Annotated in this window: 38 protein-coding genes; 15 read left to right on the top strand and 23 right to left on the bottom strand. The window is 43.0% G+C overall.

Features of this window, described 5'->3' with window-relative positions:
• A partial coding sequence (locus tag CXF72_RS19880) for a hypothetical protein (RefSeq protein WP_232784986.1) occupies positions 1 to 231 on the top strand: 231 nt, incomplete at its 5' end.
• Positions 232 to 756: 525 nt separating this feature from the next.
• Positions 757 to 2,502 carry a gamma-glutamyltransferase gene (gene ggt, locus CXF72_RS13505; protein ID WP_101039577.1) on the top strand — a complete coding sequence of 582 codons (1,746 nt, stop codon included), beginning with the start codon at positions 757 to 759 and terminating at the stop codon, positions 2,500 to 2,502.
• 53 nt (positions 2,503 to 2,555) lie between these two features.
• Here the strand turns inward: ggt and CXF72_RS13510 are convergent, their stop codons facing one another.
• Complete coding sequence (locus tag CXF72_RS13510; protein WP_101039580.1) at positions 2,556 to 3,878, bottom strand: IS4 family transposase; 1,323 nt, start codon at positions 3,876 to 3,878, stop codon at positions 2,556 to 2,558.
• A 1,080-nt stretch (positions 3,879 to 4,958) separates the two neighbouring features.
• Here CXF72_RS13510 and CXF72_RS13515 point away from each other — a divergent pair.
• The 3 genes from CXF72_RS13515 to CXF72_RS13525 all read left to right on the top strand — a co-directional run bounded on the left by CXF72_RS13515 (position 4,959) and on the right by CXF72_RS13525 (position 7,677).
• Complete coding sequence (locus CXF72_RS13515; protein ID WP_101039582.1) at positions 4,959 to 5,663, top strand: CoA transferase subunit A; 705 nt, start codon at positions 4,959 to 4,961, stop codon at positions 5,661 to 5,663.
• A 9-nt stretch (positions 5,664 to 5,672) separates the two neighbouring features.
• Positions 5,673 to 6,329: a CoA transferase subunit B gene (locus CXF72_RS13520; RefSeq protein ID WP_101039584.1), complete on the top strand. Its 657-nt coding sequence runs from the start codon at positions 5,673 to 5,675 to the stop codon at positions 6,327 to 6,329.
• A 181-nt stretch (positions 6,330 to 6,510) separates the two neighbouring features.
• Complete coding sequence (locus tag CXF72_RS13525) at positions 6,511 to 7,677, top strand: phytanoyl-CoA dioxygenase family protein (RefSeq protein WP_101039586.1); 1,167 nt, start codon at positions 6,511 to 6,513, stop codon at positions 7,675 to 7,677.
• A 1,203-nt stretch (positions 7,678 to 8,880) separates the two neighbouring features.
• Here the strand turns inward: CXF72_RS13525 and CXF72_RS13530 are convergent.
• The 3 genes from CXF72_RS13530 to CXF72_RS13540 all read right to left on the bottom strand — a co-directional run bounded on the left by CXF72_RS13530 (position 8,881) and on the right by CXF72_RS13540 (position 13,617).
• Positions 8,881 to 9,639, bottom strand: coding sequence for a sulfite exporter TauE/SafE family protein (locus CXF72_RS13530; RefSeq protein WP_101039588.1), 759 nt, complete (start codon positions 9,637 to 9,639; stop codon positions 8,881 to 8,883).
• Between the two features lie 484 nt (positions 9,640 to 10,123).
• The gene (locus CXF72_RS13535; RefSeq protein ID WP_101039590.1) at positions 10,124 to 11,632 is read right to left on the bottom strand and encodes a CoA-acylating methylmalonate-semialdehyde dehydrogenase; all 1,509 of its coding nucleotides are present in this window, start codon (positions 11,630 to 11,632) and stop codon (positions 10,124 to 10,126) included.
• Positions 11,633 to 11,643: 11 nt separating this feature from the next.
• The gene (locus CXF72_RS13540; RefSeq protein ID WP_101039593.1) at positions 11,644 to 13,617 is read right to left on the bottom strand and encodes a bifunctional 5-dehydro-2-deoxygluconokinase/5-dehydro-2-deoxyphosphogluconate aldolase; all 1,974 of its coding nucleotides are present in this window, start codon (positions 13,615 to 13,617) and stop codon (positions 11,644 to 11,646) included.
• Positions 13,618 to 14,446: 829 nt separating this feature from the next.
• Between CXF72_RS13540 and CXF72_RS13545 the strand changes: the two genes are divergently transcribed.
• Entirely contained in the window at positions 14,447 to 15,286 is an 840-nt protein-coding gene (locus CXF72_RS13545) for a MurR/RpiR family transcriptional regulator (protein WP_101039595.1), read from the top strand.
• Positions 15,287 to 15,720: 434 nt separating this feature from the next.
• Here the strand turns inward: CXF72_RS13545 and iolG are convergent, their stop codons facing one another.
• Positions 15,721 to 16,707, bottom strand: a complete 987-nt coding sequence (gene iolG / locus CXF72_RS13550) for an inositol 2-dehydrogenase (protein WP_101039597.1) — start codon at positions 16,705 to 16,707, stop codon at positions 15,721 to 15,723.
• A gap of 89 nt (positions 16,708 to 16,796) precedes the next feature.
• Positions 16,797 to 17,642: a 5-deoxy-glucuronate isomerase gene (gene iolB / locus CXF72_RS13555; RefSeq protein WP_101039599.1), complete on the bottom strand. Its 846-nt coding sequence runs from the start codon at positions 17,640 to 17,642 to the stop codon at positions 16,797 to 16,799.
• 449 nt (positions 17,643 to 18,091) lie between these two features.
• Between iolB and CXF72_RS13565 the strand changes: the two genes are divergently transcribed.
• Positions 18,092 to 18,895 carry a sugar phosphate isomerase/epimerase family protein gene (locus CXF72_RS13565; protein WP_198552605.1) on the top strand — a complete coding sequence of 268 codons (804 nt, stop codon included), beginning with the start codon at positions 18,092 to 18,094 and terminating at the stop codon, positions 18,893 to 18,895.
• Positions 18,896 to 19,705: 810 nt separating this feature from the next.
• Here CXF72_RS13565 and CXF72_RS13570 read toward each other — a convergent pair.
• From CXF72_RS13570 to iolE, 7 genes are all read right to left on the bottom strand, one after another.
• Entirely contained in the window at positions 19,706 to 20,542 is an 837-nt protein-coding gene (locus tag CXF72_RS13570) for a MurR/RpiR family transcriptional regulator (RefSeq protein ID WP_101039602.1), read from the bottom strand.
• 77 nt (positions 20,543 to 20,619) lie between these two features.
• Positions 20,620 to 21,447, bottom strand: a complete 828-nt coding sequence (locus tag CXF72_RS13575) for a class II fructose-bisphosphate aldolase (RefSeq protein WP_101039603.1) — start codon at positions 21,445 to 21,447, stop codon at positions 20,620 to 20,622.
• Between the two features lie 12 nt (positions 21,448 to 21,459).
• Entirely contained in the window at positions 21,460 to 22,332 is an 873-nt protein-coding gene (locus CXF72_RS13580; RefSeq protein ID WP_101039605.1) for a 5-deoxy-glucuronate isomerase, read from the bottom strand.
• A 141-nt stretch (positions 22,333 to 22,473) separates the two neighbouring features.
• Complete coding sequence (gene iolC, locus CXF72_RS13585; protein ID WP_101039607.1) at positions 22,474 to 23,469, bottom strand: 5-dehydro-2-deoxygluconokinase; 996 nt, start codon at positions 23,467 to 23,469, stop codon at positions 22,474 to 22,476.
• A gap of 9 nt (positions 23,470 to 23,478) precedes the next feature.
• Entirely contained in the window at positions 23,479 to 24,654 is a 1,176-nt protein-coding gene (locus tag CXF72_RS13590) for a Gfo/Idh/MocA family protein (protein ID WP_101039609.1), read from the bottom strand.
• Between the two features lie 292 nt (positions 24,655 to 24,946).
• Positions 24,947 to 26,818: a 3D-(3,5/4)-trihydroxycyclohexane-1,2-dione acylhydrolase (decyclizing) gene (gene iolD / locus CXF72_RS13595; protein WP_101039610.1), complete on the bottom strand. Its 1,872-nt coding sequence runs from the start codon at positions 26,816 to 26,818 to the stop codon at positions 24,947 to 24,949.
• A 119-nt stretch (positions 26,819 to 26,937) separates the two neighbouring features.
• The gene (gene iolE, locus CXF72_RS13600) at positions 26,938 to 27,831 is read right to left on the bottom strand and encodes a myo-inosose-2 dehydratase (RefSeq protein WP_101039612.1); all 894 of its coding nucleotides are present in this window, start codon (positions 27,829 to 27,831) and stop codon (positions 26,938 to 26,940) included.
• 561 nt (positions 27,832 to 28,392) lie between these two features.
• Between iolE and CXF72_RS13605 the strand changes: the two genes are divergently transcribed.
• The 3 genes from CXF72_RS13605 (at position 28,393) to CXF72_RS13615 (ending at position 31,401) form a co-directional block, all read left to right on the top strand.
• Complete coding sequence (locus CXF72_RS13605) at positions 28,393 to 29,343, top strand: sugar ABC transporter substrate-binding protein (protein WP_101039614.1); 951 nt, start codon at positions 28,393 to 28,395, stop codon at positions 29,341 to 29,343.
• An 86-nt stretch (positions 29,344 to 29,429) separates the two neighbouring features.
• Positions 29,430 to 30,620: an ABC transporter permease gene (locus CXF72_RS13610; protein WP_101039616.1), complete on the top strand. Its 1,191-nt coding sequence runs from the start codon at positions 29,430 to 29,432 to the stop codon at positions 30,618 to 30,620.
• A 1-nt stretch (position 30,621) separates the two neighbouring features.
• Positions 30,622 to 31,401 carry an ATP-binding cassette domain-containing protein gene (locus CXF72_RS13615; protein WP_101039618.1) on the top strand — a complete coding sequence of 260 codons (780 nt, stop codon included), beginning with the start codon at positions 30,622 to 30,624 and terminating at the stop codon, positions 31,399 to 31,401.
• A 457-nt stretch (positions 31,402 to 31,858) separates the two neighbouring features.
• On the opposite strand, the gene CXF72_RS13620 is transcribed toward CXF72_RS13615, so the two are convergent.
• The 3 genes from CXF72_RS13620 to CXF72_RS13630 form a co-directional block, all read right to left on the bottom strand.
• On the bottom strand, positions 31,859 to 33,043 hold the full coding sequence (locus CXF72_RS13620) for an acetyl-CoA C-acetyltransferase (protein WP_101039620.1): 1,185 nt from the start codon (positions 33,041 to 33,043) through the stop codon (positions 31,859 to 31,861).
• 592 nt (positions 33,044 to 33,635) lie between these two features.
• The gene (locus tag CXF72_RS13625; protein ID WP_101039622.1) at positions 33,636 to 34,418 is read right to left on the bottom strand and encodes a phytanoyl-CoA dioxygenase family protein; all 783 of its coding nucleotides are present in this window, start codon (positions 34,416 to 34,418) and stop codon (positions 33,636 to 33,638) included.
• Between the two features lie 203 nt (positions 34,419 to 34,621).
• Complete coding sequence (locus tag CXF72_RS13630) at positions 34,622 to 36,037, bottom strand: aminotransferase-like domain-containing protein (RefSeq protein WP_101039624.1); 1,416 nt, start codon at positions 36,035 to 36,037, stop codon at positions 34,622 to 34,624.
• A gap of 197 nt (positions 36,038 to 36,234) precedes the next feature.
• Here CXF72_RS13630 and CXF72_RS20305 point away from each other — a divergent pair, with 197 nt between their 5' ends.
• Both CXF72_RS20305 and CXF72_RS13640 read left to right on the top strand, forming a co-directional pair.
• A complete protein-coding gene (locus CXF72_RS20305) occupies positions 36,235 to 36,423 on the top strand; it encodes a DUF1127 domain-containing protein (RefSeq protein WP_101039626.1) in 189 nt (62 codons plus the stop codon).
• Between the two features lies 1 nt (position 36,424).
• Positions 36,425 to 37,048 carry a LysE family translocator gene (locus CXF72_RS13640; protein ID WP_101039629.1) on the top strand — a complete coding sequence of 208 codons (624 nt, stop codon included), beginning with the start codon at positions 36,425 to 36,427 and terminating at the stop codon, positions 37,046 to 37,048.
• Between the two features lie 50 nt (positions 37,049 to 37,098).
• Here CXF72_RS13640 and CXF72_RS13645 read toward each other — a convergent pair whose 3' ends face one another.
• Complete coding sequence (locus CXF72_RS13645) at positions 37,099 to 38,097, bottom strand: NADP-dependent oxidoreductase (protein ID WP_101039631.1); 999 nt, start codon at positions 38,095 to 38,097, stop codon at positions 37,099 to 37,101.
• 246 nt (positions 38,098 to 38,343) lie between these two features.
• Here CXF72_RS13645 and CXF72_RS13650 point away from each other — a divergent pair, with 246 nt between their 5' ends.
• Together CXF72_RS13650 and CXF72_RS13655 are read left to right on the top strand one after the other, a co-directional pair.
• On the top strand, positions 38,344 to 39,252 hold the full coding sequence (locus tag CXF72_RS13650) for a LysR family transcriptional regulator (protein ID WP_101039633.1): 909 nt from the start codon (positions 38,344 to 38,346) through the stop codon (positions 39,250 to 39,252).
• A gap of 462 nt (positions 39,253 to 39,714) precedes the next feature.
• Complete coding sequence (locus CXF72_RS13655; protein ID WP_101039635.1) at positions 39,715 to 40,587, top strand: MYG1 family protein; 873 nt, start codon at positions 39,715 to 39,717, stop codon at positions 40,585 to 40,587.
• 275 nt (positions 40,588 to 40,862) lie between these two features.
• Here CXF72_RS13655 and phoU read toward each other — a convergent pair whose 3' ends face one another.
• From phoU to CXF72_RS13685, 5 genes are all read right to left on the bottom strand, one after another.
• Positions 40,863 to 41,582: a phosphate signaling complex protein PhoU gene (gene phoU / locus CXF72_RS13665; RefSeq protein ID WP_101039639.1), complete on the bottom strand. Its 720-nt coding sequence runs from the start codon at positions 41,580 to 41,582 to the stop codon at positions 40,863 to 40,865.
• Between the two features lie 26 nt (positions 41,583 to 41,608).
• Positions 41,609 to 42,436 (bottom strand): phosphate ABC transporter ATP-binding protein PstB, encoded by an 828-nt coding sequence (gene pstB / locus CXF72_RS13670; RefSeq protein ID WP_101039641.1) that lies wholly within the window; start codon positions 42,434 to 42,436, stop codon positions 41,609 to 41,611.
• Between the two features lie 41 nt (positions 42,437 to 42,477).
• On the bottom strand, positions 42,478 to 43,782 hold the full coding sequence (gene pstA / locus CXF72_RS13675) for a phosphate ABC transporter permease PstA (RefSeq protein ID WP_198552607.1): 1,305 nt from the start codon (positions 43,780 to 43,782) through the stop codon (positions 42,478 to 42,480).
• 31 nt (positions 43,783 to 43,813) lie between these two features.
• On the bottom strand, positions 43,814 to 45,202 hold the full coding sequence (gene pstC, locus CXF72_RS13680; protein WP_101039645.1) for a phosphate ABC transporter permease subunit PstC: 1,389 nt from the start codon (positions 45,200 to 45,202) through the stop codon (positions 43,814 to 43,816).
• An 83-nt stretch (positions 45,203 to 45,285) separates the two neighbouring features.
• Complete coding sequence (locus tag CXF72_RS13685; RefSeq protein ID WP_101039647.1) at positions 45,286 to 46,338, bottom strand: PstS family phosphate ABC transporter substrate-binding protein; 1,053 nt, start codon at positions 46,336 to 46,338, stop codon at positions 45,286 to 45,288.
• A gap of 371 nt (positions 46,339 to 46,709) precedes the next feature.
• Here CXF72_RS13685 and CXF72_RS13690 point away from each other — a divergent pair, with 371 nt between their 5' ends.
• Positions 46,710 to 47,078, top strand: coding sequence for a hypothetical protein (locus tag CXF72_RS13690; protein ID WP_101039649.1), 369 nt, complete (start codon positions 46,710 to 46,712; stop codon positions 47,076 to 47,078).
• 65 nt (positions 47,079 to 47,143) lie between these two features.
• Here the strand turns inward: CXF72_RS13690 and CXF72_RS13695 are convergent, their stop codons facing one another.
• Complete coding sequence (locus CXF72_RS13695; RefSeq protein ID WP_198552609.1) at positions 47,144 to 48,928, bottom strand: bifunctional diguanylate cyclase/phosphodiesterase; 1,785 nt, start codon at positions 48,926 to 48,928, stop codon at positions 47,144 to 47,146.
• Positions 48,929 to 49,249: the final 321 nt, after the last annotated feature.

The following is a 49,249-nucleotide window of genomic DNA, read 5'->3' on the forward strand; positions in this document are numbered from 1 at the left end:
AGATTACCTTGGCAAGGGTTTATTTGCATAAAAACATCAAACGCTCAAATAACAAACAAAACTGACTGCGCTCGTATATTTAACATACAAATTCATCTCAATCCGGTGGTTAAATATGAGGTTGTGCATACTAAACATATCCCTAAAGAAAAAATAATAAGAATTATTAAAGAAATTCTTCAAATATCGTCAATATATCGGAATCCAATCTTTAATTTTGATAGCCAATAAATTTGATCGGGCTTTAAGGGCATGTATTTAATGCTGTCTCTCTTATTTATCTCTTTATTGTTGATTCTTATAGTGCATTCAATCCTTTCAGTTCTCCTTTATAGAAGCTGTTAATGAATACTCATTCCTAAGCCCTCCTTTACAGAGACTGTTAATAGTTAATAATCAACTAAGCCCTCCTTTATAGAGGCTGTTAATAATTAATCATCAACTAAGCTCTCCTTTACAGAGACTGTTAATAGTTAATCATCAACTAAGCTCTCCTTTATAGGGGCTGTTAATAGTTAATCATCAACTAAGCCCTCCTTTATAGAGGCTGTTAGTGAATAACCATCAACTAGGTTCATCACAAAAGAGGCTATTAATGAATCACCGTCACTCAGTTCTCCGCTATATATGCTATTAATATATAACTGATAGTTACCTATCAGCATTCCAGCACAAAACATGGCCTCAGGTTTTCAGGTCGATATGAACTGCCGAACAAATTAATTCGCCAGTTTAATGGATAAAATAAGGATATTAATGAATAAGAATTTATTATTGTGTGCAGGTACCGCCCTCCTCTCTTTGAATGTATTTGCTGCCGCTCAAGTCGCAGATACTGTCGCCCCCGAAACCGCTAGCTCATATCAACAAAAAACAAGTGTTGTTGCTAATGACTATATGGTTGCAGCTGCAAATCCTCTTGCTGCCGAAGCAGGATACCAAGTATTAAAAAACGGCGGCAATGCAGCTGATGCATTAGTTGCGGTTCAAACGGTACTGGGACTGGTTGAACCGCAATCATCAGGCTTTGGTGGTGGCGCTTTTCTGGTCTACTATGATGCCAAATCAAAAGTCTTAACCACATTTGATGGGCGTGAAACCGCTCCTTTGGCAGCAAAACCTGAATTATTTCAGGACAGCGACGGTAAGCCCTTAAAATTTTATGATGCTGTCGTCGGCGGACGTTCGGTTGGTACACCGGGCACTGTTAAGTTATTGGCGACGCTGCATGAAAAATATGGCAGTAAAGAATGGTCAGAACTCTTCCAGCCCGCACAGACACTTGCCAATAATGGTTTTACTGTGTCGCAGCGATTAGCGTCTTCCATCGAAAAAGATAAAGCGCGCTTAAGCCGGTATCCGGACACCAAAGCGTATTTCTTTACAAAAAATGGCGAGCCGTTACCCGAAGGCAGTTTACTTAAAAATAAAAAGTACGCTGAAACCTTGTCAGTCATCGCTCAAAAAGGTGAGAAGGCTTTCTATCAAGGCCAGATAGCAGAAGATATTGTTAATAAAGTGAACGGCATTACTGATAATCCGGGGGTACTCGCGCTGGAAGATTTTTCAACTTATAAAATAATAGAGCGTCAGGCGGTATGTGCGCCTTATCATCAATATTCTGTCTGCGGCATGGGACCTCCCAGTTCCGGTGCATTAACTATTGGTCAGATATTGGGTATTAGCAGTCATTTTGATCTGAAAAAACTCGGTGCAGACAGCCCTGAAGCGTGGCAGATCATTGGTGATGCATCAAGACTCGCTTTTGCTGACCGTGGTCGTTATATGGCGGATTCTGACTTTGTGCCAATGCCAGAGGGTTTGCTTAACGCAGACTATCTTGCCGAACGAGCAAAATTGATCCAACCAGGTAAAGCATTATCAGAAGTATCCCCAGGTAGCCCACCGTGGAAGAATGCTATCGCGCGGGCTGATGATCAATCTATTGAATTCCCTTCCACTACCCATATTGTGATCACGGATAGAGAGGGAAATACCCTCTCCATGACCAGTACCGTTGAAAATGGTTTTGGCTCAAGGGTCATGAGTAATGGTTTTATCCTTAATAACGAGCTGACTGATTTTTCATTCTCGTCCTATAAAGATGGCTATCCTATCGCTAATCGCGTGGAACCTGGAAAACGTCCCCGTTCATCCATGTCTCCGAGCATTATTATGGAAGAGGGTAAACCTTATATGGCATTAGGATCGCCCGGTGGCTCACGCATTATCGGATATGTTGCATCTACTATTATTGCGCATTTAGATTGGGGAATGGGGATCCAGCAAGCCATCGATTTACCGCATTTAGTGAACCGTTTCGGCACCTATGATCTTGAACAAGGTACGAAGGCAATACGATTTAAAAAAGCCCTTGAAATGATGGGTTATAAAGTGAATATTCGGGATCTAAACTCCGGACTTCACGCCATCCTGCTTAAAGATGGTAAATTAATCGGCGGTGCAGATCCTCGTCGTGAGGGTATTGCTTTAGGAGATTAACAGCTGTAACTATCGGTAATAAGTTAAAATGCCGGCATAACGCTTAATACCGTTCACTTAAGGTGAACGGTATTACTTTTTTTAACTGGATACCTGTTTTTAGAACACTTTAATTCTCGTGGATAACTCCTCTCTCGCCTTGCAGGTAAAACAAATTGTTTAGCGCTTTTGGTTATGTCCATAACATACTTAGGAATATTTCCTGGTGAGCAAAATGGCAACATCGTTAACTGATAAATAATATGCATTGATGCGCCATGAAAGCTCAATTGGTTAGGGTGTATTCCATCAAGTGATTTCGCCATTAATATCATTTGATAACGTATTAAATTATAAGCTAATAATATCCCCCATAACTCTTGTTTTATTAATTCAGGCTGATTGCTACGTAAAGTAAATTGACTATCAAGCAGTGATTGTTTCATTTCTCTAAAGCCTAATTCAATTTCCCACCGATGTTCATATAAATCAACAATATCAGCGGCAGGAAACTGCATGGCATCTACCATTGACGTTAATATCTGTCGGGGTTTTCCATTCACTTTTTTAGTCAGTAAGCGGGCTTCAATGTATTCAGGTAAATCGGCAAACTTCTTTCGTGCTTGAGGGCAAGCCGTTAAACATACCACTTTATCTTGTCGCCCTAAGCTTCTGACTACTTCATATTGCGTATTTTTCTTTAACGGCATCAGCCAGTGTCGTGAAATGCCCGTCGAATGCCAGCGATTGAGCAACCCTAAAGAATAAAAACCACGGTCGAATAGCGTTAAACTATTATCTGGTGTATCTGAAATTAACTTTTTAGCCAAATGCATTTCATTTACATCGACACTATCAAATGCACTTTGAGTTAATAGATGACTGGTTAGCTCCATTTGGCATACCATTCGGACTTGAGGGTAGCTTGCTTTACTATGTTGATTGCCTGTTCGTCCAAAGTACTCGTTATTTTCTTTTGAATCGGGCGTACGCCAAACAACGCCATCGACACCTAACAACGATAAACCGCACCACGTTGGGTGTTCTGATTTTTCATGCCACAATGATTGTGTTTGATTGAAGATAGATTCAATTGCTTGATGGCCCAGTTTCTTCCGTGCTTGTGTGACTGCTCTTGGTGCAACATAAGGCTCGCCATTAGGAAGAATAATATCAAGTTGATTGACTAACTGACGCATCGAGTACTTACGAAAAAGTGCCATTCCAACAACAGCCCAGACCATTTGCTCCATCGGTAACTTACGCTTTCTAATGGTGGCGACACCTGCTTGGGAGAGTGCGTTCGAGACTAAATCTGGGTCTAATAGTTCATTGAGCGCAGTAAATTCAGTGAAATTATTAACTGATACTTGAGATAGGGCTGAAGAAAGTTGCATAAAAAATCCGATGTCTTGTGAACATCGGATTTTGATCTCATTCAGCTAAAAATCAATAGATTTTTCTTAACTGATCGGCATTAGGCATAACGCTGGCATTTTTATTTTTACCCGGAAACTATTTGCTTAGATGCTGCTTATTCAATAGTACCGGGTAGTTTATCTTTATCTTGTTTCGGCGGAGCAATCACAAAGTGATCATTTAAATGTGCTTCGGCGACAGTATAAAAGCCGCTTACTGCAAAATGTTAGCCAGATCACGTTATGAAAAATATTTTCCAAATAACATCTCACCATTGACGTGATAATAATATTGTTTTTTGCTTTACAGAAATTCAAACAAACCTAAAAAGCAGTTTAATACCCATTAAAGCTGATACACATTCTTTTTAAAAATGAATTTACAAACCCCCACGCCAATGAAAAATATTTTCCATACCATACAAAATAAGTTATATTGATTTTGAATTAAGTACAAAAAGGTGAAGATTGAAGCCATTCTTTTAATATGTGCGTAAAGGCATATTCACAATCAGCGGCGGTCAATCAAGGGGCCAAATAGTGATAACTAAATACCGGGGAACAAGCCTGCGTAGGGAGTAACAGGCTACCAGCCCGTTGAAGTAGAATAATCTGCATTGACGATAACAAAAGCGATTGGTTACGGCACAGTCAGTCATTAGCTTCATTGCAATATTAAAAACTCGGATCCCTGCAGCTGATTCTTAGCATGAATGAGTTCAACATATAAACCGAAAACTGACCACGATGGCAGCATGCCTATTGCAGACATCATCTATAGGCTTCGCCACGGGCGGACGGAAAGATGTAAAATTTTATTTTTCACTCTTACAGCTTGTCGTTATCTTACGCTGTGGTTTACCGTTGTTATTGCCGCAATCTTTTAAATTACAATATGCCGTAAAAACCACTGTAATATCAGTATTTATAAACTGTCAGGCATAGATTAAAAAACTACAACAGTGCTCTTAAATAAGGCCGATAACCTATCGGTGCCGTAAATTAATTCAAGTGTAAACAACAAGCTCTTATTGGCTTAAATAAATGAAGGAGAATAAAATGGCTGGATTTGACAAAGTAGTATCAAGTTATGAACAAGCAATGGCAGGTCTTGAGGATAACATGACCGTTATTGCGGGTGGTTTTGGTTTATGTGGTATTCCAGAAAATCTAATCTCAGAAATAAAACGCCGCGGCACTAAAGGGTTAACCGTGGTTTCCAATAACTGCGGTGTTGATGACTTTGGTTTGGGCGTTTTATTACCGGGTCGTCAAATCAAAAAAATCATTGCCTCTTATGTGGGTGAAAATGCGGAGTTTGAGCGCCAGATGATGGCCAATGAATTAAAGGTTGAGTTAACACCTCAAGGTACTTTAGCTGAAAAAATGCGAGCCGGTGGTGCTGGTATTCCGGCTTTTTTCACGGCGACAGGTTACGGGACTCCTGTTGCTGAAGGTAAAGAAGAACGTCAATTTGACGGTCGCCATTATATCTTAGAGGAAGCGATTAAGGGTGATTTTGCTATCGTAAAAGCCTGGAAAGCCGATCGTTATGGCAACCTTATTTTTAGAAAAACGGCCCGTAATTTTAATCCTCTAGCCGCAACAGCGGGTAAAATTACCGTTGTAGAAGTGGAAGAAATTGTTGAACCGGGAGACTTGGATCCTGATCAAATCCACACGCCAGGTATTTATGTAAACCGCATTATATTGGGCTCATTTGAAAAACGTATCGAGCAGCGTACTGTTCGTTGCGCAAAATAGGAGGTTAAAATGGCTTTATCACGTGAACAAATAGCACAACGTGTTGCACAAGAAATACAAGATGGTTTTTACGTTAATTTAGGCATAGGTATCCCGACCTTAGTGGCCAATTATCTCCCCGATGATATTGAAGTGATGCTGCAATCTGAAAATGGCTTACTGGGCATGGGACAATTCCCGACCGAAGACGAAATTGATGCAGATCTTATTAATGCAGGCAAGCAAACCGTCACCGTCGCAAAAGGCGCGTCATTTTTTGATTCTGCTGAATCTTTTGCCATGATTCGAGGCGGACATGTTGATTTAACCGTATTGGGCGCTTTTGAAGTTGATGTCAACGGCAATATCGCCTCTTATATGATCCCCGGTAAATTGATCAAAGGCATGGGCGGCGCAATGGACTTAGTTGCCGGTGCAGAAAATATTATTGTAACGATGACCCATGCCTCTAAACACGGACAATCAAAATTATTAAAGCAGTGTTCTTTACCTTTAACGGGTAAAGGTTGTATTAAAAAAGTCTTAACTGACCTGGCTTTTATTGAAATTAAAGAAGGTAAATTTCACTTATTGGAGCGGGCTCCGGGCGTTTCAGTAGAAGAAATAAAAAGACTGACTGAAGGTGAATTAGTCGTCTCGGACAACGTGCCTGAAATGCAATTTTAATTACGTAAAAAAATTGAAACTGAAATAAAAGTACCTTTCCAACCTTAAAAAATGCTTTAGAAGTTTCACCGATGCAGCGTGGGAATCACATAAAAAGAACTGGAATTCAAGTGAAGCTTTAATTTATATAAGCACGCTGCGCTGATCAAGCCGCGTGCTTTATCAGATCAAAGGAAATAATATGTCACATAAAACAGTAAACCACCCGAAAGACAATCAATACCCACTAAACCTGAAGCTTTTCAATGAATTTTGTCGACAAAAAACACAACAAAATACCTATCCTCTGGCACAAAGTATTAGCAATAACATACCCATTTATGAGGGATCAGACCTGCGCCTTGCGGTTGATTCTGATCTGACTCAACACTACAAAAATGAATTTAGTCATATTCTTGAAGCAGGCCCTGGTGTCATGGTCATCAAAAATTTTTTTGACAATAAAAATGATCTTGAACAGATGAGCCAAGTTTTTGACCAGCTGCTTAAACAACAGGGAAAAGGAACTGGAGATCATTTTGCCAAAGGGGGCGCAAATGGAAGAATTTGGAATGTATTTGAAAAAAGTGCACTCTATGATTCAGCCGCCTTTATTCACTATTATAAAAATCCTTTATTGCAGATGGTTGCACAATCCTGGCTGGGACCAAACTATCAGGTCACAACCCAATTAAATGTGATATATCCTCAGGGAAAAGCGCAACAACCCCATAGAGATTTTCATTTAGGCTTTCAAGAAAATGAGGAAATAAGACGTTACCCTCTACACATGCAAAAAATGTCACAATATCTGACTTTACAAGGCGGAGTTGCCCATGTAGATATTCCCCTTGAGGCAGGTCCAACACAACTACTTCCTTTTTCACATCAGTATGAGTTAGGATACTTGGCATGGAGAGACCCTGATTTTATTGAATATTTCAAAGATCACTATGTTCAATTACCTTTAGATAAAGGAGATGCTTTATTTTTTAATCCCGCCTTGTTTCATGCAGGAGGTGAGAATAAAACCAGCAATATTGATCGCAGTGTCAATCTTATCCAAGTATCATCTGCTTTTTCAAAACCAATGGAAAGCGTCGATTTATATAAAATAATACAGACCCTATACCCTGAGTTATTAGCTCTATATCAAAAAGACTTGTTAGCCGGTTTATCGCTGGATTCAATATTAACGGCAAGCTGTGATGCCTATTCTTTTCCAACCAATTTAGATACGGACTCACCGATTGGCAGTATGGCACCTAAAACGGTAAAAGAGCTCACCCATGAAGCATTGATAAATAAATGGGATTATTCAGAGTTTAAAGACAAGTTATTAGCACACCAACAAAAAAGACAAAGCTAAGGAATATTATATTTTAAAATCAGCATGTCTGATAAAAGAGCCCGTTGTATAGAGATTCAAGGCGTTAATCGTTTTTTGATTGTGCCCGCAATGCGTAACAACAGATCTGACAATTATGCGCTAATCTTCTAATATTTACGCAGCTTATCGTTAACACTGCACCTTGAAACACTGCTCATACCAAAAACAGTCGGGATGATTTTTAATCGTAAATCTGATTACTTTATTAATGCATTTTGTATGGTGCTATCGGTAGAGTGCATTTTATGCACCGCAGGTAGCGAAAATCGGTGCATAGAATGCACCCTACGAGCTATGCGGTTGTTGTCATGGTTCGTACTAGTTGGCGTTCAAATAAGATCGCCATTAAATTTATGACCCATTTTATTTACGCTCACAAAAAAGCAGTCGGGATGATTTTTAATCGTAAATCTGATTACTTTATTAATGTATTTGGCATGGTGCTATCGGTAGGGTGCATTTTATGCACAGCGGGTAACGACAATCGGTGCATAGAATGCACCCTACGAGCTATGCGGTTGTTGTCATGGTTCGTACTAGTTGGCGTTCAAATAAGATCGCCATTAAATTTATGACCCATTTTATTTACGCTCACAAAAAAGCAGTCGGGATGATTTTTAATCGTAAATCTGATTACTTTATTAATGTATTTGGCATGGTGCTATCGGTAGGGTGCATTTTATGCACCGCGGGTAACGACAATCGGTGCATAGAATGCACCCTACGAGCTATGCGGTTGTTGTCATGGTTCGTACTAGTTGGCGTTCAAATAAGATCGCCATTAAATTTATGACCCATTTTATTTACGCTCATAAAACCGCCGGGCTAATGTATCATCTGCAGGTGTCGACACAGTGAAGTAACTTTTCCGTTCAAAAATAGTCATCCGCACGCCACTTTTCTTATCTGAGCAAAGATGCTAACAATTGTTTTCATTGTTGAATCTTTTGCCGGAGAAAAAGCAATCAGGCTGAATTAACCATCAATTTATTGAGCAGAGACAACCTTTTTTATCTTGCCTGTGGTGTTATAATTAGATGATCTATTGAGGCGCCGGAAAAATTTAATATCGAAAGCAGGTCCGTGGGCAAGTACAGTAAAACGTCAACATTGACGACTCAATCCCGAACAGAAGCTTGAGCATAATAAGAGATTAAAGCTAAAGCATCGGTGAAGTCGGGACTAAGATTGAAGCAGTGTTTGCCCCCCATCCCAAAATAACTTACTGCCCGATAAAAACAAAAAGAAGTAACACAAGCGATAGACCAATGTCTGGCTGACCCGGTGCAGTAACCACACACCTATTTTGACACCAACGGGTGCGAGCGGCATCAAGACCAGCGAAGTCATCAAGTTGGTCTGATCAAATCCACCCAATAGGCTATAGGGAATAAGTTTGAACAGATTAATGATCCCAAACAGCACCGCCATAGTGGCGACAAACACAATTTTGTCCAGTTTCAATGGCAACAGGTAAATACTGGCAGGCCCTCCTCCTGCATGAATCGCAGTGCTGGAAAAACCACTCAGAAGGCTCCAAAACCAGGCACTCAGAGTGCCTCCTTTTTGCGTTTTATTCGTGCCGACTGTAATGTACTGCAGGCAAAACAACAGTGATAAACCACCAATCAGTAATTTTAATCCCGATTCTGGTGTTACGCTCAAAAACAGCCCGGCCAACGCAACCCCTATTAAAGACCCCGGCAGCATCCCTTTTAATATCCCATAATCCGCATGACGATAATGTTGTTTAACAGCCAATACATCCATCACACACAGAATAGGCAATAATATAGCCGCCGCCTGTGCGGGCGCAATGGCCATTGCCATCAAAGGCACTGCAATAATACCCGGCGCGCCCCCCAATCCTCCTTTACCTATGCCATAAATGAATACCGCAGGAATAGCCGTTACATAAAACCAAGGATCTAAAACAATCATTACCCTGCTCTCCGATTAAAAGTCATATTCATTTCCTGTGTATTGTAGATATAATGCCAATCCGCATAAATATCTGACCTATCTTGCTTATTAAAATTAACGCTAGCTTCGTTGTTTTCAATCTCAATAGCCAGTCAAACGTCTTGCTATCATCACTTTTTCCTGCGCAATTTTAGACCATTTACTTATGCAGATTGGTATAACTGCAACGTACAGGCTGGAAAATACAGATGACAATCTTGCTCATCGCGAATCCTTCTTATACATTGCAGGCTAATCCGAAGCACATCACTATCATTCTCAGTGAGGAATACCGCAACAGGTATAAGTACAATAGCATTTGTTGTCGCTACCAAAAAAATGATTATCGTGATAGAAAAGCGCAATTATAAATAGAAATTAAACCAACAGATTGCATTATTTACTGACACAAAAAAGCCCGGTCAGCTTTGACACTGACCGGGCTTGCTTGAGCGTACCGTTTTTACATGGTAGGCATAGCAAAGCTGCTGGCGTGCTCTTCTAAACGCACACTGGCAGGCCAACGACTGGTCACGGTTTTCATGCGTGTATAAAAACGTACACCATCACTGCCATGTACATTCAAGGGTCCAAACACCGAGCGTTTCCATCCTCCAAAGCTGTGGAATGCCATTGGTACAGGAATTGGTACATTGATGCCGACCATTCCAGCCAGAACATCTTCACTGAACTGGCGGGCAGATTCACCATCACGGGTAAAGATAGCAGTCCCATTACCGAATTCATGATTATTAATCAGATCAAGCCCAGTCTGGTAATTAGGCACTCGCACGACTACTAGTACCGGACCAAAAATCTCTTCTTGGTAAATGGTCATCTCCGGTGTGACATTATCAAATAACGTCGGCCCTACAAAATAACCCGCTTCATGTCCGTCTACAGTTAAATGACGGCCATCAACCAGCAGTGAAGCACCCTGTTGTTCACCCGCCGTAATATAATCGCAGATTTTAGCTTTATGCTGAGCGGTGACAACTGGTCCCATATCGTTTTCCGGGCCATCAACTATGCCGGGGCCAACACGCATCTCTTTGATCTGAGCTTGCAGCTTTTCAACCAGTTGGTCGCCGGTTTCATCACCGACCGCGACAACAACAGACAACGCCATGCAGCGTTCTCCCGCAGCACCGTAAGCGGCGCCCATAATAGCATTAGCGGCCATATCAAGGTCGGCATCGGGCATTAATAAACAGTGGTTTTTCGCGCCACCCAGGGCTTGACAACGTTTGCCATGGGCAGATGCAGTGCTGTAAATATATTCAGCAATAGGTGTTGAACCTACAAAACTTGCTGCTTGTACACGCGGATCGGTCAATAGTACATCGACTGCTTGTTTATCACCATTAACAACGTTAAACACGCCATCGGGCAATCCAGCTTGTTTCAACAAGTCAGCCAGTTCCAAGGCGAAGGATGGATCTTTTTCCGATGGTTTGAGTACAAAGGTATTGCCCGTCGCTATTGCAATCGGAAACATCCACATCGGCACCATAGCCGGAAAGTTAAAGGGTGTGATACCAACACATACGCCCAGCGGCTGCATCAACGAATGGCTGTCCACGCCTGTTCCCACATTGGCTGAATGTTCGCCTTTTTGCAGGTGCGGAATACCGCAGGCATATTCTACAACTTCCTTGCCGCGCGTAATTTCTCCGATGGCATCGGAATACACTTTGCCGTGTTCATTTGAAATCAGACGTGCAAGCCTGTCCATATTAGCCTCTAATAACGCCTTAAAAGCAAACATTACTCGAGCACGTTTTAACGGTGACGTTTTTGACCAAGCCGGAAAAGCGCTATCAGCCGCTGCAATAGCAGCTTCCGTTTCGGCTTCATTGCTGAGCACCACTTGTCTGGTTTGCTCACCCGTGGCAGGATTAAAGACAGGGGAAAAGCGTTGACTGTTGCTTTCACTGATCTGGCCGTTGATAAAGTTTTGAACTGTTTCCATGCATTACTCCCTTAGAGACTGTTTGTTAATAATGTTGATGAGGTGGATTCTGTTATATTGTTCTGGCCATAGACCGGCGCAGCACGTTGTTGCCAACACTGAATAATGGCGTGATAATTAGCTTTAATTTGATCTATCAAGATGGCGTCATCGATTTTATTTGCAAGCCATGCACGTGACGGTTGAGCAAATATCGTCCGCCCCACTGCAAAACCTTTTACCCATGAGCAAGTAGAAGCTGCATCAAAGCCCGCTTTCAGCTCGTCAGCAGGTGCATTTAAGCCTAACAACACAACCCCGCGACAATGCGAATCGTTTGCTTCAATCAAGGCACTTACCTGCGTCCATGAATCAGCACTTAATGGCGGCAATTTCCACCAGTCAGGTTTGACGTTTAATGCATAGAAACGCTTTAAGAGTTGCACATACTGAGCATCACCTTTGGGCATACCTTCTGGTAAAATCACTTCCAAGAGCAATTCGTGGCCCGATTGACAGCATGCCTTATACACTTCGATCACTGCATTTTCCTGCACCTGCTGCATTCCAGAATGGTCATCGGGATGACAAAATATTAAACACTTAACGATATGTTCAAGTGGCCAATGAACCAACTGGGAACCAATGTTGCCGTGCTCTAATGTTAAGGGCCGGGAACCTGGCTGCTCTATCGGACGCGCAATCCAACAATCAGTTCCGGTCGCATCATTCAACACAGATTGCCCAAAACGGCTATCACACAATATGCCCGCCTTGCCTGCTAATTCAGCTTCCTGTGCCACTTCCTTGCTGGCTTTGAAAATCAAGTCCTTCAATGTCGAAATACGCCCCAGATCGGCAGCGGATTCATTGGCGATATCGACCAATTGACTGCGATGATCAAATGCCAGCACGCACAGTTCATGCCACTGTTTTCTGCGGGTGGTCACGCGGTGCAAATGGTTGAGCTCGGGATCAAGATCCGGACGAGGAACGCTGTCTGCCCGTGCTAAATAATTATCTAATTCTTCTTTTGAGGGCATGGCCGGTGCGCAGCCATGACGCGATACCACCAGGGCACCACATGCATTGGCATAGGCACAGGATTTTTCCCATCCTTCATTATTCAAGTACCCGCGCAGCAGCCCGGACATAAAGGCATCACCGGCACCTAAAACGTTCAACACATCAACGCGAACACCTTGGATAGTGATCCCCTCATCAAGAGAATCAGGAATCACGTCGGAGAAAACTGAACAGCCTAACGGACCGCGTTTACAAACGAATTCTGCCTGGCTGACAGCGCGCACGCTGCGCAGTGCTTCGATCGTGTCGGTTGAACCGCCGGCAATATGAAACTCTTCTTCGGTGCCAACCACTAAATCAAACAAGTGTAATACGTCTTTAAGTTGGGCTGTGACCGACTCTGAAGCAATGAAACGTGTTTCACCGTCTCCTAATGCTGTCAGCCCCCATAAGATAGGACGATAGTCGATGTCTAAAGCGGTTTTTACCCCGTGACGTCGTGCATACTTTAATGCAGTCAGCACCGCTTCCCGCGTTTGCGGGTTAGATAAATGAGTGCCGGTAATCGCTAAACAGCGCGCCGATGCAATGTACTCTTCAGACACATCTTCTGCTGTAATGGCCATATCAGCACAATTGTCACGATAAAAAATAAGGGGAAATGTCTCGGTATCTTTTATACCTAAAAGCACCAATCCGGTGAGTCGCTCTTTATCGGTTACCAGGTGGCTGGTATCTACACCAACAGCGTCCAGCTCTTCTTTTAAAAAACGCCCCATGTGTTCATCACCAACACGCGCCAGCATTGAAGATTTTAAACCTTGTCGCGCCGTACCGTAAGCGACATTACCTGAAGATCCTCCCAAATATTTAGAAAACGATCCCATATCTTCAAGGCGTGCACCAACTTGCTGTCCATATAAGTCAACAGCAACACGGCCCATACAAATAAGATCGAGTTTCCTATTATTAGCTTTCATTTTTTGTACTCCATTATTTGGCTATTTCTAGTCTTCAATACCGATCCGTATAGACATCAGCTCAATCGTGCATTTTTAAATCAATTATTTGTTACTGTTAACAGCAGGGAATGTAGTCCGTGCCCTAACGAAGACATAAAGTATACGAAATACACGTTTCATTTTCAATATAAAAAAGAATATATATTTCATCTTGTGAGCGTGATTTGATTTTTAAACTTTCTTCACTGGCAATAAAAAACCTAAAAAATGAAAAATATTTATCACTCATGGGGAAGCCAGTGACAATGTTTAGACAGACGCTTTAATAACTTATTTTAAGATCAATGAGTTACTCATAAAATTGATATCAAAACCTTATTTAGCAAAGTAAATACAAGCAGTTAAAAGAGGTTTTTATTTTAAAACAAGTCACCCTTCCAATAAACTAAAGCTAGCTATTTTAATATATCCACAATATAACAATCGGTTTTTTCATGCTTAAAATTCTAGCGCAAAGTGATAAATTGAAATTTATTTTTCAGATTGACAGCATTCCCTTCTATGATAAAAATCCCGAAAAAAGCTAATAAATGAAATTTTTATTTCATTTATTAGCGTATGTGCTGCATAATAATGAAGGTCTGTGTGCTATCAGGATCGTCACAATAACGATTGAAGGTACAATATTACAGACTCAGGAAAAGGAAGATTTTTTACCTTAGTGCAATTATTCAGGAATGAACCATCTATTCTATGCCTGTGTTATTATAAAAAAACACGAAAAATACATTTCATACTGAAATGCAAACACGCCAATTTCAGATCGAGTTAGATTAGGAAGTATGACATGCCTGTAGCCACCACCCTTACTGAACTTCAAGATCAAATCCGCGCTCGTTACGGGGATTTAAGTAAACGATTACAGCAAGTTGCCTGTTATGTTTTGGATAATAATAATAGTCTGGCCTTTGATACCATCAAAGTTATTGCCAGCCAGGCTGATGTCCCTCCTTCAACCTTAATCCGTTTCGCTAAGGCCTTTGAATTCACTGGTTTCAATGAAATGAAACAATTATTTAGGAAAAATTTAGTTGAAGAAACAGTAAGTTACACCGACAGAGCGCGCTTGTTTCAAGATCTTGAATCTAATCAGAAAATACGTGAAAAACCATCACATATTTTACAAGAGTTTGCGCGGGTCAACTCCCAAGCGATGAATCAACTGGCAGCACAAACACCTGAAAATAAATTAGAGGCGGCCATTGATATTCTGAGTAAGGCTGAAAATATCTACCTGATTGGTTTAAGACGCTCATTTAGTATCGCGTCTTATTTAACCTACGCCCTGCGTCATCTAGAACGCCGTGCATTCCTGATAGACGGGTTAGGCGGAATGTTTAAGGAGCAGCTCTCCATGGTAGGTCCGAATGATGCCGTACTGTCTATAAGTTTCAGCCCCTACGCCGAGGAAACAGTGACCTTAAGTGAAGCAGCTTCACAAGCAGGCGCTAAACAAATTGTCATCACCGACAGTCAAATAAGCCCGCTCGCGACCTTCAGTGATGTTTGTTTTGTGGTCAATGAAGGTAAAGTCGATGCATTCAGATCGCAATCGGCTTCTTTATGTCTAGTACAGTCATTGGCCGTTGCATTGGCTTTTAAACAAGGTAAAGCACAGGAAATTTAGCATCCCAGCCTGTTTATGTTTAGGCGCTCATGCATTGGCTTTTAAACAAGGTATAACACAGGGAATTTAGCATCCCAACCTGTTTATGTTTAGGCGCTCATGCATTGGCCGTTGCACTGGCTTTTAAACAAGGTAAAGCACAGGAAATTTAGCATCCCAGCCTGTTTATGTTTAGGCGCTCATGCATTGGCCGTTGCACTGGCTTTTAAACAAGGTAAAGCACAGGAAATTTAGCATCCCAGCCTGTTTATGTTTAGGCGCTCATGCATTGGCTTTTAAACAAGGTATAACACAGGGAATTTCAGACTTAATGGATGTAAAATAAAAGCCCCAATAATGGCATAACCTATCATTGGGGCTTCTATAACGGACTAAACAACAGTTCAGGTACCGATTTGGCTGTCGCTAAACAGCGATCGCAGAATAACGTTTTTCTACAGAGTAACCGTTTTACCTGATTTCATTGACTCCAGCGCAGCTTCAGCCAGCACTAAAGCAAACTCACCATCAACACCGCTACAGGCAGGCTGACAGCGCCCTGCTAATACATCTGCAAAATGCTGCCATTCAGCAATATAAGCATCTTCATAACGCTCAAGGAAGAAAAGTTGAGGTTTAGCACTGATACAACCCGTTGCCCCCCAATGCTCTACCAAATTCTCTTTCATGTTACCTGCTTGTAATAAACCTTTTTCACCATGCAGCTCTAGTCGTTGATCATAACCATAACCCGATCGGCGGCTATTGGAAATTGTGGCCAGTGCCCCTGAAGGAAAATGCATCACAATCACCGCGGTATCAATATCACCCGCTTCACCAATGGCAGGATCCACAAGACAACTGCCGTGCGCAGTGATCGACACAGGATCTTCACCAAGAATGAAGCGCGCCATATCCAGATCATGAATGGTCATATCGCGGAACATACCACCCGAGACTTCGCTGTATTCAGCAGGCGGTGGTGACGGATCACGCGAGGTAATTATAAGGGACTCTGCTTTACCCACAGTACCTGCGCCAAGCTGTTCTTTTAGATGGCGAAATTGCGGGTCGTAACGACGATTAAAACCCACCAACATAGGCACATTGTGCTTTTCAACAACGGATAAGCAATCCCTTACCTGAATAAGATTCAAATCAATCGGCTTTTCACAGAAGATAGCTTTACCATTGATGGCAGCCAGTTTGATTAAATCGGCATGCGTATCGGTTGCTGAACAAATGCAGACACCATGGACGTTTGGATCGGCCATCGCTTCTTCAACAGACTGAATTTTGGCCTGATAAGCAGCCGTTAATTTTTGTGCCCCTTCTAAATAAGGGTCAATAACTGAATACAAATTTGTTTCAAGGTGATTGTTAATATTTACAGCATGCACCTGACCAATACGGCCAGCGCCAAATAAAGCGATGTTGAACATGTCAACTCCTTAGCAAGTAGAGTGCACTGTTATGAATGTATACAGCGCACATTTGAACGCTGAAACAGCATTCCGTGAGTGTTGGTTTTCTATTTTGAGTGTAGCTTTGCGTAAGCCGGCGTATTTATCCATTGGTGATCCGGCTCCCAGGTAAACAACCACTTACGCGTCGGGCCAGCCATCACATTCAAGTAATAATTATTATACCCGGCCATCGTCGCCACAGGGTGATAGCCTTTTGGCACTTGCACCACATCTTTGTTGTATACCGCCATGCATTCATCGAGACTGCGATCATCGGTATAGACTCGCTGCATGCAAAAACCTTGGTCAGGTTGAATACGGTGGTAATAAGTTTCTTCTAAATAGGTTTCATGGGGCTGGGCATCATTATCATGCTTGTGGCTGGGGTATGAACTGCTGCAGCCTTCATCGGTAAACACTTCGACCACCAGTAAGCTGTCTGCCGGTTGATCATCGGGCAGAATATTGTGGACATAGCGCTGGTTTTTGCCGACACCACGTTTTTCTGCCGCAATATCATCGGGCGCAATCAGACGGGTGACATGGTTCCCTTTTCCTGGCGCCTGGCAGACCGCCAATTCGAGCATAGTATCAGCGACCACGGAATACGCTTCATTCGGCGCAATATACACAGCATATGGTTTCTTTTTTTCAAAGGGATCCATGCGATCACCAATATGCTCAAATGTCATGCTTGGGGTAGTGATACTGGCTTTACCTGCCACTAATACCAGGCATACTTCATTGCTTGTCGCGGGCATGTGCAGACTTTGACCTGCCTGCAGCTCATACACTTCAAACCCGACATACTGCCAACCCGCCGAAGCCGGTGTGATGGATTGCGTCTTACCTTGCGCATTTGGCGGCTGGTATGCCGACAACAATGGAGAAAATGGAGATCGTATTGACATGATGCACCTCTTCCCTTTCACGACAATAGGTCGGATCGTGTTCCTGAGAACAGGAAATGGGAGAATAAATAATTAAAAATAAATTCCAAATTAATGACTATTTGGAAAATTTGTTTTGTGGGTAGGTTAACACCGCCAATATTCATTATTTACGGCCTTAAACTGGCACTATTCCGTATTAAATCATTAAGCCATAGCCACTCAATGAAAAATAATTATCAAAAAAAATATCACCAAAAAAGCCCCACAGACCCATCATAAACTGGAGTAAAAGATATTGCCATAGATAATCCCACAGAATTGTCACTCGAAACAATAAAATAAGAAGCTGATCACGGAAAATATTTTTCACTAAGTACAAAATTACCACCTACAGTTTTTACGCCGATAAAGCTCCCGCTAAACGGCAAACAAATGAGGGATATTTAATGCGCTACGCACTGCACGGAATGTGTTCGTTACATAACAACATCATCAGCGACATTCGCTTGGCCAAAGAAACCGGTTACGACGGGCTTGAGATTCATACGGATAAATTATGGCGTTATATTAATGCCGGACTCACAAGCCAAGCCTTCAAAGCTTGCCTGGACGAGGCCAAAATCAGACCATCTGCAATCGATATTATTGGCAGCGTCGAAAGCACCGGAAAGGAAGCGCAACGCAAATTGTTTAAAGAGACAGAAATACTGTGTCAATTCGCCAAAGATATTGGTGCACCGACTATTCAATTGAATGCGTTTGAAGCGCTCACGGGGTTATCCGTCGCAGACAATATTCGCCTTACCGCGCAAAACATACGCAGCATCGCCGATATCGGTAATGAACACGGCATTCGTTTTCAATACGAAGGAGCAGCTTGGACTCCGATTGCAACACTAGAGCAGTATTTCCAGCTTTATGACGCGGTTAACCGTGATAATTTCGGCTTCGTCTTAGACACCTGGCATTTCTGGGCTGGTCGCGGGGCAACACCTGAGGCGATGGCAAAAATTGACAAGGAACTGATCTACAATGTACATTTATCGGATGGTAAGCGTCCGGATCTCGGCACCCCTTGGGTAGATGAGAAATTGTTACGCGGCTATCTGTTAGGTGAAGGTGATATCCCGCTGCAGGAATGGGCTGATGCAATCAAGAGTACCGGATACGATGGTTTCTATTCCGGTGAATTCCTCAATGATCAGTTGTGGGAAGCGGACCATTATGAAGTCGCTAATAAGATGCTTGCTGGTATGAAGCGTCTGTTATAACTTTTTTATAAATACCGCTTAGGGCGCAGCAGAAATAGCTCGAAGGCTAGAAAGCTCAAAGCTCAAAGCTCAAAGCTCAAAAGCTGTCAGCCGTCAGCCCAAAGCCCAAAGCCCAAAGCTAGAAAACCCGTAGGGTGCGCTCCGCGCACCAATTACCCGCTTGCGGTGCATAGAATGCACTATACTCATAACTACTTTTATTTTGCATAAAATTCAATGCATTAGAATGGCAAACCAATGCGGCTAGGCAATTTCCGTACGTTTTTCTAATCTAAAAAATAACTTTAGCAAATGAAATCATGGAGCGAATTAAACGCCAGTTTAGGCTTATGAGCGGGCTAAGCTCTGTGTGCCCTTGTCGATTCATTAGGTCCGGCTCTGCACATGGATGTGCTGTCCGGGCCGGTGCGTGAAGAAGTTATTGGGCGGATTAGAATCAAAAAACGTCTAGGCGAATTGAGCGACAGCTCAGGCTTATGAGCGGGAAAGGCTCTGCCGTCCCTGTATACGGCATTCTTTTGGGCGAGTTATGCGACAGCATATTGTCACGAGCGGGCTAAGCTCTGCATGACCTGTTGTCTTTTACTGTTGAAAGAGCATCACGCCCTCGAACTGCGAAACTGCGTTTCGGTTTCTCATCGTCTACACGCCGTCAAGGGCGGAATACCAACAATGAAAGTTACACCAAACGCTTTCAAGCGACAGCTCGTAAGGTGGATCCGCGCACCTATTACCGGTGCCTGCGGTGCATAAAATGCACCCTACCGATAACTATTCAGCTGGAAAACTCGAAGCTCGATGCTATCAAGCCTATTTAATTTCGCGGCACATTAAACTAACCGCTAATGACTGTGCTAAATACATGGAGCTGCTAAGTGAACGGAAGCCCATCAGCTCACCCTCTACCACTTCAAAGCAGACATTCATTTTACTGGCTTGTGCGATCATTTGATTATCTGTTATCGCCACAACTGGGACATTTTTATTAAAGGCACTTTCAATCATATCAGACGTTTCAGGGGCATAATTTGCGAAGGTCACCGCCACTAACACGTCGTTTTTATCCATATGGTGTCCCATACCTGTCTGCATGCCGCCAATATCGCTCAATAGCACAACATTATTATCAGAGTTCACCAGGGCATACCACAAATAGAAGGCAACAGGGTATGCACGGCGCACACCATGGATGTAAATGGTATTAGCTTTGTCCATTAAAGCGACCGCGCGTTCTAACTTGTGCGGGGATAAGGACATTTGCAGTCGTTCCAGCGCTTCAATATTAGCCGTGCCAAAATCCTGAAAGATAGCCAAGGGAGATTCAGCGGCAACGGTGTCTTTTTCGCGCGCCTGAAGCACACGTTGTTTGTAATCACGAGGTCGGTTTAAATACTGATCGCGAAACAGAGACTGCATTTGGCTAAAGCCACTAAAGCCCATAGTGTTGGCAAAACGGCTTAAAGTAGATAATGGTACCTGCGCCTGCTCGGCAATTTTAGTCATGGTTTCGACAGCCACAAATATTGGCTCGGCCACCATAAAATCAGCTACCTGCTGCAAACGCTGACTGAGCTTGTCATGACGTTTAGCAATCAATTCTTTAAGCGTATCCAGATCGGTGGGTACTGCAGTACTATCAACTTCCATATCTGGCCTCTCTCTAATTTGTAATATCATATTTTAAAATAATAAATCCCCCAACTCAATGCGTTGGGGGATTTATTTTATGATAACAATTCGAAATTGCGAATTGCCTCTTGTGTCACATAAGGCATCGCTTTTTTCATAAAATAAATACGATCGAACTTTTCTGGCTCCTTATTCATACTATCACGCAGGTTATGCCCCAGCGCCTGACGTAAACAGGTACCGATATTAAATTTGGACACGCGGGTTTGTTTCAACTTTTGCATATCTCCATCACGAATACCGCTGGCACCATGAATCACCAGCGGAATAGTGACTTCAGCCGCTATATTGTCTAATAAAGTAAAATCAATGATCGACGTTGCTTCGGTTAAACGGTGAACGTTACCCACGGAAATCGCCACACAATCAGCCCCGCTCTCGCGCGCAAATCGGCCTGCATCAGCGGGCGCGGTATCAATCGTTTTAATGTGATCACGACCTTCCTGATAGGGCACCGAGCCAATTTCACCTTCGACCGATGCACCTAGCGCGTGGGCTACATCCGCAACTTTGCGAGTACGGGCGATATTTTCTTCCAGAGATAATTGTGAGCCGTCAAACATAACCGAACTGAAACCGGCTTTTAATGCACGAAAAATAATCTCTTCTTCGTATGTATGGTCCAAGTGCAAACACACGGGCACGGTGCTGTTAGTGGCCAGATTTAGAAACATGGCCGCAGCGGTTTCAACACCGTAGAAATCTACTACGTCTTTATTACAAGCAAGAATAACCGCCTTATTCACTTCTTCAGCCGCGTCCACCACGGCACGCGCATCTTCATAACCGAAGACGTTAAAACAAGGCACTGCATAGTTTGAGGCTGCGGCAGCAGGCAATATATCGTTTAAATTTACGAGCATAAAATATCCTTTTTATTTAAATTTGGCGATCATATCCTTGATACCAGGAATGGTTTCCACTTGATATTCGTGGTGCGGGTCAAAGTGCTGAATCAGGGATTTTGAGGTCTTGCCGACGATAATAGTAAAGTAGTACATTTCATAGCCAGGCGCTGCTACGCTTGGGTGATAACCTTTATCGATAGCAATAACAGAGCCCGTACGGACGTGGTAGACAGGGCCGAAATCATCTTCGTGTTCATACAGGAACTGCGCACCAAAGCCAAAATCAGGATTAAAACGGAATTGGTAAACTTCTTCGTAGAGTGTCTCTTTACTGCCATCTGCTTTGACACGATCCTGATCGTGTTTGTGCGGCGGAAATCCTGACCAGCCACCAGCACCGACAGTAAATAATTCACTGACCAGTAGACGACCACGTTTATCCGCATTAGATTGGCCTAGTACGTGCTTAATTTTACGGTGGGTTTTTGTGTCATCGGAGCCATACTGCACCATATCAACACTATCGGCACGTTGGCAGAAAGGTTCAAGAGATTCTTCAAAGCGCCCGCCGCCAATCATCACATCGGCGCTTTCACTGACACAATCGATGTCCGCAGTATAACCAAGCGGTACATAAACGGATTCAGGGTCGCCTTCCCATACCGACGCACGTTGACCAATATTATCAAATATAACGGCGTCATCCTGGCCATTACTGACGGTGATACGGCAGGTACCACCGGCCAACACTATCACTGACTCATAACCTTCGACATAATGCTGATGCTGCTCGCCTTGCTGGAGTCGCACCTGATTAAAATAACACAGTGGCGTGACGTCATCCTGTACATCGACGATCGGCTCATTTTTATTATTATACGGGGGAATATGTTTACCCATGGTGATTTTCTCCTTACGGGTTAGCCGCGATAGCGGCCTAACCAAGATAGTTTTGCTGTGAATGAAATGACGAATCTGAATAATATGTAAATATTGGATCGACCGTCGCACCGTAAACAGGCGGCGGGCTTAAATCTCATTTTAAAGGTTCAGTTCTCTCGTTGAAATAAATTCAAACAGCTGTTCGAAGCTTGGCATGGCTTCAGTACAACTATTGCCGCTGACGTTAATAGCTGCAGCGGCAGAGCCGTTCTTTACACCCTCTTCGAGTTCACCGCCGTTAACCAGTGTCCAAATCAAGGCACCCGCAAACGAGTCGCCAGCACCAAACGGCTTTTGAACATTCACCGGGAAAATACCCTGCTGAAACTTGTCACCATTTTGGCAGTAGACTTTTGAGCCAAGTTCACCCGCTTTGATAACAACGACTTGTGTATTGGATCGCAAAAAGCGTTCACCGGTTTGCTGGTCATCTTTATTACCGGGTGCCAATACCGTTTCCATCATGTCAAATTCTTCTCGATTACCGATCACTATGTCCGCCAGACCAGCGGCAATGCCGTAATAAATAGAAGCATCGGTATCGGTGCGCCACGAATAAGGGCGGTAATCTACGTCTAACACTACTAGGGTATTACTGCGCCGAGCATGGTCCATGGCAATTAACGTCGCTTCGCGGCTTGGACTTTCCGATAATGCGGTGCCGGTCACCACCAGCACTTTTGCACTGGCAATATACTCAGGATCAATCTGTTCAGGCTTAATGGTCAGGTCCGATGCGTTATTACGGTAGATAAGTACGGTACAGTCAGTCGCTTTCATTTCCGCAAAAGCCACCGAGGTACGTGAGCCGGATCCGTCGGTCATCATTCCATCAAGGTTTATGCCCTGCTCGGTCAGGTAACGGCAAACATACCCCCCGAATGCATCGTCAGCAACGCAACCAATAAACCCGGTTTTACCCCCGAGTTTACTGACCGCGACGGCAATATTGGCTGCAGAGCCGCCAACAAACTTATCAAAGCCCGAAATATCTGCCATATCCGTGTTTGACTCACGGGCGTAGAGATCCACGCCCGCACGACCTAATACAATGGCATCCAACGGACGGTTTTGCTCAACTAAAATCTTTGTCATACTTCGCCCCTATTTATATTCAACCCATGCCGCATTTTGGTCGGCTGACTCTACGCACTTCTCACACAGACGCACGCCTTCAATACCCGCATCAATTCCCGGGAACCAAATTGCAGCAAGCGCTTCCTGGTCATCACGGTTTGCGGCATCAAATGCCAGCGCAAAACGGTGGTACAAGTTTGCCCAGGACTCAAAATACCCTTCCGCATGGCCGCCACCGACACGATTTGCGGCTACCCCGGAAGCATCTTGGTACAAGTAGCCCATACCACGCTCTAAAACACGTGGCGCCTCGCCTTGAATTTCATAACGCAGTTGGTTTGGTTGTTCATCCCACCACTCGATAGAGGCAAGCGAACCGACAACCCGAATTTTTTGCTGATGCATTGCGCCGGCATTGACTGCCGATGCCCATAACGTGCCCACAGCGCCGCCTTTAAATTGCATCATCACGTGGGCGTTGTCCTCGAGTGGGGTGCGTGAGGCAATAAAGCTTTGACGCATGCACGACAGGCGATCCACCTGCAGACCGGTGATGACTTCACATAAGTTGAATGCGTGCGTACCGATATCACCCAGCACATAGGTTGGACCCGCGACAGCTGGGCTGACACGCCACTTCAATGACGGATCGTTCTTTTCATATTCTTCGTTATGGAAACCGTGCGCAAACTGCATATTAATCACACGAATTTCACCCAGATCGCCGCGCTTAACCATTTCACGTGCTTGTTGCACCATTGGAAAACCACTGTAACCATACATCACAGCAATCACTCGATTGTGCTTGGCGGAGAGGGCCTTTAGCTCCTCGGCCTCAGCCGTTGTGAAGGTGATAGGTTTTTCACACACCACATGTAAACCGGCTTCAAGTGCAGCTTTACACATTTCATAGTGAGTCGAATTAGGGGTTGCAATGGAGACCGCCTGAATGCCGTCTTCGCGCAGTGCTTCAGCAGTAAACATTTCCTGGTAATTGTTGTAGCAGCGATCCGCATCAACCCCCAGACTGGTACCAAAGTCGCGGCAACGATCAGCGTTCAAATCAAAGGCACCGGCCATCAGCTTGAACAAGCCGTCCCGCTGCGCTGCGTTACGGTGTGAGTAACCAATTTGGCTACCACGACCGCCCCCGATCATGGCCCAACGTATGGGTTGTTCAAAGTGAAATTCTTCATTAAACATAATTTTTCCTCTCTAATACACAGCAATATCAATCATCATTGCTGCGCTGAATATAAATATATTACGACTTAATAGTGATGCAAAAAAAAACGACAAAAGCCAACAATCTTAGTGGCTTAAATAAACACTAAGCGGATGGTTTTACTACTGCCCGGACTGCTAAAGCAGTTCAAAATCGTTGCAGACGATGCGCTAAAGAAAGACTATGTCCTGCAAATCACGCTTTGTTAGTGCGCATTTTCATCAGTAATATTGGATCACTTGATTAATTTGCTATTATTAAAGGCTTAACTCAGACACCACGACGCTGATCTGCCCGGCCTTCTTCCCAACCAGTCACTATCTGAGCAGTTTTATCATTCCGCGTCACTTCCGGTAAACCCACTTCCCACCAGCAATCGCAGGTAGACCATGTCGCTGGTGATACGGGATCGGTATCAACAACAATCACATAGGTACGATCAGCAGCTTTAGCGCGGGCAAAGGCGGCATCAAAGTCATCAATTGAGGTCAGTTTTTCGCTGATCGCACCTTGGGCTTCAGCGTGCTTAGCGAAATCCACACGGGCCAGTTCACCCACTGGACGACGGCAATCTGCCAACAAATTATTGAATGAATCGTTGCCTGTATTAGTCTGCAGCTTGTTGATGACGCCGAAACCACCATTATCACAGACCACTACAATCATCTTGTGTCCGGTTAATACCGATGAGTAAATATCAGAGTTTTGCATCATGTAAGAGCCATCTCCGACTAATACAACCACATCGCTATCCGGGTTAGCCATTTTCGCGCCCCAGCCCCCCGCAATTTCATAGCCCATGCAGGAATAACCGAATTCGATATCAAACTTACCTACTTGGTAGTTCTGCCAGTTCATGGAAAGTTCAGCAGGCAAACCGCCCGCAGCGGTCAATACGGTGTCGCCTTTTTCCATTGAGCGGTTTAATTTACCAATCACTTCTGCATAGGAAGACATGCCCGGTAACAGATCACCTTTTTGAGGATGAGTACGGCGCTGGACCAGGGCTTTCCATTCGTCGGTTTCTGCTTTCGCTTTATCGGACCAAGTATCGGCCGCAGACCAGTCACCCATTAGCACAGACAGTTTGGTCATAGCGGTTTTTGCATCAGCTAACACGGGATAAGACTGATGTTTGATAGCATCGAACTTCGCCACGTTAATGCTGATAAGTTTCATCTCGGGGTTTTTGAAGACAGTCCATGAACCGGTAGTGAAATCTTGTAAACGTGTACCGATAGCCAGCACCAGATCCGCTTCGTTGGCCATGTGGTTGGCAGAGTTAGACCCTGTCACACCAATCGGTCCGGCGTTTAATGGGTTGTCCTGCAGCATGGTTGCACGTCCGGCAATGGTCTCTACCACAGGAATATTGTGCTTACCCGCAAAATCTGCCAGCGCATCGGTAGCCTGAGAGTAATGCACACCACCACCTGAAATAATCAGCGGTTTCTTAGCCTTTAACAGCATTTCTTTCGCTTCTTCAAGCACCACCATTTCAGGCTCCGGGCGGCGAATGCGGTGCAGCTTGTCGGCAAAGAAAATTTCCGGGAAGTCATAGGCCACACCTTGAATATCCTGCGGTAAGCCGAGGAACACAGGGCCGCATGTGGCAGGATCAAGCATAGTATCGAGCGCTTGCGGTAAGGTACTCATCAGCTGAGAAGGGGAAATAATACGATCCCAGTATCTGGTCAATGGCTTAAAAGCATCATTTGATGTTACCGACGGATCTTCAAAGTTCTCCGGCTGTTGTAAAACAGGATCCGGCAGACGGCTCACATAAGCATCACCTGCAATCAGTAATAGAGGCAGACGGTTAGTATGAGCAATACCTGCAGCCGTCACCATATTTGTTGCACCCGGACCGATAGAGCTTGAGGCAATACCGATACGACGACGCTGGTTAGCTTTAGCGTAGGCAATGGCAGCGATTGCCATGGATTGTTCATTCTGGCCGCGCCAAGTCGGAATTTTGTTCTCAATATTTTTTAATTGCTGACCCAAACAGGTCACATTACCGTGACCAAAGATTGCAAAAGCGGCACCAAAGAGCTGCTCTTCTTTTCCATCAATTTCAATTTTCTGTGCTGCAAGGTATTTAGCAAGCGCTTCAGCAACAGTCAGACGTACAGTATTCATATTATTCCTTAATCTTCGGTACACGCAATGATGACTTATATGGCTAGACTGCACTCTGCTCTGTTCGCGCAGTCAATTTTTTTATCGGGAGCAGTTACACTCCCCTTCAAAGAGCCTGATTACAGGCCGTATTTATTGGCGTAACCGCTAATATTTTTATAAGCTGTTTTGGCAAATTCCAAGGGGTTTGCTTTGGCAGGATCCTGCTCGGCTTCGACCAATAACCAGCCCTCATAGTCACGATCTTTAAGTGCAGCAAAGACATCATCATAATCGACATCGCCGGTACCGGGCACGGTAAAGACACCATCAAGCACCGCATTTAAAAATGATTTATCGGCATCACGAGCGGCTTTCATCACACCTAAACGAAGATCTTTAAAGTGCATATGGCCGATACGGTGACCCCAGCGTTTGATCATAGTAACGGGATCGGCTCCGGCGTAAGTAAGGTGCCCGGTATCCAAGGTAAGATAAACAGAATCACCGGTAAGCTCCATAAACAGATTGATATCGTCTTCCGTTTCACAAATGGTGCCCATATGATGGTGGAAAGAGAGCTTAATAGCGTGCTCATTCAAAAGGTAATCCGCAACCGTGGTCATTTTTTTTGTATAGTCTTTCCACTGATCCATGGTCAGAATAACGCGCTGCGATAAGGGAAGATTAATATCACCATGAACTGAATTACTCACTTCGCCATAAACCATGGCAGTACAACCCGCGGCTTTAAGTAATTTGATATGTTCCTGCATAGCCGCTATTTCTTGATCAGCCGTTAAGGTCATCAAGTTACCGCTGTACCAGCCAGACGCCAGCACTAAACCATAGCTTTTTAATAAAGGAATAAGGATTTCAGGTTCGCGGGGAAATTTAGTACCCAGTTCAGTACCAGTAAAACCTGATTCTGCTATCTCACTCAAACAGGTTTCCAATGGAATATCGCCACCCAGTTCCGGCATGTCATCGTTAGTCCAGGTTAAAGGGCTGATCCCGTATTGCACTTTACTCATAATTTTTCTCCACTCTTTTTCATCTCTGTTTTAGGACGGTAGATTGACTGCCACTTAATGTGAATATGCCTTTTATACAACATATCAATAGCATCACTTCAATCTTCACCAACTGTTACTTAATTCAAAATCAATATAACTCAATTAGCAGGAAATGAAAAATATTTTTCAGTGATGCAAATCTTCTTTTGTAAAATTAACAACACCAGTACTCATGGGCAATAACGCCTAAAGAGAAGATTCACCAAGAACCAATAAAGCAATAAAGTCAATTAAAATCAACATGTTATACAATAATCTCATTTTAGGGGGGATTTGCCATAATTTGAACTAGTTAACATTTTTGCAACAAATTGCTTTTTAGCTATAGCCGAAGCCCACGTGAACATTTATGATGAATCCATCGCCAAGTGAAAATAATTTTTCAAAGTGTATTTCAATTATGATAAAAAAAACACTAGCGATTAATTCGGAACAATGCTCAGACCCTAGGATTTTATTAAAGCAACACTTTTGAGTAAGGTTCATTTTTAAACCAAAAGTACCATCAGGAGAATATTGATGAAAAAATTTAAACTACTAACCACTGCGGCACTGACTATGGCACTCGCTGTGCCCATGGCGCTGACATCTATGTCTGCGAGCGCAGAGCGTTATGTACTGGTAAGTCATGCACCGGATTCTGACAGCTGGTGGAACACCGTCAAGAATGGCCTTGCATTGGCGGGTAAGCAAATGGATGTTGAGGTTGAATACCGTAACCCGCCAACGGGTGACTTGGCGGATATGGCCCGCATAATACAACAGGCAACGGCTTCAAAACCCGATGGTATTATCACCACACTTGCCGATTATAACCTGCTTAGCGGCCCAATCCGAAATGCGGTCGACCAGGGTATCAATGTCATTATTATGAATTCTGGTACACCCAAGCAAGCACGTGATGTGGGCGCATTGATGTTTGTTGGTCAACCTGAGTATGATGCAGGTTTCGCCGCCGGAGAGCGTGCTAAAGGTGATGGTGTTAAGTCATTCCTTTGTGTTAACCATGTTATCTCTAACCCGGTAGTCGCTGAACGCTGTCGTGGTTTTGCAGAAGGTCTTGGCGTAGAGCTTGGCGATTCGATGATCGACAGTGGACAAGATCCTGCTGAAATCAAAAACCGTGTACTTGCTTACTTATCAGCCAACCCTGATACCGATGCAATCATCACCCTTGGACCGACTTCAGCTGATCCGACTATCCTGGCATTAAAGCAAAATGGTATGGCCGGTCAAATTTACTTTGGTACATTCGATTTGGGTGCCAACATAGTTAAAGCCATTAAGTCTGGCATCATCAAATGGGGAATAGATCAACAACCCTTCCTACAATCTTACCTACCTGTTGTCATCCTGGCCAACTATGACCGTTACGGCGTATTACCAGGCAATAACATCAACTCAGGACCTGGTTTCGTCACCAAAGATGCACTGGGCCTAGTTGAAAAATATGCGGGTGAATTTCGTTAAAATATAACCCATATGGGCGGATCACAACTGTGTCCGCCTTTTACCTCAAACTATAATCTTTTTTTGAAAATTTTAGAGGCCAACAGATGATAGAACAAACAGCTTCACAATCCATATCAAACTCAACGCCAGATGAGCCTCAAGCAACCGAAAAGCTGGATGAGCCTCAAGCAACTGGGAAATCCGACGAACGTGTCAAAACGAGGTCAAGCTTTCGACAAGCGCTTATTGGACCTGAATTAGGCGGCATCTGCGGGACTATTTTAGTGTTTGTCTTTTTTTTCCTGACTGCCAGTGACTCGGGCATGTTTTCAGCCGCAGGTGTTATGAACTGGTCGGTTGTGTCGGCACAATTTATTATTATCGCCGTCGGTGCCTGCCTGCTTATGATATCCGGTGAATTTGACTTATCGGTCGGTTCAATGATCGGTTTTAGCGGCATGTCAATCGCGCTGCTTGCGGTTACTTTTGGCTGGCCGGTATGGCTTGCTATTATCACAACATTCATATTGTGCATGGCAATAGGTGCATTAATTGGCTGGGTGGTAACCAAAACCGGGTTACCCAGTTTTATCGTCTCCCTGGCATTCCTGTTTATTCTCCGTGGACTTACTATTTTCGCCGCTATCGCCACTACTAATAAAACCATTGTTGGCGGAATAAGAGTTGCTGCCGAAGGTGACTGGCTTGCTCCTCTATTCGGTGGAAAAGTATTCACCGGCGTGTTTCAATGGATGGGAAATCAAGGCTGGATCGATACTTTCTCAGGCGGTTTAAAAAAAGGTCAACCCGTTGTTGAAGGCATTCCAATGTTGATGGTATGGGCTTTTGTGCTGGTATTATTTGCTCATTTTCTGCTCACTAAAACAAAATTTGGTAACTGGATATTCGCCTCCGGTGGTAATGCACAAGCAGCGCTTTATGTCGGTGTGCCGGTTAATAAAGTCAAAATTCTAATGTTTATGTTTACCGCCTTTTGCGCCTGCGTTTTTGCCACCTCACAAGTGATGGAATTTGGTTCTGCCGGTGCCGATCGTGGTTTATTAAAAGAATTCGAAGCGATTATCTCAGTGGTCATCGGTGGCGCGTTACTGACGGGTGGTTACGGCTCTGTAATAGGTGCGGCACTCGGGGCAATTATCTTTGGTGTAGTACAACAAGGTCTGTTCTTTGCTGGCGTAGAAAGCTCGCTATTTAGAGTATTCCTCGGCACTATCCTGCTATTTTCAGTGATACTGAACACTTATATACGCCGCATGATTACAGGGGAGAAATAACATGAGCAAAGCAATCATCGAAATGAAGAAAATCGAGAAGCACTTTGGTTCAGTGATCGCACTGTCCGGCGTTTCCCTCAAGGTAATGGCCGGCGAATGCCTCTGTCTTTTAGGAGACAATGGCGCGGGTAAATCAACTTTCATCAAAACCATGTCCGGCGTGCATAAACCCTCGCTTGGCGAAATTTATTTTGATGGCAAGCCGATGAATTTCGACTGCCCACGGGATGCCATCACTGCGGGAATAGCGACGGTTTACCAGGATTTAGCGATGATTCCGCTAATGTCAGTCGCTCGTAACTTCTTTATGGGCAACGAGCCAACCAAGAAAATAGCCGGCATTAGTTTCTTCGACCACAAGCACGCCAACGAAGTTACTATGACCGAAATGAAGAAGATGGGCATCCACCTGCGATCGGCGGATCAAGCCGTTGGTACGCTGTCGGGTGGCGAACGCCAGACGGTCGCGATTGCTCGGGCCGTTCATTTTGGCGCTAAAGTGCTGATTTTGGATGAGCCAACCTCGGCACTCGGTGTACGCCAAACCGCCAATGTACTAGCAACGATCGACAACGTCCGCAAACGGGGTATAGCAGTAGTGTTTATTACTCACAACGTGCGCCATGCAATGGCGGTAGGTGATCGCTTTACGGTACTCAATCGCGGCAAAACCTTGGGTACCGCCAAACGCGGAGAAATCACCCCCGAAGAGTTACAGAACTTAATGGCAGGAGGACAGACATTAGCATCACTGGAAGGTTCGCTCGCAGGCACAGTTTAGAACCCAATCAGACACAATAGACGCAGAACATTTCAGTCCTGCCTCTATTGTGTTGCCGTTAGCATTTAAAATGCATTCATAAGCTTAACCATATCCCCCCGATAAGTGAATGCTGCCCCCTTCAACATGATTGAAATTCAGAACAGCTTTTCAGCGAGCTTCCCAAAGAGCACAAGCCCCCCGGTTATTATTAAGTTTTTTACCCCTTTAGACTTTCAATATCATGGCTGAAACCTGTAACTTGCAGATTTTCGCGTATTGATTGTTAAGCGTATATACCCATGATACTTCAAGATGCAAAGTCAGCAGGCGCGACGGAACAATAGATTTTTTCCATCAACGCCTGGTGGGATTATTTTTGGTGAGTGGTTAAGTATTTTGATAAGTTATCACGCACTCAGCTCAGCAGAATGCCACGAAGGTTAACCTTATGATTTTAATTCTATAATCTGCCTATTTATCTGTTTTCGTTTTCAACAATAAGCGCAACGCCTTGACCACCGCCGATACACAATGTCGCCAGTCCGTAGCGTTCTTTGCGCTTAGTCAGTTCGTGAAGCAGGGTGACCAGGATGCGTGCACCGCTCGCACCGACCGGATGACCCAGCGCAATTGCGCCACCGTTTACATTGGTAATAGCAGGGTCTAAACCTAAGCCTTTTATAACCGACAGGGATTGAGATGCAAATGCTTCATTCGCTTCTACCAGATTCAAGTCTTGAACTCTCAGGCCGGCTTTGCTCAGCGCTTTTTCCGTGGCCGGCACCGGTCCATATCCCATAATCTCAGGATCAACGCCTGCCGCACCTTGCGCACGAATAGTGACCATGGGTGTTAACCCGAGTGCCACTGCTTTGTCTTTACTCATCAGTACAAGCGCAGCTGCACCATCATTTAGACCCGATGCATTTGCGGCGGTCACTGTGCCCTCTTTTTTAAAGGCAGCACGTGCTTTACTGATAGCCTTAAGTGTTGCGCCGAAACGGGGGAATTCATCGCTATCAACAATAGTATCACCACGGAGATTTGAAATAGTATGCGCAGCGATCTCATCTTTAAATCTGCCGGATGTTATTGCTGTTTCTGCACGGTTTTGAGATTGAAGCGCGTAGGCATCCTGCTCTTCGCGAGATAGTTGGTATTTTTCCGCTAAATTTTCAGCGGTAATCCCCATATGAAAATCACCAAACGCATCCATTAAGCCGTCCTTAAGTACAATGTCAGTCAGTTGAGAGTGACCCATTTTCACGCCTGAACGGTGCGAATCGAGGGTATGTACTGCGTTAGACATAGATTCGGTGCCGCCGGCAACGACGATTTCTGATTCGCCTGTTTGAATTTGCAGCACTGCATCCATCACCGCTTTTAATCCGGATCCGCATACCATTGAGACAACATTGGCGGTTGCCTGATCGGGAACACCTGAAAATTTAGCTATTTGGCGAGCGGGATTTTGACCAAGCCCTGCTGAAAAGACATTACCAAAAATCAGATTATCCACTTGTTGCGGTTTTACATTTGCGGCATCTAAGGCAGATTTTACCGCTGTGACAGCCAGATCGATTGGTGATATGTTATTGAACACACCGAGATAAGAACCAATTGCGGTACGTTTTGCACTTACGATTACTACATCTTTCATGAGATTACCTTCGTTTAAAATTGTTAAAATTCAGTGACATCATTCTCTTCAGTACCTTGAATTTTAAACATAATGATTCATTGATAGCGGGAGGATGTCTGTCGATCAGGTTTATTTTGTCCATAGCTCTATTTAGAATATTTTTCTGGAAGCTATGATCACAGATCCTCCCGTCCTAATAGTGATGCCATTTTCCGTTCAGTAGATCTGCCTTATTGGACTGCAGTTAATGTTACTAAAATGTTAATGCCATGTTACCTTATCGGAACATCACAATTAAAATGTTCCATGCATAATAGGTAAAAATATTGAGGGGAGATCAAATTTGTGATTTGTGATACTACTTTAGGGCTGTTTTTTGCAGAAATAAAAGGGGCTTATTATAGATCGAAAATAGACTGAAAAAATTTATCATCACACATGCTTACAATGTGTGATCATTGTAAGTAAGCGCAACAGCTATTAATCTAAAAAACTCAGTGATTATAATGGTTATGGGTTATGTACCTCAGCATTTTTTATTCGGATAATTCGCTGTCGATCATAAATAAGGAGGAAAATAATGATCTGAGCACTGATTTTTAGCGAAAAATCAAGCCTTAGACTTTAAGTGAATAGTATTTAAAAATAACCTTGGATCGGCAATTTTATCCAGCATTGCTGTATCGGGCAAACAGTCGTCATCCACATAGTCGGCATAATCACCTGCTGAATCAAACACGAGAATATCCAATGCTAATCTATCTAAGCCGTATCGACCACGGTGGATCATATCAGCCGAAAAAACTAACAAGTCGCCCGCAGCTAGTTCAATTTTATGACCGCTAGAAAGGTTGTCACTGCTCACCCTGCCCTTTATTTCTTCCCGAACATTAAATTCTTCATCACTGTCCCAGCGTTTATGGGATCCCGGTACCAGCTCCATGCCGGGTTCATCAAATAAAGGCACTCGAAGATGTAATACCTGCGTACCATGAATCACTTTCTTTTGGTCTTCAATATCATAATCATACTGGCAGTCTCGATGCCAAAAATCTTTTTGCTGAGGATTCACAGGATCAAAGAATAATTGGGTATTCATAAAAGCGGGATCAGCCGCCATAACTGACTCGACAACATCCATTATTTTTTTTGAACTGATAAAATTAAACAGTTTCACTCGATCATCAAACGCTAAGTACTGACTGCCAGTGATTAAAGAAGAATTAAACGCTTCCTCGCGATAGAAAATGTCGTTGTCATCTTTCCATGACCCATGAAATTTTAATATTACCTTTCTAAGCGATGATATTTCAGCCGCATTAAAATAATTTCTAATGACAAAATAACCTTGTTCATCATAAGTAGTTTTTAATTGACTTGGATTAGCTAGCATTAACGACTGTTACCTCAATTTATTTAATAGAAAGGATGTAGAGCACCCTTTCTTTAACGACCTGTTTTTTGCCCGTCGTATAATAACCGGAAAGTAATATTAATGACATTAAATAGCGAATCAATCTTACGGGTTAAAATAGGTTATTTTTGGTTTAAGTATTAGTCAAAAAAATTCCGATTCAGATCAATTGTGGATTATTGTTAATCAGTAAGTTGTTTATTGATATAAGCTGCAAGCTGGCGGATCCCGTGCTCACGTTCGGCTTGTGTTTTTTCACTAAAATTAAGACGCATACAATGGCGGTATTTTCCGGTTGCAGAAAACAAGGTACCGGGGGCAATACTGACTTCTCCCTCATTGCACTGAGAGGCTAATTTTACAGCATCGTATTGTTTATTTAATTCTACCCATAAAACATAACCTCCCTGCGGAAAACTGATGCGAGTGTCTTTTGGAAAGTATTGTTTAATGCACTTTATAAAATGGTCTCGACCTTGTTTATAGAGCAGGCGCACTTTACGCGTATGGCGGTTATATCCGCCTGACTGAATAAAATCTGCTACCGCTAACTGCGGCAATGTCGGGCACATTGAGCTACTGACATATTTAACGTGCGTCACTTTATCGCGATAACGCCCCGGTGCTATCCAGCCGACACGAATGCCGGGAGCAATGGTTTTAGAAAATGAGCTGCATAATAACACCCGGCCATCTTCATCAAATGATTTAATGGTTTTAGGCCGCGGTGATTGATAACTGATATCACCGTAGATATCATCTTCAATAATGCAGATATCGTAGCTTTGTGCTAATTGATAAAGGCGTTTTTTATCCGATTCGAGCATGCTGTATCCCATCGGGTTATTCGCAGTAGGTGTCACTAAAATAGCTTTAATGGGCCATTGTTCAAGTGCTAATTCTAATGCTTCTAAACTTAATCCCTTTTCAGCATTGGTTGGTATCTCTATGGCTTTTAAATTAGCGGTTTTGATGGCCTGCATTGAGCCATAAAAACTGGGTGATTCAACGGCGACAATATCACCCGGCTCAGTCACCGAGCGTAAACAAACCGATAATGCTTCCTGGCAGCCAGAGGTAACAACCAGATCATCGGGGTGTAATACACAGCCGGAATTGGTCGCTAACTTGGCAATTTGTTCACGTAACACCGGCGCACCGGCGATATTGCCATAGGGTAAACTGAGTGCAACTTGGTGGCGCATTAATGAAGACATTTTTTTTAATAATGGATTTAAGCTTGGCATGTCCATGTTGGGCATTGCATGTTGTAATTGAACCGTGGATACATCTTCTTTAGCGAGCAGTACCTGCAATACATCCTGCCATTGTGATACCTCAATAGGGCGTTGTGCAGGTCGGGAGGTGACCGGCAAGACAGGAGATGCGGTGATATAAGCAACAAAATAGCCAGATTTTGGACGTGCGTCAATTAACCCTTCCATCTCAAGTTGGTGATAGGCTTGCTGTACCGTTGAAATGCTGACCTTATGCGCGGCAACGAGCTGACGAATAGAAGGCAGTTTATCACCTGCTACATATAACCCGGCATGGATATTTTCACGTAAAACATTAGCAACCTTGTCGTATAGCTTCATATTTTAATTACCCTGTATTGTCTGTTATTGCATACTATCGAAAAAAACCATGATTTGCCATACAGATCACTATTAAACACAGCATACAGGCTTTTATTTGTACAGCCTGTATTCTTAAAATGTATTTTTTTGAATCTGTATTGATGGTTTTATTTATTTAGAATGGTGATTCAATGACTTATCAAAGGATCGTTATGATGAATATTAGCAATAGAGTAAGGCGTTTAAGCAGTCGCTATCGGACCCGACAACAACTGCGTTGTTTACCTGAGCATCTTTTAAAGGATATTGGGAAAACCAGACAAGATATAACCAAGGAGCTTAATAAAAATACTTTGCCCAGTCTTATTTCTCTGTGTTTGCGACATGTTAGAAAAGGAGCTTGATATGGAATTCTCTTTGTTATTGGCTATTTCGCTGTTTGCTTTTGTTATGTCGGTGACACCGGGGCCGAACAATATAATGTTACTGGCATCGGGTGCCCAATTTGGCTATCAAAAAACACTGCCTCATATTTTTGGTATTTTAATCGGCATTGCCAGTTTGCTGGTGTCGGTATTATTGGGTTTTGGCATGATCTTTGAGCGCTACCCTGCCCTTTACGATTTATTAAAAGTGCTTGGCTCTTTGTATCTATTTTGGCTTGCCTGGAAAATCGCGACAGCCTCTGTTGAACCAATAGCAGTTAATGCTTCTCAAAATAACACCGAGCGAAATAAAACCAAACCCATGACATTATTCAGCGCCGCAACCTTTCAATTTGTAAATCCTAAAGCATGGGCGATGACGATTGGCAGTATCAGTAGTTTTACCCTTACGGGCGAACGCTATATTGAATCAGGTTTGTGGATAATGCTCTGTTTTGCGATCACCGGTTTTATCGCGATCAGTTTATGGGCTTATCTTGGCGTGAACATCGCGCAACGATTGACGACTACAAAACGTAAAAAAGCCTTTAACTATACGATGGGGGTCATGACTATCGGGACACTGTTTTTTATATTAAATTGAAGGTTGCAGCGCTTTGCGTGGCAACCTTTAAAGTTAGCAAAAACAAACAATTAAAGCTGAACGATCAGCTTTCCTTTGTTTTCACCGGTGGAGAATAAGTTCAGACCTTCAATGGCAGACTCTAACCCTTGTAATACATGCGAGCGGTGTTTAATTTGTCCTGCCATGACATAGGGGGTTAATTTTTCTAACAACTGCGGTACTTGATGGAAGTGATCCGGCATAGTAAAACCTTGAATGCTGATACGACGTTTAATAATATTTAACCAGCTTGGACCTAAATCTGGCACGTCGCTATCATAAGCTGAAATTAATCCGCAGACGACCACACGCCCATGTGCATTAATACGATCAAAGATGAAATGCTGGATTGGGCCACCGGTATTTTCAAAGAAAAGATCAATGCCATTCGGTGCCGCTTTTGCCAGTTGCGCGTCTAAATCATCACTTTTGTAATTGATTGCGGCATCAAAACCCAATTCATTGACTATCCAGTCCGCTTTTTCCTGGTTTCCGACCACCCCAATCACCCGCAGACCTTCAGCTTTGGCGAGCTGTCCAACGATTGAACCGACTGAGCCTGCAGCACCTGTCACAATAAGTGTTTCACCTTTTTTAGGCTTGCCCACGTTAAATAAACCTTGTACTGCGGTTAAACCCGGTAATGCAAATACGGATAAAACACTTTCATTAGGTAATGGAGCCGTTACTTTATTTAACCCTTGGCCATCACTTAAAAAATACTCCTGCCACCCCATCATACCCAGAACCCGATCACCCACTTCAAAATCAGGATGGTTACTCACTGCGACTTCACCGATGCCGGAACTGCGCATCACCTCACCCAATGCAACGGGCGGAATGTAACTGTTTAGATCAGCGTTCATCCAACCGAACATGGCCGGATCCAGTGACATATGCTGTTGTTTTACCAGAAACTGCCCTGCTTCGACAGTCGGAATTGTTTTTTTAACGACTTCAAATAATGATGAGTCAATAGGGCCGCCCGCAGGACGTTTAATTAAATTAATTGCAGTAAATGTTGTCATAGTTATATTCCTTTAAGAGATGCAGTCGCTACCTGATGGTCTCATTATGGCTACTTTAAAGGGTGAGATATATCCCCTAATTTGCCTTTCTTTATTGTTATAAAGACAATAATAGGTCTATGATCTCTGGCTATTTAGATTATCTATTAATTAGCGAGACTATCATGAAATTTAGGTCTCGTTAAATCAGCCATCGTTAAGCTAAGTTAGCGCTAAATAAACTATCGTGAAAATAAGGAAATGACCATGGATCAGTTACGTGCGCTTAAATATTTTGTTCAAGTTGTTGAAACGGGCAGTTTTACTAAAGCGGCGGCGGTATTTTTTGTGCCACCGTCATCACTTTCACGGCGTATTGCAAATTTAGAGAAAAGTTTGGGCGCCACTTTATTAAAGCGCTCAACCCGGGTGGTCACCTTAACTGAAATAGGACAGCGTTATTATCAGCAAGTGAGTGAAATTATAAGATCCCTTGAAATAAGCGATGAATCGGTGCGTTCTTATCAAACAACACCAATGGGGGTATTAAATATCAGCTCAACGGTTGGCTTTGGTGAGCAGATTTTATTGCCGCTATTAGATAAGTTTGCTCTCTTATATCCTCAAGTGACTTTAAATGTAAATTTAAGTGATGAATTATCAACGCTGGCAAGGGATGAAGTTGATTTAGCCATACGCGGCGGTTATGCCCCGGATCAGCGGGTTATTGCCATTAAATTAATAAATAATGATTTTATTCCTGTGGCTTCTGCAGCTTATATAGATAAATTTGGTTACCCTTCTGATGCGCTAAGTTTAAAACAGCATCGAGGTTTGTATTTTAAAACGCCGGCGGGACCAACACCCTGGTTATGTGAAATAAAAGGTCAGTGGCACGATGTCTCAGCGCCGCCTTTGTTAATGACCAATAATCGCCATTGGTTATTACAAAAAGCGCTTGCAGGGGCAGGGATGTTAATGATGCCTCGTTGGGCAGTTGCAGATTATTTAGCATCGGGTGAACTCGTTGAGTTAACCGTAAAACCTGCCTTAACGGTGACCAGAAATCCAAATTTAGGCATGTTTTTATTGTATCAAAAACAACGTTATCAGGTACCTAAGATTAAAGCCGCAGTCGATTTTTTGGTAGCCAGCATTAGGGATAATAAGCCGTAAGGCGGGAAAGCTCGAAAGCTGGAAGGCTAGAAAGCTCGAAGCTCGATGCTCTAAAGCTGTTAGCCGCCAGCCCGCAGCTCGAAAACTCGAAGCCCGAAAACTCGCAGCTCGAAGCTCGCCTTCCAGCCCTAACGCCTTAAAGCCCAATGCTTGCAGATCTTTTAGGTTTTAAAAATCAGCTATTTTTGTAAGCCGTCTTCCTATAGACTCCTCCCTGTGATTTTCACTTATTTAATACCAATTCCACTAATTAGATGTTCTATTTAGGCGCCGGAAAAACGCATGAAAGCAAGGCATTGATTGCAATAACTAGTTGTTCTAATTATAAAATTAATAACGAAGCTAGCATGTGTTTTAACAAGCATAAATGGGCATGAATTTAATGGATTTGGTATACTACTTCAAAAACACCACAGTTTAACCGCCGACACCTTCTTATCCCTTTCTAAAATGACACAAAAAATGAATAATATAACGATAGCAACTCACAACGGTAACTTTCATGCAGATGATGTTTTTAGTATCGCTGCCCTTAAAATGATTTTTCCTTCTTTTAAACTGATCCGCACACGCGATTTAGCACTTATCGGCAAGGCAGATATTGTGCTGGATGTCGGTGGTGAATATGATCCCGAAGCAGGCCGTTTTGATCATCATCAACGTGGCGGTGCAGGTGAGCGCGAAAATGGTATTCCCTATTCCTCATTTGGTTTAATTTGGAAGAAATATGGCTTAGAAATATGTCAGGATAATCAGGACGTCGTCAATGCGGTTGATGCAGGCCTGGTATCAAACATTGATGCCATAGATTGTGGTCATGTCGAAGGTGTTTCTAAAGGCATCAGCCTTAGCCAAACTATTTCAATGTTTAACCCGACCTGGCAGGAAGAGAGTGACTTTGATGCCTGTTTTGATGAAGCGGTTGATTTTGCAGTACGCGTTTTAGCCCGCTTTATAGCCTCTGCTAACGGCGGCATTAGTGCGAAAGTCATTGTAGCTGAAGCAATTGATAATGCGCTTGATCCAAGAGTGATTGTATTGGAAAAATATACCCCGTGGAAAAGAACGGTTCACGCCTTATCTAAGGAGGCGTTATATATGGTATTCCCCTCTCAGACCGGCGAATGGAGAATTCAAACAGTCCCTGTTGAACCAGGTTCATTTGAAGACAGAAAATCGCTGCCAAAAGAATGGGCCGGCTTATCCGGTAAAGCACTGGTCGATGTAACCGCTATTGATGATGCTATGTTCTGCCATAACGGGTTATTTATTGCGGGTGCAGAATCATTTGCAAGCGCGATGAAAATGGCCACCATGGCACTTCAAGAAGATTAACATTGCGTGGTGATTTTTTATAGCAAACCTAAAGGTATTACCACAGAGGACACAGAGGCGCTGCGCTACACAGAGTAAAGACGAAAATAATTATTTGTAGGGTGCATTCTATGCACCGCAAGCATTGGCAATTGGTGCTGAAGCGCACCCTACGAACTACCATCGAGGGCAGCGCTACACAAAGTAAATATAAGTCCGCGTACACAATAGAATTATCCAACCGCTTTCTATTGAAGGGGATGATGAAATTAGGTCATGAACATATCAAGCATATTCTAAAAGTCTTTTAGGGTCTGCTTTATCTGTTCGACACTAATGTGGCGCACATCTTTTCCTTTGACTAAAAAAACCACATACTCGCAAATATTTTTACCATGATCACCTATCCGTTCGAACGCTCGAGCGCACCAGGTGATCCGCAGAGAATTTTTTATTTCGCGGGGATCTTCCATCATTTTAGTGATTAACAGCCGCGAAATATTGTCAAATTCTATGTTTATCTGCTCATCCTGTTCAATAACCTGCAGCGCTGTTTCAATATCCAGGGCCGCATAAGCTTTCATTGCCTGATGCAGGTTGGCGATAACCGCGTCGCCTAAGTGTTTTAATTCATTAAATTGGCGCGGATTTTGTTCGGAATTAATTATTTTTAACGCATTACGTCCTAATTTTGTCGCTTCATCACCAATACGTTCAATATCGGTGATAGTTTTAATAATACAGATAATTAAACGCAAATCACTTGCAGCGGGTTGTCTGGTGGCAATAATATGGGTGCAGGCCTCATCTATCTTAATTTCAAATTGATTGATTTTCTTATCATGATCAATTACCTGCTGAGCAAGCTCTGTATTCGAGGTGAGCAGGCAATTCAAACCGTCTTCAACTTGTTTGATCACCAATTCACCCATTTCAATGACTAAGTAACGGATCTGTTCGAGCTCTTCGTTATAACGTTTAGATATATGCCCAGTAATATTTAAATCAGTTGTCATCTTATTCTCCTGCGACTGGTTTCGATTTAACCAAAACGGCCTGTTATGTAGTTTTCAGTCAGTTGATGCGAAGGGTTAGTAAAAATGTGATCGGTACTACCGACTTCAATTAAACTTCCCATATGAAAATAAGCAGTCGTTTGAGAGATACGTGCGGCCTGCTGCATCGAATGGGTCACAATCGCAATCGTGTATTTCTCTTTTAGTTCATCAATTAACTCTTCAATAATGGCGGTCGCAATCGGGTCAAGTGCCGATGCGGGTTCGTCCATTAATATAATCTCGGGACTCACCGCTATCGTTCTGGCAATACATAAACGTTGCTGCTGACCACCGGATAATCCGGTACCCGATGAGCTTAAACGGTCTTTCACTTCCTTATACAATCCCGCTTTTTGTAAACTGGTGACAACTATTTCATCGAGATCATCTTTAGATGCAGCCAGGCCATGTATTCTTGGACCATAGGCGACATTGTCATAAATAGATTTAGGAAAAGGGTTGGGCTTTTGAAAAACCATGCCGACCCGCGCACGCAATAATACCGGGTCCATTTTTTTATGATATATGTCCTCACCATCAAGTAATAAACTGCCTTTAATCTTGCAGATATCAATAGTGTCATTCATTCTGTTTAAACAACGTAGAAAGGTTGATTTACCACAGCCTGATGGCCCGATTAACGCGGTAACCTGATTACGCGCCAGGTCGATACTGACGTTTTTTATCGCTTGTTTATCATTGTAAAACACATCGACATTGCGCATCGACATTTTAGGATCGTCGGCGAACACATTACCGACCGTGTGCTCTATCTCCATTCCATCTGTTAATGATTTAGTTTTTATTGTCATTTTCTTCTCGCCTTGTCTGTATATTGGCTGCTAAATAGGCACTACTGGCCATTTTTTTCAAATTTACTGCGTAAGAATGTTGCGCTGAAATTCATTATTAATAAGAAAGCTAAAAGCACTAAAATGGCGGCGGAGGTTTTAGCTAAAAAGGCGGATTCAGGACTGTCAGCCCATAAATAAATCTGCACGGGCATCACCGTCGCTGCATCGGTAAAATTAGTCGGTACATCAACAATAAAAGCGACCATTCCGATCATTAACAGCGGCGCCGTTTCACCCAGTGCCTGTGCAAGCCCAATGATAGTACCGGTTAAAATACCCGGCATGGCCATCGGCAGCACATGCTCTAATGTGACCTGCATATCTGAAGCCCCCAAGCCAATAGCGGCTTCACGAATCGAGTTGGGCACCGCCTTGATCGATGCGCGACTGGCAATAATAATAGTCGGTAAGGTCATCAGGCTCAGTACAATACCGCCGACTAAGGACGCCGAACGCGGTAAACCGAAGATATTAATCAGTACAGCTAACCCCAATAAACCGAAGACAATAGAAGGGACAGCAGCAAGGTTGTTGATATTAACCTCTATCATGTCTGTCCAGCGGTTTTTAGGTGCAAATTCTTCCAGATATAATGCGGCGGAAACACCAATGGGAAAAGAGATAGCCAGTACAATGATCATGGTTAATATAGTACCGCTAAGCGCCCCCCTTATCCCGGCTAATTCAGGTTCACGTGAATCACTATTGGTAAAGAAAAGCGTGTTAAAACGTTTTTCAACCGCACCCGAGTCGAATAATTGCTTTAACCACATCGCCTGCTTGTCGTTAATACGGCCGCTGCTTTGACCCGCTGTAAAGTCGCTTTTAAAGTAACTGTCAACATCATCGTCAGCCAGCAGCCACAGTGAGACCCTCTGCCCTAATAAATCAGGGTTGGCAGTGACCAGGTCCTCAATTTTGAACTCGGCACTGTAGCTCAGTAATTTCATTAAATCACGTTTATCGCCACGCGCGGTGATCGAAGGAAACATTTGATAAAGCGATTTTTTTACCGTTGCCGAATAGTTTGCCTGCTTCAACGCTTGCATGTCAGGTCGCACTGCTGAATCCGATGGTTCGATAGAAAGCCACTGGCGGTTAAACTCAATATCCACTTTTATCCAATGCTGGAAAAAAGCCGGGTACGCCTTAGTACCAATATCAGCGAACAGGATAGCCACCATCAGAAAGCCAAAGCTGATCGCCAGCCTTCCCCATAAACGAAAGCGTTTTTCTTTGCTGTTACGTTTTTTCAGGCTTTTTTTAATTCTGTCGGTATTACTGTGCATGCTTGAATCATTCATATTAAGTGCCTTTTGGCCAGTTTTTAACTGATTAGTCATACTGTTCTCTATATTTTCTGACTACTTTCAAGGCAATCACATTAAGTAATAATGTTGTGACAAACAGCATTAAACCTAAGGCAAATGCGGCTAATGTTTTAGGGCTGTCAAATTCCTGATCACCCGTTAATAAGGTCACAATTTGTACCGTTACCGTGGTCACCGCAGCCAACGGATTGGCGGTTAAATTTGCCGCCATTCCCGCCGCCATTACCACGATCATAGTTTCACCAATAGCACGCGAAACTGCCAATAACATGGCACCAATAATGCCCGGCAGAGCAGCGGGTAACAGTATTTTTTTAATGGTCTCAGACTCAGTTGCCCCCATCGCAAGAGAGCCTTCTTTTAACGCTTTGGGCACGGCATTAAGCGCATCATCGGAAAGAGACGATACAAAGGGAATAATCATAACGCCCATCACGATTCCCGCAGCCAGCGCACTTTCTGATGCCACGTTTAAACCCAGTGCTTCACCCGTATCACGAATAAACGGGGCAACCGTCAGGGCCGCAAAAAATCCATAAACGACCGTCGGGATCCCCGCCAGTATTTCTAACATAGGTTTAGCGATGGTTCGTAAAGTAGGACTCGCATATTGTGATAAATAGATAGCAGTCAATAATCCGACCGGTGCCGCAATCGTCATGGCAATAAAGGAGATCAGCATAGTACCTGCAAATAAAGGTACGGCGCCAAAAGCACCGGATGATCCGACTTGATCGCTACGCATCGCTATTTGCGGGCTCCAGGTGGTCCCGAATAAAAAATCCAAGGATGATACCGATTTAAAAAATTGCAGCGATTCAAACAACACCGACATCAAAATGCCTAAGGTGGTAAAAATGGCAACAACTGAGCAGCTTAAAAACAAGAATTTAGTGACACTCTCGGATAACGCTCGAGCAGAAAAGCTTAACTTGAAACGACTGGCAATGAACATCACGCTGGCGAGCGCAGTGATTAATATTAACCCGGATTTTAGAATGCTCGCCTGGTCTTTTAACACTTGCAGATACAGTGCTGCCTGCTGCTTTACACCGTCATTTGATAACTCGCTTAGGGTTGAATCGGCCATAATACGGATATCATTAAGATATAAACTCAAATCTGCGCTGGATAATGCCTGTACCTGTGCATCAAGCGAGTCAACCAGCAGTGATTGGATAATAATAGGTTCAACTATCCCCCACAATAAGAGCAGAAATAACGCGGGTAAACCGCAGCAAAATGCAGTCAGCAAACCAAATTGCTGCGGCAAAGAGTGCATGTTTTTAATCTGACTAACGCCACCAGCAACCTTGATCGATCGTTGCATTCCGACCCAATAACTTCCGAGTGTGAGTAGCGTTATGATTAAAATTAAAGCTGTAGACGTCATACGATGGCCTTTAAAGTAAAAAGGTAGACCGTGATTGGGCTACCTTAATTTTAAGTATTATCAGCTAATGAAGCAGACTGATATTACAGTTGCAGCATTTTATACGACTTCACATCCGCACTCACTTCAGCAAACTTATCATTGCCAAGTGGTATTAAGCCTTTATCTGTTAAATAGCCCATTTGCCCCATTGCTGATTCGCTGGTAAATTCAGCTAAATATTCGGCAATACCCGGTACTTTATCAACATGAGAGTTTTTCACGTAAAAGAAAAGTGGACGTGACACAGGGTAACTGCCGTCGGCAATCGCAGCGAATGAAGGTGCAGTACCGTCGATAAATGAACCTTGAATTTTATTTGTATTTTGATCTAGGAAACTAAAGCCGAATATCCCCATTGCATCAGGATTAGCATCTATCTTTTGAATAATTAAGTTATCATTTTCACCGGCTTCAATATAAACATGATCTTCACGGACAGAGTGACAAATAGCTTTGTAGGCACTTTTATCTGTTTTCTTGATAGCTTTAATCCACGGATACTGTTTACAACCCCCTTCCATGACTAATTCAGCAAAGGCATCGCGTGTACCCGATGTTGGCGGCGGCCCCAGTACTTCAATTTTAGTTGCGGGCAGACTGGCGTTAACATCTTTCCATGTTTTATACGGGTTCTTTATTAATGTTTCACTACCATCAAGTGCCGGTACTTTATCGGCTAAGGCTAAAAACAGATCTTTACGGCTGAGTTTCATCTGCGGTGCAGCATTAGAGTTGGCAACAACAATACCGTCATAACCAATCAGTACTTCAGTGATATCTGTTACGCCATTTTCAACACACATCTCATATTCACTTTTTTTCATGCGACGTGATGCGTTGGACATATCCGGCGTATCAATACCATTGCCGGCGCAGAATAATTTCATGCCGCCGCCTGTCCCTGTTGACTCTATTTTAGGCGTATTAAATTGTGTTTTTTTCCCAAAACGTTCTGCCACTACGGTTGAAAAGGGATAAACAGTTGAAGAACCAACAACGCTGATCATATCTCGACTTGCAGCTGTTGCCGCCGCTGATGCTAATAATGAAACAGTAAATGTTAGTGCTACCGTGCTTAATACTGATTTTTTCATTTTTAATTCCCTTATTTATGATGATGTGGTGATTATCAGCCCATCTCATTACAAGTTCATTACAGCTTTGTGACAATTTAATGACAGTGATTTTGAAATTTTAATTGACGCTAACAAAGCCCGAACGCTGGAAGCTCGATGCTCTAAAGCTGTCAGCCGTCAGCCGTCAGCTCGAAGCTCGAAGCTCGATGCTCTATGCTCTAAAGCTGTCAGCCGTCAGCCCGAAACTCGAGGCTCAAAGCTTAAAAAACCCGGCGGTAAAGCTTGCTGCCTTGGGCATCTTCAAGTAATTTGGGTATGCAGCTATGCTGATCTAAATAAATATAGGCAGCAGCAATATTTTAATGACAATGAGTGCCAGGAGGAAGGTTTTGAAAATTCAAGAAAACGATATCGTTAATGTATTAACCACATTAGAGTGCCGCACTAACTTCAGTATTAAAAAAATAACAGAATATATGCTGCCTAAACTAAAAGAAGCATTTTATCTGCACATAGAAAACCAGTCGCCACACATTATTATTCGCCCGGTGTTTGAAGTTTTTGCAGCAGAGTTAGCGGCTATTAAAGGGGTCAGTAAAAGAGAAGCCTATTTTCACAGTGCCGAAATGACCCGATTTCCTAAAAGAGTCCACAAAGGTATCAATGAAATCCATTATGGGATTTCTTTTAAGTTTGAAGACAGTCAAGCAGTAACACTTTTTATAAAAAAATTAATAACTATTGTAGGCGGCGGTTAAGCATGAACCATTACCATCTTGAGTTTTGAAGTTAAAAATTCAAGATGGTAATCCTGTTTTAATTATTAACTATGACATAATTCGGCAAGCTGTTTTTTTTCTGGCAATGCGTTGGCCGTCGTTTTACTGTCATATAAATATAACGAATTGCCTTTTATTTTTTTAGCCTTCGATTTTGCATAGGAGGCTAATACCGCCACATCGTTATGACTGTTACAAACGAAAGGCGACAAATTGACACAACCTATCGATAGACTCAGTAAAGGATAAAATTGTTTGGCACCCGTACGATCTTCGCTTGCGATTCCGCCCCTCTCCTGATCTTCCGGACGATAGCGGTGGCGAACCCATTCTGAAAATTTTGCCAGTATTTTTTCGCATTGTGTTTGCCAATGATCTGAAGATAAAATGACAATAAAATCATCCCCTCCAATGTGGCCAATAAAATCATCTCTATCGGTCACTATATCCCGTAAAATATCAGCAACACCGAGAATAATTTGGTCTCCTTTTTCATAACCATAACAATCATTGTACGGTTTGAAATGATCTAAATCGACATAACAGATAGTAAAGCGTGATTGTTCTTTAAGTCGCTGATCCAAATTTTTACTGATCGGCACATTGCCCGGCAACAAGGTCAAAGGGTTTGCATAACGTGCGTTATTTATTTGCAGATTAGTGATTTCTTTCAAAAGGTCGATAATTGAGCCAATGCCTTGATATTCACCTTTATTGACAATAATAAATTCCAGTATTTTCTTTCTTCCAGGTTGATCGCTAATTAAGATACTCGCTTGCTCAATAGATAAGTCATGTTCCAATATCAGCACCTGGCGATCAACCAATGAGGCGATCGTCTTTCTCCCTGAGAGTGCTCTGCCATAGGCTGAAAAAAACAAATTAGTGAGGTTGTTACGGTGGATTAAACCTATTGGTTTGTTGTCCTCAAGCACTGGAATACTGTCTAGCTCAGGTGTTTCCTTAAATAATGAGGCGCAAGATTCAATGGTCGTTGATCTACTAATTGCATCAATAGGCTGCAATAATTCTCCGACCATTTTGGATGAAATAAGTCTATTTTTAGACTGTGTGGTCAGCCTTCTTTCACTAAACAAGTTATTATTGATACGCCTGACGGGTAAAGCGGCCGGACGCTTAAAATAGTAACCCTGGCAGAACTGCAGACCAATTTTTTCTATAAATCGAAATTCATCGGCCGTTTCAACCCCTTCAGCAATGACTTTACAGCCTAGCTCCTGCGCGATATTTTTTATAGAGAGCACAAATTGCTGCTTTACTTTATCGCTGTCAATATCACACATAAAATGGCGATCGATCTTTACGTAATCAGGCCGTAATTCATACCACGCCCGCAAGCCCGAATAACCTGAGCCTAAATCATCCATCGCAATTTCAAAGCCCATCTCTTTATAATGTTGCAATGCATTTCGAATCACTTCATAATTTTCTAAAGGACTGTGTTCGGTTAACTCTATGACCACTCGGCTCGGATCAAGATCTATTTTCTTGAGTAATTTTAACGTTTGACCGGATCGAAAATTAGGCTGAAAGAGTGTTTCAGGGCTGGCATTGAGAAATAATTTCCCCCCGAGGTTAAGTTTTTTAAATTGCAGGATCGATAATTCTCGACACAAAATCTCCAGATCCACTAATCTACCTTGGCTTTTAGCTGCTGCAAACAGGGCAATGGGTGAGTACAACTGACTCTCAAAGGGGCCGCGAATTAATGCTTCATAGGCAAAAATATTGCGCTTAATATTTTCAACAATAGGCTGAAAAAAAACACTGAGATTTTTATTCTGGATTATCGAATCAAGTGATAGCATCGTTACATTTGGCCTATTTATATTCATGAGAGGGAAATTGATACGGAATAGTGCAGCTGCTTAATTATTCCCATTTAAGTGAATACAGAGATCAAGATTGCTTTAATTTTATTTTTTTATAACACTTTTAATGTTAATGATTAAGCAAACAAAATCAGTAAAATGGGATTCCGATAATGAAATAAAGGATAACGGTTAGTTATGACGTATTAATGACAGTGAGTAATAAATATTGCTTATTCTAAAAATAAAATTAGCAATAAAATCAGCTTAAATCGCTGATCGAGCTGCCTTCTAATAAAGGAGCAGCTTAAAGCATCT

Origin of the sequence: Psychromonas sp. MB-3u-54 (genome assembly GCF_002836415.1) — a bacterium.
GTDB lineage: Bacteria > Pseudomonadota > Gammaproteobacteria > Enterobacterales > Psychromonadaceae > Psychromonas.

Coding starts and splice junctions, on each gene's coding strand:
- ggt (WP_101039577.1), top strand. CDS start 757: ATGAATAAGAATTTATTATTGTGTGCAGGTACCGCCCTCCTCTCTTTG.
- CXF72_RS13510 (WP_101039580.1), bottom strand. CDS start 3,878: ATGCAACTTTCTTCAGCCCTATCTCAAGTATCAGTTAATAATTTCACT.
- CXF72_RS13515 (WP_101039582.1), top strand. CDS start 4,959: ATGGCTGGATTTGACAAAGTAGTATCAAGTTATGAACAAGCAATGGCA.
- CXF72_RS13520 (WP_101039584.1), top strand. CDS start 5,673: ATGGCTTTATCACGTGAACAAATAGCACAACGTGTTGCACAAGAAATA.
- CXF72_RS13525 (WP_101039586.1), top strand. CDS start 6,511: ATGTCACATAAAACAGTAAACCACCCGAAAGACAATCAATACCCACTA.
- CXF72_RS13530 (WP_101039588.1), bottom strand. CDS start 9,639: ATGATTGTTTTAGATCCTTGGTTTTATGTAACGGCTATTCCTGCGGTA.
- CXF72_RS13535 (WP_101039590.1), bottom strand. CDS start 11,632: ATGGAAACAGTTCAAAACTTTATCAACGGCCAGATCAGTGAAAGCAAC.
- CXF72_RS13540 (WP_101039593.1), bottom strand. CDS start 13,617: ATGAAAGCTAATAATAGGAAACTCGATCTTATTTGTATGGGCCGTGTT.
- CXF72_RS13545 (WP_101039595.1), top strand. CDS start 14,447: ATGCCTGTAGCCACCACCCTTACTGAACTTCAAGATCAAATCCGCGCT.
- iolG (WP_101039597.1), bottom strand. CDS start 16,707: ATGTTCAACATCGCTTTATTTGGCGCTGGCCGTATTGGTCAGGTGCAT.
- iolB (WP_101039599.1), bottom strand. CDS start 17,642: ATGTCAATACGATCTCCATTTTCTCCATTGTTGTCGGCATACCAGCCG.
- CXF72_RS13565 (WP_198552605.1), top strand. CDS start 18,092: ATGTGTTCGTTACATAACAACATCATCAGCGACATTCGCTTGGCCAAA.
- CXF72_RS13570 (WP_101039602.1), bottom strand. CDS start 20,542: ATGGAAGTTGATAGTACTGCAGTACCCACCGATCTGGATACGCTTAAA.
- CXF72_RS13575 (WP_101039603.1), bottom strand. CDS start 21,447: ATGCTCGTAAATTTAAACGATATATTGCCTGCTGCCGCAGCCTCAAAC.
- CXF72_RS13580 (WP_101039605.1), bottom strand. CDS start 22,332: ATGGGTAAACATATTCCCCCGTATAATAATAAAAATGAGCCGATCGTC.
- iolC (WP_101039607.1), bottom strand. CDS start 23,469: ATGACAAAGATTTTAGTTGAGCAAAACCGTCCGTTGGATGCCATTGTA.
- CXF72_RS13590 (WP_101039609.1), bottom strand. CDS start 24,654: ATGTTTAATGAAGAATTTCACTTTGAACAACCCATACGTTGGGCCATG.
- iolD (WP_101039610.1), bottom strand. CDS start 26,818: ATGAATACTGTACGTCTGACTGTTGCTGAAGCGCTTGCTAAATACCTT.
- iolE (WP_101039612.1), bottom strand. CDS start 27,831: ATGAGTAAAGTGCAATACGGGATCAGCCCTTTAACCTGGACTAACGAT.
- CXF72_RS13605 (WP_101039614.1), top strand. CDS start 28,393: ATGAAAAAATTTAAACTACTAACCACTGCGGCACTGACTATGGCACTC.
- CXF72_RS13610 (WP_101039616.1), top strand. CDS start 29,430: ATGATAGAACAAACAGCTTCACAATCCATATCAAACTCAACGCCAGAT.
- CXF72_RS13615 (WP_101039618.1), top strand. CDS start 30,622: ATGAGCAAAGCAATCATCGAAATGAAGAAAATCGAGAAGCACTTTGGT.
- CXF72_RS13620 (WP_101039620.1), bottom strand. CDS start 33,043: ATGAAAGATGTAGTAATCGTAAGTGCAAAACGTACCGCAATTGGTTCT.
- CXF72_RS13625 (WP_101039622.1), bottom strand. CDS start 34,418: ATGCTAGCTAATCCAAGTCAATTAAAAACTACTTATGATGAACAAGGT.
- CXF72_RS13630 (WP_101039624.1), bottom strand. CDS start 36,037: ATGAAGCTATACGACAAGGTTGCTAATGTTTTACGTGAAAATATCCAT.
- CXF72_RS20305 (WP_101039626.1), top strand. CDS start 36,235: ATGAATATTAGCAATAGAGTAAGGCGTTTAAGCAGTCGCTATCGGACC.
- CXF72_RS13640 (WP_101039629.1), top strand. CDS start 36,425: ATGGAATTCTCTTTGTTATTGGCTATTTCGCTGTTTGCTTTTGTTATG.
- CXF72_RS13645 (WP_101039631.1), bottom strand. CDS start 38,097: ATGACAACATTTACTGCAATTAATTTAATTAAACGTCCTGCGGGCGGC.
- CXF72_RS13650 (WP_101039633.1), top strand. CDS start 38,344: ATGGATCAGTTACGTGCGCTTAAATATTTTGTTCAAGTTGTTGAAACG.
- CXF72_RS13655 (WP_101039635.1), top strand. CDS start 39,715: ATGAATAATATAACGATAGCAACTCACAACGGTAACTTTCATGCAGAT.
- phoU (WP_101039639.1), bottom strand. CDS start 41,582: ATGACAACTGATTTAAATATTACTGGGCATATATCTAAACGTTATAAC.
- pstB (WP_101039641.1), bottom strand. CDS start 42,436: ATGACAATAAAAACTAAATCATTAACAGATGGAATGGAGATAGAGCAC.
- pstA (WP_198552607.1), bottom strand. CDS start 43,782: ATGAATGATTCAAGCATGCACAGTAATACCGACAGAATTAAAAAAAGC.
- pstC (WP_101039645.1), bottom strand. CDS start 45,202: ATGACGTCTACAGCTTTAATTTTAATCATAACGCTACTCACACTCGGA.
- CXF72_RS13685 (WP_101039647.1), bottom strand. CDS start 46,338: ATGAAAAAATCAGTATTAAGCACGGTAGCACTAACATTTACTGTTTCA.
- CXF72_RS13695 (WP_198552609.1), bottom strand. CDS start 48,928: ATGCTATCACTTGATTCGATAATCCAGAATAAAAATCTCAGTGTTTTT.